The sequence below is a fragment of the Acinetobacter sp. SWAC5 genome, from assembly GCF_003419885.1.
GTDB classification, from domain to species: Bacteria; Pseudomonadota; Gammaproteobacteria; order Pseudomonadales; family Moraxellaceae; genus Acinetobacter; species Acinetobacter cumulans.
Genome location: NZ_QUWR01000019.1, coordinates 1 through 57,671, shown reverse-complemented (window position 1 = coordinate 57,671; position 57,671 = coordinate 1). Strand labels below are relative to the sequence as shown.

Here is a 57,671-nt window from a genome sequence, read left to right as displayed (position 1 = left end):
CGCTTTAGTTTCACCAAATACGCGAACTGTACCGTTATCTTCGATATCGATTGCAGCTTTAGTTTCTTCAGTGATTGCACGGATTGTTGCACCACCTTTACCAATCACATCACGGATTTTGTCCGGGTTGATGTTGATCACTTGGAATGTAGGCGCGTGCATAGAAATTTCTGGACGAGCGCGTGAAATCACTTGGTTCATTTCGTTCAGGATGTGCATACGGCCAGCATAAGCTTGGTTCAATGCAGTTTCCATGATCTCTTCAGTAATACCTTCGATCTTGATGTCCATTTGAAGCGCAGTAATACCGTTTGCAGAACCTGCTACTTTAAAGTCCATGTCACCAAGGTGGTCTTCGTCACCCAAGATGTCAGAAAGAACTGCGAAACGCTCGCCTTCTTTTACTAGACCCATTGCGATACCCGCAACTGGTGCTTTAAGTGGAACACCTGCATCCATAAGTGATAGAGAAGCACCACATACAGAAGCCATTGAAGATGAACCGTTTGATTCTGTAATGTCAGATACGATACGGATCACGTACGGGAAGCGGTCAGCTGCAGGAAGAACAGCTTGAACACCACGACGTGCTAGACGACCGTGACCGATTTCACGACGTTTAGGACCTGATTCACGACCCGTTTCACCTACAGAGTATGCAGGGAAGTTGTAGTGCAACATGAAGTTATCAGTTTTCGTACCTGCAAGGGTATCAACCATTAACGCATCACGTGTATTACCCAAAGTTGTTGTTACCAACGCCTGAGTTTCACCACGTGTGAACAATGCAGAACCGTGAGCACGGTCTAATACACCAACTTGTACGTCGATTGCACGAACAGTTTTTGTATCACGACCATCAATACGTGGCTTACCAGACAAGATGTTGTCACGTACTGTACGATATTTAAGATCTTCGAATAATTCGTTCACTTCGTCAGCAATGCCAGTTTCGTCATTTTCAGGAACGAATTGAGCCAATGCTTCTTCAGACAATGCATCAAGCGCTGCATAACGTTCATGCTTAACAGCAATAGTATAAGCATCAGAAATTTTCGCTTCGAATGCGTCTTTCAGTTTGCCAAGAAGTTCTTCGTTTTTAACTGGAGCAACCCAAGTTGATTCAACTGCACCAGCAGCTGCAGCAAATTCTTTGATCGCTTGGATCGCAATTTGCATTTCGTCATGACCGAACAATACAGCGCCAAGCATTTGGTCTTCTGAAAGTTCTTTCGCTTCAGATTCAACCATAAGCACTGCAGATTCTGTACCTGCAACAACAAGGTCAAGATCAGATTCTTTTAACTGTTCGTGGTTCGGGTTAAGAATGTATTCGCCGTTGATTAAACCAACACGCGCACCACCGATAGGACCACGGAACGGCGTACCTGCGATAGAAAGCGCAGCAGATGTACCTAACATTGCAGCAATGTCAGCATCCATCGTTTTGTCAGAAGAAATAACAGTCGCTGTTACTTGGATTTCGTTGAAGTAACCTTCTGGGAACAACGGACGAATTGGACGGTCGATTAGACGTGAAATTAGAGTTTCAGCTTCAGACGCGCGGCCTTCACGCTTGCCATAACCACCAGGGATACGACCAGCTGCATATTGTTTTTCTTGGTAGTTAACAGTCAATGGGAAGAAGTCTTGACCTGCTTTTGCTTTTGGTTGAGCAACTACAGCAACAAGGACTTGTACGCCCCCCATTGTGATTACAACAGTGTTTGCTTGACGTGCAACACGGCCTGTTTCAAGCACAACATTGTGCTGACCAAATTGGAATTCTTTACGAATAATATTAAACATCGACATGTTTTATTTTTTCCTAGTTCTTGTGAACAATTATTCTAGTGGAGACCCCTAAGGTTTGGCATTCACTCAGCTAAACACTAGCCCGCAACATAAATGACAAAGCTTAGAAGCCGACCTCACTAGAGACATTAAATACACATTTAAGACACAAAGAAGGAGCGAATCATCGCCCCTTCCCCATTATCCAACCAAGGTTGGATAGACTTTAGATTTCAGTATTACGGCATTCGACATGCAATAGTCCGAAAATCAAAGTTTAATCGAATTAACGACGTAAACCTAAAGCAGCAATCAAAGCGCTGTAACGAGTAGCGTCTTTACCTTTAAGGTAGTCAAGAAGCTTACGACGTTGGTTAACCATACGGATAAGACCGCGACGGCTATGATGGTCGTGTTTGTGTTCTTTGAAGTGACCTTGCAAATCATTGATTTGAGCAGTTAAAAGAGCTACTTGAACTTCTGGTGAACCAGTGTCGTTTTCAGCGCGAGCGAATTTTGCAACGATCTCTGCGCGATCTGCGTTTGTTAAAGCCATTCGATTTCTCCGAGATGCTTAATAAGTTACTTTTGATACAAATCAAACTGATTCTTCAAAACCAATTTGACTGCCGTGCATCACTACAGCAAGTCCAATATATTAAGGGAAAATGCCCCCGATTGCAAAAAAGTTCATCTGCTTTGCACTATTATTCATGCAAACTTTGTTTGCCTATATTTTAAACAAAATAAATCTGGCTTATTTGAACGCTTTTTTGCACAGCAGATAACTAAACTTACAAAAATATTTTAGCTCCTGTACTGAGTGTCATTTTTGTAAACAGTTCGCCCCAAAAAGATAAAAAAAAGCCCGGGCAGAACCCAGGCTTTTTTGCGCTGTAGTTTCTTCTATTTTCATTATTATTTTATTATTTATTGTTTTATGGCGCGTTCTCGCGTCTTGTTTCTCAAACATTCCATGTTTTAAGTTGTACTTCCTTATGCGGTAGATTTTGACAGATTCAAGCTGTGAAAAAAGTCGCATTTTCCTAATTTATCTGTAAGCTATTTCGTACATTTAACACACAAACAACAAACTATTCACTAAATATTTCACGCATAAAAAAGCCCTGCAGTCTCTCCCAAAACTGCAAGGCTTAGCGGCTGTAAGTTTCCTCTTTACTTACTTCATTGTAAGTTCGCTGTCTTCACGACTTTTTTATTCTATTTGTACGATTTTACCCAACATTCCATGTTGAGCACTTTATTGTGTGAAGCCATCTTCTCAGAAACTTATACAAAGCTCTATGCGTCAATTTCTCGAATTGTTGTAAGAAATTTCGTACAAAACAAAGCACATCAGTACCTTAAATTTAACTCAGCGTAGTAGCAACCTTGGCACTTAACCCACTACGGCGCAACGTTCGAACGCTCATTGCATTCGCCAATGACGAACGTGCAGCCAATATACTGACGACTTTTTTCGCACGTGTGATGGCCGTATAGATGAGTTCTTTACTTAATAATTGCTGTGCATTGGCATCTAACACCACCGCAGTATGGGTAAATTCAGAACCTTGTGATTTATGAATGGTGAGCGCATAAGCCGTCTGTATGCTTTTAGGTAAGCGAGCAGCAGCGACCCATTTCTGTAAACTCGGAAAGTACACTGCAAATTGTATTTGACCTTGTTGTTGCTGTTGAAAGCAGATGCCAATATCACCATTCGACAGCCCGAGCTGATAGTCGTTATAGGTCATCATGACTGGGCGACCAACATACCACTCGCCTTGCTTCGCTTGCTGTGTAGCTTCAAGCACGCGTTGCTCGATCTGCTCATTCAGCACATTCAAACCCAGATTGCCATGCCGAATAGCCGACAACACGCGATAATCGTCAAAACGTGCAATCACCTGTTCAATTTCGGCGACATCTTTTATTTTTGGGGTCTGTTGTAAAAGGGAAACTAAAGCTTGGCAATAACCAGAAAAACCAAACATCAGCTGATCATAATAGCGTGACCACATTGCCAGCGTAATATCACTCTCCTGCTCGGGCAGATACTGCAATTGAATCTGATTGTGCATGCTGTCCGTTAATGCGATTTCCCCCAACTCACCCGCAGGTACAAGCGCTTGCTCGAATTGTTGTAACACGCCATCAATTACACGATTCTGCTGTATAAATTGCGCCATTCGACCAATCAATTGCTCACCATCAAAACGGCGACTAGTCACCAAATGCACGTGATTTTCAGCCAATGCAGGCACTTGCTGTAGATCTGCTAAAACGGATCCCACATCCACAGAGGCCAATTGGTCGGCATCGCCCAATAAAATCAGGCGGGTTTGTGGTGCAACTGCGGCCAACAGCATTTTGGCTAAATTGAGATCTAACATCGAAGCTTCATCAACCACAATTACATCAAAGGGTAATGGACGCTTTGCATGAAAACGCGGGCGCTGTGTTTCACCTAGCCCTAACAGGCGATGCAACGTAATAGGCGTTAAACGCTTTAAATCATCACTGATTAAATCGGCCAGTTTCGGATCTGAAAATGAATTTTGTAAAGCTTCTTTCATCCGCTGCGCCGCTTTACCAGTGGGTGCTGCCATAGCAATACGAATATTGGGCAGGCTTTGATTTAAGACCGCAATAATACGCGCCAAAGTATAAGTTTTACCTGTACCAGGCCCGCCTGTGATAATACTCAGTGCTTGTGAAGCCACCATACGCATCGCTTGCTTTTGTTGCGGGTCTTCTAATAAAGCCTCTTGCTGTGGGCTTAAAGTCAAAGCAGGTAACTGTTGTTGTTTCAATGTTGCAACATACTGGGCCAATTGAAATTCTAATGACCAATAGCGATATAGATAAATCTGCTGCTGATCATATACAAATGGTGCAATCTGTTGATTAGCTGCATCTTCACTTGTGGCATATAAGCCAGCCAGCAATTGCAACTCACTTTCTGTACATGGCAGACAGCTATCACCTTGGGTCAAGGCCTGAAAAATTTGCTGTATAAAAACAGTGGCTTTTTCTCGCATTAATGCAGAGCTATGTTGTAAAGACACATATTTTGCCCAAGCCTGCATTGGCAAGTCTTTTTGATCATTTTCCACACAGTTATCCTCAAATTTATCCACAGGATAATTTATTGTTTATTTGCTACTTTTTGTGACGAATTAGGCAATATAGCGCAGTTTATCAACATTAAAATTGCCCAATATTTCATCCAATTTTTGTATAAAATCCGCTGTGGGTTGCCAATGACACACGCCATAATTAGCATCACCATTCATGCCACGTAAGTACAAATAACTCGCCCCACCCAAATGCTGCGCGATATCATAATCCTGCAATTGCACCTTCAAATAACGATGTAAGGCCAATAAATAAATGGCTGCTTGTAACCAATAACTCGAACTACTCATGTTTCGGCGGATTTCACTCAGCGTATATTCCTGCTGTGCCTTACCCAAAAAGTTACTCTTGTAGTCGGCAATGTGATAACGCTGTCCATCGAAATACACCAAGTCAATGGCACCAATTAAATAACGTGCAGAATTGGCTTCATTTAGTGCTTCAATCGCAATTCCAGCTTGCGTGAAGAGTTGTTGAATTTTTTTAATTTGCACGGGTCGATCTGACAGTGAAAGTTGAAATGGGAACTCTGGGAGATGACTGTCTGTAGACAACTGACTCAAACTAAAATCCGCATGCAATGGCGTATTTACGACCTCTTGCGTCCACTGTGTCATTAGCGCATATAAGATTTCATTTTGCATGCCTTCAACCAACACCCCAAAACCAATGTTTTGGTAAAAGCTTGTTGACTTTGGTTGATCTAAGGCAGGGCTACTCCCCAACTGTTGCGCTTGCTGAATAAATCCATCCCGCGTTGCACTCGGATCTGCTTGCTGAATATGTTCCACCAAGGGTTGTAGCAGCTTTAAAAACTGTGAAGCATCATAGCTATGCTGACTTTGAAACAGCCTCGTACATGCTGTAGGGACATCGGTATGGGCCAGCATCTGTTGCAAAATGTCATGGTTAAATGCCAAATACACACTGCGCACTAATTTATGCTGTTCCTGCGTATGGATAAATTCACCAAAAGCCTGACGTACCGCATGATCCAAAGGCGCGGTCAGCGTTATATACGCAGATTTCCATGCCTGTGCAAACACTTTCCACACATCAAAACTGTCTTGCAATTTTTCACGTAGCTCATCCAGTAGCTGTGGGCCATCATTTTTAAAACGTCTTAAGATTTCCAATGGCCATGCAGCGGAATCTTGAAAATCAATTTGCTCATACACACTGTGTAAGAATGTTCCCGCCACCGTTCCTTTTGGAAAGTTTTGCTTAATCCATGAAACTCCCAAAGCGCTGTACTGGATTTCACTTTCTTGGTCTTGTTCATCTTCAGCACTGTCTTGCATCTCAACTTGATTCGCCAGCTGATCTTGGGTGCTTTGGCGGTAGGATAAATGCTGTGATAAACCAGTAAAACTGGTATTGCTCCGCGGGTAAAACCGCGCCTCAGGCAACGGCAAAGCCTCTAAGACTTGCGAAGTCTGCTCATGTGCAACCGAAATGAGGTCTGGACATTGTTCAAGCAATTCCTGCTGCATGCAGCCTGCATGTTCAAAATGATTAGGCGCAACACCACGCCAAAACGGCAAGCTGTAGACAGACTTATGATCTTGGGTTCTAAACATGGCATAAATGCGATAACTGGCACGGGTTAATGCCACATACCAAAGACGATGTTGCTCTGCGATACTTCGTGCATCACTTTGTTCTTTTTCTGCTTTTTCAGCATGCCCACTAATGTTAATCACACGGTGCTTTTCATTGCCTTGCCCATCAGCAAGGGGTTGCTCTTCGTATGAAAAAATTAAACTATTATCTGCCTTCTTTCCACCATCAGCATTGAGTAAAAAAACGACTTTAAACTCTAAACCCTTCGACTGATGGATGGTCATCAGTTGCACCCCTTCAGCATTACTTAAAGGCCGCTCTAGCTCCCAGTCGCGTTGCTGTGGCGACTGCAATTGCTTGAGATACCAGTGATGTAAATGCTGTGCACCTTGCAAGTGTTCGCTTTGCGCACTGAGTAATTCTGTCAAATGACGTAAATTCACCACATCGCGCTCATTATTCAAACTCTGTAGCGCGACAATACGCTCCCAAATTTTGAAATAGTTGAGACAATAATGCCAAGCTGGCAAAAAGCCCTGATGTAACCAAAGCTCTCTAATGTGATCAAATTGGGCAATATAGTGGCTTAAATCCAACATTTGCATGTCATCACGCCACAAATCGACCAACTGTAACCCCATCAGACGTCCCAATAGCGCACGTTTCACTTTGGCTTCTTGATACGGCGTTAAAATTGCATTTAACAGTGCAGCCACATCTTGGGCAATCTCACTACTAAATACACTCCGTTTGGCTGAACGATTGACTTTAATCCCCAAAGCCAAAAGTGATTTTTGTACCGCATTTAATGCAGAATGGCCTGCCGAAAGAATGGCGATATCTTCTACTGCCAATGCCTCACGAATTGTTTCTCCATCCTTGAGTGACTGAAAATACAACTCACCTTGCTTGGCTTGATTGAGTAAATGCTGAATTTGCCACGCCACTTGCGAGGCTTCATCGGCTGGTCGCGCTAATTGCACCCAACGTAAGGGCGCAGGATTGATTTGCCCTGCATCATATAAATCTGGATGCGATGCACCTGCACTAATCGGCACATAATGCACATCTTCACCAAAATCCATTTGCCGTTGAAATAAGGCATCCACCACATCGACCAATGGGGCAATCGAACGGAAGTTTTTGGTTAATTGATAAAACTGGCCTTGCTTACGATACACATCATTGCGTGCCTTTAAAAAGGTCAGCATATCGCCACCACGGAAGCCATAAATGGCCTGTTTACGGTCACCCACCATAATCATACAGCCCTGCTGTAAACGCGCAGGATGACGCCAAATCTGTGCCAGCATGCTGTCTTGATCTAGGTTGGTGTCTTGAAATTCATCGACCAAAATAAGCGGATAGCGCGCATGCACAAAGGCCGCAAACTTTTCCCCTTGCTCGCCTTGAAGCGCTTCCGATAAGGTTCGAATTTGCTGTGCAAACGTGGTTTCACCTTTGCTTTGTAGCATTTGCGGTAAGCGTTGCTTCGCTTGTAGCGCAATAAAATACTTCAGATAAGCTTCGAGCCCTTGCAAATTGGATTGGCATTCTTGCAAAGCAGCAAAGACCTGCCCCAATGCCACAATGACTGGATGCGGCTGAATAATAGTGAGTTCATCTTCGGTGAGTTTTTTCTTGCCAGTGGCATTTCGTGGATCAAGCTTGTCTACAAACTGCTTAAGCTGTGTCAATACGTCCGTGTTTGAGGCAAATAATACACTCACGCCATGCGTTGCAACATCGTCTAAAAGAAGCTTTAAGTCCTCCAGTACAAGCTCAACAATCGACCATTTGGACCATGGTTGCAGTAGCCATTTGGCATAGTCACCATTTGGCGTAAACTGCTCTAAACTCCGAATTTTGTCTAAGTCTAATGTGCTTAATGCACTAACTGCGTGTTGCAATGCGGTCAAATCAAACTCAGGTTGCTCTACTGGCAATAACTTCGCCGAACTAAAATTTAAGCTTTTTGCAATCAGCTCGGCATAATGATCGACTGATTTCAAATTTTGACGTTGTATCAGTAAATTAATGGCATCTTGTGATTGTTGCTGAATCCATTCACGCAAGGTGTCATGCACCAATTGTTGAATATACACGCTATCATCATTGGTGATTTCAGCACGTTCAATTTTGCCACTTTCAAAGGCGAATTCACGAAGTAGGTTTTGGCTAAAGCTGTCCAAGGTCCCCACAAATAGTTCATCCAGCTGATCCAACACCAATTGCAAGCGATCACAGGCATAGCCTATCTGATGTGCATGACGTTCTAAAATCACTTTCACCAGTTCATCTTTTTCAGCTTCAGCTTTGACCTGTATTACCGCCACTTGTGTGCTTCTTAAACTTTCAAGCAGACTCAACACTTGATATAAACGCTGGCGAATACGGCTTTTTAATTCTGCCGCCGCTTTTCGGGTAAATGTGGTTGCAATAATTTGTCGCGGTAAATATTTTTCCAACAAAATACGTACCATCAGGCTCGATAAGGTAAAAGTTTTACCCGTACCCGCCGAGGCTTCTATCCAATGTAAGCCCTGAAAATGCATGTTGCGGATTGGATTTTCAATTTCCTGAATATTCATCATTTACTCCGCAGTTTGATGCTGAAAAATCGGCTGATACAGTGCATAGGCAAATAATTCACAGCAATGCTCCAGCAACTGTTTACTGTCCTGATCACGTAATATAAAGGCCCAATCCAGATGTGCCTGATTGGCTTCATCGAAACGAATATCAAAAGCACTATAATCGCCTGCAGCCGTCCATTTTTGTTTTAACTGTTCGATTTGCTCAAGCACTAAAATGCCTGCCTCTTTTTCAATCCAGCGCACACCGCGCTCATTGCCTTTACCATTATTTTCTAAGGTAAATGCACCACTTTTTTCACTTGCCAGCAATAAATTGGCCGGTAAAACCAAAGGCCGTTGTTGTCCATAGCGCCAAGCCTTGAGCCACGCTTGAATGTGCACGCGCGCTTGCGCAGGTGATACCCCCTGACAATACACCGTAAGGTCACCACATACTTCTATACGTTGATAGCTTTGTGTCTCTTGCTCGGGCAAGCTATGCAACCAAAGCAAATATTCCAACCAAATTTGTGCACGGCGACGCCCTCGGGCACTCGATGCCGTCAAGCTCACCCACGTTTGTACAGGCTTGGCAGGTACAGTAATTTGCATTTGTAGATTGGTTTCTAAGCTCAACATGCGCTGAGTCACTGGCGTTAAAGTTGCATCATCGCTCTGGGTCACGGCTTTCACTCGCTCCAGCAAAGCTTCATGCTGTTGTAAGCTACTATTCCAAGTCGCCTCTTTTAATTTACCCACAGGCAATTGATCTAACAGTAAGTCTTCGCTCGCAATTTGCGTCGACTGCAATAAGCTATTGCGTACGGCATATTTTTCTAAACCATCTAAAAGTAAAGGCTCATCCGTAGCCAAACTGTCCTCAGGTTTAGGGTTTACAATGCCTAAGGTTTTTAAATAGAGCTCGGCAGGAAAAGTGACTTGCTTGATCCACTGGCTACTATCTAACTGTAAATCAGCGACTTCAGTCGGCTTAAGGGCTTTGCTGGCCCATGCAGTACGCGCACCCTGAGCCTGTTGTAGTTGCTGTGCCACATGAAACCAGTGGTCTTGATAGCGAATCTTTCGCTCTTGGCGAGTGTGAACAAAATTCTGCAGTTCAAACGGTTGTAGACTGTGAATGCGATACAAAATTTTTAAATTATCTGGCACTTCAATGCCACTATCCAAAGTAGTCAGCAGAGGTAAAGTGCTCTCTGCACGCCCTCCCTGAACGATCACGGCCAAATGACGAATAAATTCTTGCACCACACTCGATGGCTCGCGTATTTCACCATCATTGACATCAAAGCCATTATAAAACAGCCATAAATTATCTTTGGCCAACAACAATGCATCTAAAAATGCGCCTTGTTCATCATCTAAACGTGAACGGTCACCCAAGTGCGATTTCAGCACATCCATTAAGTCAAAAGGCAAACGCACCTGACGGCTTGGGAACTTCCCGCTGTCTAAGTTCAGCATCACAATCAGCTTATACGGCAAGGGACGAATTTGCCCCATTTGGCTAAAAGTAATTTGACCAGTCGGCACAGCCTGATCCATTTGGCTATCAATAGTATTTTGAATTTCTTGTAATAAGTAAGGCAAAGGCAATTGCATGTCTTTGAGTAGCAGTTGCTCCTGCGGGCCCAGCTCACCATCTTCGGTATAGTACGACAGCGTAATTAAGGTAATGTACTTACGCAGTGTATCGCGCACCGCTTTTAAGGCTGTGACGCCATGTTTTTGGTACTGATCTAAATCACGTAGCAATAAATGTAACCACTCTTCAACATTACGTTGAATGCCCATCTCATGCTCTACCAGCCAATGGCGACGTTCGGCAAAATCTTGATACATCGTGATCAAGATATTGATCAACTCAAAATCTTCTGGACGCACATAGGCATAACTTAAAGTATCTTGTAGCATGACATGCTCAGGCACCGCTACGCCAAGTACCAAACGGTCTAAGGCAAATTTAAAACTGTAACGATAGTCCTGATCATTGGCAGCCAAACTCCGCTTTAAATGTTCTTCGTCTAGGCCTCGCTTAAATTTGGCATCACTGAGCAATTCAATCATACGTGCTGCTTGATCGGTACTCAGCGCATAACGGGTTTGCACCGCACCTAAATTCAGCCAATCTGCAAAATCTTCTAGGCTAAAGCGACCTTGGCCTAACTGAATTGGTCCAAGTACAGCACGCCATGCATTTTGTGTATCCAACTGTGGTACACCTGCAATTTTAACAGGCAAATACACACTGTCTTTACGCGTCTGCTGTGCAGTATTTTCAAAGCTCTGCTCTCGTGGTGGCGGTGCAAATACACTGCGAATAAGCGGTTCAAGCTCTTTGAGCTGTGGACTTAACACCAAAATATCATTGGGCTGACGAGGCTGTTCTGGCGTGCTCTGTGATAGCCAATGCACCAATTGATCTTTGAGCACTTCCAACTGACGCAAAGATGAATGGCAAACATGCAGTTGAATCGAATCATCTTGTTCCAACAATTCAAATGATTCAGGTTCTGGCTCAGCCAAATTTAAAATATCAGACTGTAATTTCCCCAGTAAATGCGCTTCATAATCCATTGGGAAAAGGTCATGCCACTCTTCATCTTGCTCACCTGAAGCCAAATTGACCAGCAATGAAAAATGATCCCGAGCTTGCTTGCCAAAACGAGTCAACAGTGGATGTCTGGAATCTTTTTGTTGTCCATATTCCAGCGTGTATTTTTCAAAAAATGCGTCAATTTGTGCAGTGGTTGCTTCAGGATTTTTTTCTTGAAAGCGTTGTTTGAGTTTTACGTCATATTGCTTTTTCCAGTTGGCATCTACGGTGTCTGCCCAGTACTCTTGCGATGGATTGAAGTGCAAAATCAACACATCCATATACTGCCCCAAACGACGTAAAAAACTCAGCTGGCTCGGAGGCAAATCCAGTACTGTAAATAGCACCACCTGTTTAGGCAACGCTTGTAAGGCTTTGACACGCTGTGCAGGATCATCCATCACTTGCCAAAAGTTTTGATCAATACTTTGCATTAACTCAAAGTCAGCATGAAATTCGCTATGCCACAACCAGCGTTGCCATTGCTCAAGTTGTTCGGCTTGTGCCAAAGCAAAGCTTGAAATTTGTTGCTGTTGTACTTGCTCTTCTTTGCTGTCCAAACCAGGAAACAAAGGCCTTGGCATAAAAAATTGCTTATCCAAATCCAGTGGCTGATTGTTGCCCCAATCTTTCAGCCAATTATGTGCACAGTCACAAGACTCGCCCTGCGCATGTTGTTTTAAACAATGTCCACGGTATTCCATATAGTTACTAAATAAGCGTGAGACTTGCTCCGAAACCCAATACAACATGCCTTGCTTTTTGAGCTGTTGCTCCGTGCTATCACTCAGTCTGGACGCGCTGTCATACATACGTTGCACAATGCTATGTAAAGGGTGATCTACAGACAAAGGATTGTTTGCCTGCTGAATAAAGGGTTTTAAAATTTGATAGGTACGCCATTTAATAATTAAGCGTGGAATATTGGCTTTCCGTACTTTTTCTTTATCATCCAATACTGCCTGATAAGCAAACCATTGAAAGGCACGGATCCGCTGATGAAACATGGTATTGGCGCTAATACCTTGTTGTTCTGATAATTTTGTCGTGAGCCACGTTTGCACTGCCATAGAAGGCACAATAAAATGTTGGGTCTTGAGTGCGGCCAAGGGCGAAGTTTCAGCTTGATGGCCTGCTTGAATCATGGCTTCTAATAAGATTTCAACACGCTGACTTTGTATGACGCGAATAGCCATGTTCTCTCCACTCAATAAAATACGGACGCTGCAAAACGATAAAGATTATTTACTATACTTTTATGGCTGTCTATGCGAATTTGAAAACAATATTCAGTATAAAAATCAATTTGAAACGCGTATCTTAAAGTACATTAGCGATCAATACCTTTGATGAGCGCAGAAGGATCTTCACCATGAAAATAGACAATGTTCCAGACTCCATTGATCCAAGCTTAGATTTGGAGGCCATCCGCCAAGAATGCCTAGAGCTGGTAAAAAAACGTGCTTACCTCTCTGCTGGGGTTGCCGTCATTCCCGTGCCTTTTTTAGATGTCGTGATTGATGTCGGTATTTTGTCGCTCCTCATTCCAGAGGTAAATGCACGCTTTGCGCTCGCGCCAGAGCAAATTAGCGTGTTTGACCCAAAAACCAAACAAGTCCATTGGAACGAACTACGCAAACGTGGTGTAGAGTTCTCTGGTTTAGTCGTTGCCCGCACAGCAATGAAAAAATCACTCAATAATGTTGCGGCCAAATACATTACCAAACAAGTAACTAAATTCATTCCGCTCGGTGGCCAAGCCATTGCAGCCACTTTGGGTTATATAGTGATGAAAAAAGTGGCAGATGCCCATGTAGAAGATTGCTACAACTTAGCCAAAAGCATTCAACAAAAACAAATTGCACAGCAAGGTAGTACAACCATCTAATTCGTCCGCTCTTCAAATACATGCTATCGCATAAATGAGCAGGTCGAAATTGATTGAGCACTTGCGCTACACACATAGCGCAGTGCTGACAAAAAAATAAGGGCTAAGCTCTCGGTTAGCCCTTATTATTAGATGTTATTTCATTCCAATTTAAGTACTGTTTTTAGTCTATTTCATCGCGGTACAGCACAAGACTTACTCAACCTTCAATTGCTTTAAGATCGCACGTAGCACGTCTAAGCGTGCAGTATTTTTATCATCCGTTGCAATCACATGCCATGGCGCATACTCCGTATTCGTGCGCTCAAACATGTCAGCAGCCGCATTTAAATAATCATCCCAATGTTCCCGATTACGCCAATCTTCTGGTGTAATTTTAAAGCGTTTATGGGGTGTTTCTTCACGCGCTTTAAAGCGTGCCGCTTGCTCATCTTTACTGATCGCCAGCCAACACTTCACCACAACGGTATTGCTGTTCACCAGATCTCGCTCAAAACGATTAATTTCATCATAAGCACGTTGCCACTCGATCGGGCTCGCAAAGCCTTCAATCCGCTCTACCAATACACGCCCATACCAAGTACGGTCAAAAATGGTGATCTTTTCACTCGGCTGGATTTTGTTCCAAAAGCGCCATTGATAAGGTCGGCGCAATTCATATTTTTCAGGTGCGCCAATGGTATAAATTTCGTATTCACGGGGATCTAATTTTTTTACAATTCGTTTAATTGCACCACCCTTGCCTGCAGCATCCATACCTTCAAAGGCAATCACCACATTTCGGCTATCAAAACGCAGTGCTTTCGACACCTTTTTGCTGAGCTGTTTCAGTTCTTGTTTATATACATCTTTCTCCATAACATCTGTTGCAGGCTTTAATAAAGCTTCTGGAATCGTCGCTTGTTTCCAGCGACCTTTGCCCTGCTTTAAGTGTTCTGGGCAATGTTGTATTGCTCGCAAAATATATTGTGCAAATTGCTGATCACGTTCTTTTTCATCTTCACAATCAATCAAAAACCAATCTTGGGTAAACCTCTGACGTAGCTTTTGCAGATTGTCATATTGTTTTTTATTTCGCCAATCTAGTCCGTGTAATTTATGCCAATGCACTTCACTCGGGTCCATCGTATCTAAACGCTTTTGCAAAGATTTCCAAGACAGATCAAACCAGACTTTAATCACATCGACATTATTATTTTTTAAGTCTTGTTCAAAATTGCGCATGTTTTCGACATATTCATCAAACATGGTGTCATCCATCGGCTGTGATACATGCATGGCCGTGGTCAGCAAATCACTATACCAATTGCCAAACATCACCATCATTTGTCCTTCAGCTGGAATTGAGCGTGCATAAGACTGCCAAAAGGTTTCTTTATGATTAAACGTTCTCGGTGGATCAGCTTTCACCTGTAAAAATCTTGGATCTAACCATTCTCTGAGCTGTTTAACCGCCTCACCTTTCCCCGCCAACTCAATGCCACTCACGAGAATCAACTGACTTTTAGCATTGGTTTTAGCACGGCTGTCTTTCAGGGCATATTGAGCTTCAATCAGTGCCAACGATAATTGTTCTTCATCCATCAACTGAAATTGGTTTTGTTTTGTCGTCATTTTCTATTCGATACTTTATGATGATTTTTTCCAGTATAGCCCTAGTTTTTAATTTTATAGAAGCGCTCAAAAGTGCTTTTAGCCAGCAGTTTTGAAGCATTTTGCAACCAACTGGCTGCGCGCTCTACATTTTTCCTGCAATTTGTCATAGCAGCACATCTCAAGTGCAGCTACTATGTGGTGAACTTGAAAATAATTGAGACACACAATGTCCAAGCTGGCTGTTTTAGACGATCTTTTAGAACTTTATATTCAACTGAACTATCATAAAAATCCTGAGATCCAACAACGCTTGGCCGATGTACAGCTTTGGCAAAAAACACGTATGCAGCGCACCCATGCACAACAATTTGCTGAAAAACAAAATGTACTCATGGCCGAATATTTTTTAAATCGTTTATATGGTGGCCCAGACTTTGATGCCCTTGCAGAGCAAATTGCACGCTTGACCAAATATGCACACAAAGCAGAAAAACTCATTCCAGATAACGCAATTAAAACTGGTACATCAGGCGTCGCTTTAGCTATTTTAGCCGTACAGCTGGACGAACAAGTCGCCATGCAACTACTACAAGACTATCATCCAAACGAAACCTTGACCGATGAAATGATGCGTCAAGCTTATCTCAAGCTCAATCAAAGTGATGACCGCCTAAAACAATTAGCCTTACTCGATGAGCTTGGCAAAAGCCTAGACAAATATATGCGTTCCTTCGTCGTCTACACGGCATTTAAAATGTGTAAAGGTGCGGCCACTAAATATCGTTTTGAAGTCATGTATGACTTTATGCAAGATGGTTTTTCGGCAATGAAGCCCTTAAAATCTGCAGAAAAATTTGTGAAAGAATTTACCGCAACTGAACGCCAAATCGTTGCGAAAGTGCATGCTGGTGACCCCAACCCCTTTCAATAATTTTGGAGCGATGTCAAAGTAAGCATCGCATGAAATCAAGATAATTCTGTATATTATTCATAACAATTGCTTGATGATTGCTGTACAACGCACGAGAATCTGTCATCATGCATGCAATGATGAATTAACCCTATTTTGAAGTTAGGAGTGACTTAATGTCTAATGAAAATCAAAAGCCTGCTCAACCTGAAACTGCAGCACAAAATACAGACAAAGTCAGCCCATTCTTAACCGAATCTCTGCCTCAAGGTGCGCCACAAGGCCAACAACAGTCTCTAGAACAACGCCTTACCGATACACCAGTAACAGGCACCATTCCAAAATACAATCTACCTCGTGGTGCCAATACAGGTAATGTTGGCGCAACAACGCACTTCGGTTATCAAACCGTCAACAGTGAAGATAAGGCACAAAAAGTGGCTGAAGTTTTCCATTCTGTTGCTGCCAAGTACGACATTATGAATGACCTGATGTCTTTTGGTATTCACCGTCTTTGGAAACGTTTTGCAATTAACATGTCTGGCGTACGCCGTGGTCAACACGTGCTTGATATTGCGGGTGGTACAGGTGACTTAGCCAAAGTTTTCAGTCGTGAAGTCGGCCCTACAGGTCATGTCGTTCTTTCAGACATCAACGAATCAATGTTAAACGTTGGCCGTGATCGTTTAATTGATGCAGGTTGCACGAACGTTGATTTTGTCTTGGCCAATGCGGAAACTTTAGAGCCTTTTGCAGACAACAGTTTTGATTTACTCACCATTTCATTTGGTCTACGCAACGTGACTGATAAAGATGCCGCTTTAGCCGCAATGTACCGTGTGTTAAAGCCAGGTGGCCGTTTATTGGTACTCGAATTTTCTAAACCTGTGTTTGAACCTTTCTCTAAGCTCTACGATCTTTACTCATTCACGGCACTTCCGATTATGGGTAAAATCATTGCGAATGACTCAGAAAGCTATAAATATTTAGCAGAATCAATTCGTATGCATCCAGACCAACGTACTCTAAAAGGCATGATGGAAAATGCAGGCTTCCAAAACTGTGATTACCATAACCTCACAGGCGGTATTGTTGCAGTACATCGTGGCTTTAAACTTTAATTCGGTTTTTTAAGGTTCCATTATGTGGTCAATTCTCGCACTCGGCGTAGTGGAAAGATTGATTCATCATGTTATTGATCTGGATGCCATTACGCGCATCCAGTTCAACGCCTTGCAAGGAAAAATGCTCCGCGTCGTGATGGACTCACCTAAACTTTCTGTCGATGTTTTTTTTGATGACGGAAAAGTTCGTCTCGAAGCCACCGCAACAGGACACAGCAACGCGCCATCCATCTTTGAGCAGCGCCCTTTTGATCCACAGAATACTGTGATCGAAGCAACAGCAACCTTGCATGTTGAAAATGCAGTTGCTGCGCTTAAACTGTTGCTTGCTGAAGATGTAGGCACGATTCCTGTACAAGGTGATTATCGTCTTTTACAAGAAATTCAGCGCATCATTCGCCAAGCAGAGCCAGATTTAGCAGCCCACCTTTCGCCATTGATTGGTCCTGCCTTAGCACATGAAATTGCTAAAATTCAATTGGCACCAAAACACTTAAAACAATCCTTACAAAGCCAACTGTTTTTTGCTGAAGACTTCCTCAAAGAAGACCTACATGCACTTGCACCACGTTGGCAAATGGACGATTTAAACCAAGATACACGCATTTTAAATCAAAATTTGGATCGTGCCGAAGCTAAGATTCAGCAACTCCAAAATCAAATTGATGCATTACACACCCCCACTCAACCCTAGGTAAAACTTATATGATTCCGCATTTGAGACGTTTAATCGACCTTTGGCGCATTGCCGCGCACTATAGACTCGACACGTTATTCCCTGCGGAAGAGTTGCCTGAAAAAGCACGCCATGTGTTAGGGTTGATTCGTATGCATCCTGCGGCGTGGTCGAGTCGCGAACGCAAAAATCCGCTGAAGCTCAAAATGGCTTTAGAGGAAATGGGTCCTTTGGCCATTAAGCTTGGCCAGCTGCTCTCTACCCGTCGTGATCTCATTCCACCCGAAGTATTGCAACAACTGGTTTTACTGCAAGACCGTGTCAAACCCTTTGACAACAATGTTGCGAAAATGCGTATTCAGCAATCACTTAAAGCTGATGTAAATACCTTATTTGCACGTTTTGATGAACAACCTTTGGCTGCAGCATCCATTGCCCAAGTGCATACAGCTGCACTACATGATGGTCGTGAAGTCGTGGTCAAAGTCACACGCCCAGATATTCGCAATCAAATTTTACAAGACTTTGAAATTTTAGAATGGCTCGGTCATTTTTTAGAAAAACGCTTAGAAGCTGCCCGTGCACTGCACTTGTCTGAAATTATTCAAGACTATAGACAAATTATTTTAAAAGAATTAGACCTCACTTTAGAGGCTGACAACACCCGTCGTATGCGCCATTACTTTACAGGCTCAAGCATGATGTATGTGCCTGAAGTCTATATGGACAGCAAAGACGTCATGGTGGAAGAGCGTATCACAGGTGTACCAATTTCAGATATTGCAACCTTTGAACGTCTGGGCATGGACCGTAAAGATTTGGCAGAAAAAGGTCTGACCATTTTCTTTACCCAAGTCTTTCGGGATAATTTTTTCCATGCAGACATGCATCCAGGCAATGTCTTTGTGGAAACGATTAATCCTGCAAATCCACGTTTTATTGCGCTGGACTGCGCCATTATGGGTGAGTTATCTAAACATGACCAAATGACCGTAGCACGCATGCTACTGGCCGTCATGAATAGTGACTTTATGCAACTGATTCAAGTGGTACATCAAGCAGGCTGGATTCCACCAGGCACAGACCAAGATGCTTTAGCACGAGAAATGCGTCGGACGGTTGGCCCAATGGTCTCTAAACCAATGCATGAACTGGATTTTGCGGGCATCTTGATTGAAGTGATGGATGTGGCTCGTCGCTTCCATTTGGAAATTCCACCTCAATTAATGCTGTTGCTTAAAACCTTAGTCCATGTGGAAGGTTTAGGCACAGATTTATATCCAGAACTGGATATTTGGAGCCTTGCAAAACCAATTCTAACGGATTGGATTAAAACCCAAATGAATCCACAAAAAAACTTGAAAGAGTTAGGACAAAAAATTCCCGACTTACTTCTAGGGGCACAAGATTTACCTACCTTACTCATTGATAGCTTAAATGGTCTCAAAAACCAATCCGCTTGGAATGCCAAACAATTACATGAGATTCAAACCATACGTTTACAGCTCGAACAGCAACAAAAGCGTAGTTGGATCTTCGGTAGCTTCATTGCCATCTTCTTAGCGATTGCCGTTATTTCTCCGTGGTATATCTCTGTTCTTCTTATTGCACTGGCAAGCTTATTATCTCTTTGGCGAATTTTTAAATAATTTAAAACCAGTATGTTCAGCAAATCATGTGCTGAACATACTGGTTTTTTGTGACATACATCGCAGAATTCAATTAAAGCCTTATAAATATATGTATTTGTAATTTAAATATTTTTTATATCTATTTTCACGGTATTTTTATCTTAATTTTAAAATACGAAATCCAATCAAAATAATACCTGTTAATATTTAAAACAAAATATTTAGATATTTATCCATAAAAAAACATATTAATCATAACTCAATATTATTTTATCTTTCTCATGATTATTACTTTTTGTATATTTTTTGTTTTTTTATTTGATATAAGTTACATCACGTAACCCTTCACTTCGAGATTCAAAATAATGAAGCATAAAACATTAAAACTGTCTGTCTTATCAATTGCTTTAACTTCACTATTAACTGCATGTGGCGGTGGGGGTGGAAGTGATGGAGGCAGCACAACACCTCCTTTCGCATCTAAAACAGTTTCTGGTCAAGCTGTCGATTTCTATTTAAAAAATGCAACAGTCACTTTAACTGACTGTCTGGATAGCAATGGCCTCCCTCTTGTTGAAAAAACAGGAGATAAAGGTGAATTTACATTTAAAACCACTGAAAAATGCCAAAGTTCAGCCATGACTGTGACTGGCGGTACTGATATTGCCACTGGATTAAGCTTCACTGGTACACTAAAAATTCAAAAAACTGATCTGCAAAACTTCAATAGCGCAGCAGTTGTTGTAAGCCCATTAACCACCTTACAAGTGTATGCTGGCTCAGCAGGCATTGAATCATTGTTAACTAATTTAGGCCTTTCTGCTGAAACACTTGCTAAGCTTAAAGCATCTAATTTTAACCTTGCAGGCTTTGATCCTGTTAAAGATGCAAGTGCTAAAGATATGGCAACGATTTTCGTTATTCAGCAACTTGCTAACCAAATTGAAGATAGCTTACAAAGCATTAGTAAATCAGATGGTTCTGTGGCTCTAGATGCAAGCAAAGCAACTGAACTTGCATTTGGTGCATTGGTAAAACAATTATCAGCTGGAAAACTATTTACTGACGGAACAACCAAATTAGATACCACAGCACTGCAGAACCTATTAGCTACTGTTAAAGCAGATGCAACAACAGCCATCAATGACAATACTATTGTGATTGATAACAGCGTTTTAGATCAAATAAGCCATAGTGTAAGCACTGTTGCAGATGCATTAAATACGGTTGTTACTACAGGTGGCAATTTAACCGCTGAAGCCTTACAACAAAAACTACAAAATAATGAAGGTGGCATTCAAGATCAACTGCAAGCAGAGTTACTTACTCCAGTTTATAGTGACTTCAAACTTGCAAACTACGATTTAACTCAGATTAAAGGTTCAGCAACAGCACCATTAGCAATTGGCCTAAGTCAATTAACAAGCAACTTAAATGTTTCATTTAAAATGAAAAATGCAACAACATCATTAAAAGACACGATTAAGCTTGCTTTTGCATTACATGGAATTCGTGGTACTGCTCAAAAAGATTTAAATGTCACCGTAAATAGTATTCAAGCAACTTTTGATAATACGGGCAACCTAGAAAAAGCCATCATTCCAGCTGGTGCGAAAATCACAATTTCGTCGACCATTAATAGCTTGAAAAATGCAACTTTCACGATTGATCAAGATATTAAAGTAAGCTCAAGCAATGGTGCTATTTCACTACAAGCTCTAATTGACAGCAATGCTACATTGAAAGGCTACTACAATCAGTATTATTCAGAATTGGCTACAGGTGATGCAATTAACGTAACAGCATACGTCCTACCAATCTCTTATGTAATAGATGCTGATTTAAATCTGCCAACAAGCCAAGCCAACTTTAATGGCGAAAACTTTAGCGCACCATCGATAACTGCATATTTCAAACTAAATTAATTCAAAAACTAAAAAGCCAGTTTTCGAACTGGCTTTTTTCATTGCTTACGTTTTAGAGTGACCCAGAATTATGCATTTTAAACTTCTTATTTCCTGCACTTGCTTGGTGATTAGCACACAACTAATCGCAGCACCCAATGACCCTTTCTTAACTGCAAAAGACTTTAATGCAAAACATAATGCAGCATTGCAAATGACCTTTGCTATTGATGCTGTTAATGACACCATCGATTTTCTAGACATGCGACAAAGCGAAGGTATTACGGACAAATCTGCGGGTGATTACCAAGGTTTTCATCTTGGGGCAAGCTACCAGATTAACCCACAATGGTCAGTTGAAGGTACCTATTGGCATCGAGAAATTGACTACAGCCAAGACACCAATAAAATTGACAGTGGTTTAATTGCAGCGCGCTATACCCCAGCATTAAATTTAAATAAGAATGATGCACTCACCTTCCGTGCAAGTCTTTGGGGAAATACTGCAAACACCTTAACCAAATCCACCCCAACAAAAGTTAATCAACGTACATTCCAAAATGTAAAAGTTGAAGACCCACAAGATCTTCAACTGCAACTTGATGGTATTTTCTCACGTAAGCTCGACCCAATGAATCAGCTGAATGCTTTTGTTAGTGTGGGCTACAGTAAAGTGGAAGTGAGTCAGCTCCAAATTCAAGCCATGCAACAAGGTTGCTTGATGAATGTAAACATCAATAGTAGTAATCAATATGCAGGCAACTTAGCCCAGCCGTGTAAAAGTGGTTCAATTACTCTGAATGATCTAGCGATAAGTGGTAATGCCAATGAGTTCGGCCTTGAGATTGATAAAGACTTAAATTACGACAGCTATTTCACTAATTTAGGCGCATCGTGGAACTGGCGCTATCAACAATTTGAAAGCCAAGTTGCGTATCACTATCAACGCTTATGGCGTAAGAATATCGACGATCGCGTCAATCAGTTTGGTAATAGCGCAATCAAAGACAACCACACGCTTGGCATGAAATTTAGCTACGATTTTTCACCAACAATCACCGGCTTTGTTCAAGGTGAAATCTACCAAAACAACTTTGTCGGTTATATCCCTTTCGTTTACAACGGGGTAACCGCTTCTCGCTTAGAAAAACGCTATGGCCTTGCCTCTATAGGCCTACAAGCTCGCATGTTCTAAACACTTAAACAGTTTACTTACCATAAAAAATCGCAACTTAATCCCTTGCGATTTTTTATTTTAAGTTAAAGACACCCTTGATCAACACAAGCAATTTACTGGCTGTTTTGTTATGCTCGAACTGCCATTTTTCATATTCATAGCCTATTTATGATCCAAATATTAAAAAAGTCTGCGCCCGCACTTTCGCTTCGGGCTGGGCGTATTGCACGTCAGTTAATTGAAAAAGACGGATTAAATGCGGCCCAAATCGATATGATTCCTGGGGCTGCAGGGGGACCGAAAGGCATTGGCTTAATGGGTCTCGACCAAGCCATTTTTGGTGATTTTCTACCACGTGCCAAACAGCGTCGCTTTTTAATTGGTTCATCAGTAGGGGCATGGCGCTTTGCTGGAATTTTGGCTCAGGGTGAAATTGCTGGGCCTGAACAATTGGCCGAACTTTATATTCATTTGCCTTTTCATAAAAAAATGCGCATTGCAGAAATTGAAAAAATTTCTAGAGATATGCTTCATGGCATCATTGGTCAGCAAACTGAAAAACTGGTTCAGCATCCCGACTATCATCTCACCATTATTGCAGCCAAAGCCTCTCATTTATTTCAAAGTGATCAGCGTCTTGCACTGTATGGTAGCTTGGCCGGTATTGTGGGTGCAAATGCTATTTCACGCGATCATTTAAGCAAATTTATGCAACGTGTGATTTGTCAGCCTTCTCAGTTTCCTCAATTTAAAATGCCAGATGACGCCTTTAAAACCCATTATCTCAACTTCAATGCACATAATGTGGCGGATTGGCTCATGGCTTCTGGTTCTATTCCCGGAGTCACACCTGCAGTTAAAAATATTCAAGATGCGCCATTAGGTGTCTATCGAGATGGTGGCCTGATTGACTATCATCTTGACTTGGCATTTGAAAGCCAAGGTATTGTGCTCTACCCTCATTTCAGTGACAGTATTATTCCTGGCTGGTTTGATAAAATGTTTAAATCACGCCAAGCCAATCCCGTCAATCAGGCACGCACGCTGTTGATTTCGCCTTCACAAAGCTATCTAGATTCATTGCCCTTGGGTCGCCTGCCCGATCGTAAAGACTTTGTTTTAAAAGGTTTAGACCCCGAGCAGCGGATTAAAATGTGGAAACAATCTGTAGCTGAAAGTCAGCGTTTAGGCGATGAGTTTTTAGCCCTAATTGAGAGCCAAAATTTTGCCGATGTCTTACAAGACCTGTAGTTTTGGGCATTCTACAAATTATTTGTATAATCCCCCTGATCTATTGATATGTTGAAAATTATGCAGAAGTTTTTATGGGTCCTGCAATATCTGTGTTTAGCCTTTGGCATTTATCTTGTGTACGGCGTTGCGTTGTCGCTATATACACAAGACTTTGATTTAATGGAACTCGTTTCAGATATTGGGACCATTTTAATTTGTATTGATTTGGCCGTGTTCTTATATACCAGCAAATCCAAGAAAGGGATCAGCATGGAAGAATATGCGAAGCAGCTGGAACAACCACCGACTAAGCTGGTGAGCATCACCCGAAAACTCGGACATTTAGGCATCATGCTGATTGTATGTGGTTGGATTGTGCCCATCATCAATGGCTAATTTTTACGATAAAAAAACCTCCCAACTGGGAGGTTTTTTTATTGCGGTGAAAAGATTACTTAGAACCTTTCACACCTGCTTGTAATAACAATGCGCCTAAACCACCAATTTTTTGCTCTTGTGGTTTTTGAGTGTGTGGTTTCTTCGCTTGTGGGCGATCGCCTTGTGGACGTGCATTCTGCGGACGTTTGCCTTGAGGCTTGCGTTCACCACGTGGCTGATCATTATCACGGCGTGGTTGGCGCGGTGCTTTCGCAGGCGCTTCTGAACCTTCTGGACGCATCGATAAATTCACACGGTTACGTTCAACATCTACGTTAAGTACACGTACTTGTACAATTTGACCTGGTTTCACCACTTTATGTGGATCTGACACGAAACTATTGGCTAATTCAGAAATATGTACCAAACCATCCTGATGTACGCCCACATCAACAAATGCACCAAAGTTCGTTACATTGGTCACCACACCTTCAAGCTGTAAGCCTTCAGTTAGTTGAGCAACTTCAGTAATGTCATCACGGAATTGCGCTGTACGGAACTCAGGACGCGGGTCACGGCCTGGTTTTTCCAATTCAGCCAACACATCTTTAATCGTTGGTAAACCGAATGTGTCATCTGCAAATTCTTCAGCATTCACTTGGCGAATAATTTCAGTATTGCCAATGATATCTTTTACTGTCGTTGCTTTCGCACCTACAATTTTAGCAACCAATGCATAAGATTCTGGATGAACTGCCGACGCATCTAATGGTTCTGTACCATCTTGAATACGTAAGAAACCTGCTGCTTGTTCAAAAGTACGCTCGCCTAAACGTGGTACTTTCTTCAAGTTTTGACGGTTATCAAAACGGCCGTTTTCTTTACGGAAATCTACAATTTGCTGTGCAATCGATTTATTCAAACCAGCGATATAACCCAAAATTGCAGCAGAGGCCGTGTTTACATCCACACCAACAGAGTTCACACAGTCTTCAACCACAGCTTCAAGTGTTTTTGCCAAACCAGTTTGGTTTACATCATGTTGATATTGACCTACACCAATAGATTTTGGATCAATTTTCACTAGCTCAGCAAGCGGGTCTTGTAAACGACGTGCGATTGAAACCGCACCACGAATAGATACGTCTAATTCTGGTAATTCAGCAGATGCCAATTCAGATGCTGAATACACCGATGCGCCTGCTTCTGAAACTGATACACGTGTCAATTTCAGATCGCTGTTGGCTGCCATCATCTCTGCCACAACTGCTTCTGTTTCACGGCTTGCAGTACCGTTACCAATCGCAATCAGATCAACATTAAACTCACGGCATAAACGTGCAAGTTCAGCAATTGAGCCCGCTTTATCGTCTTTAGGTGCAAATGGGTAAATTGTGCTATGTGCAAGTACATCGCCAGATGCATTCACTACTGCCAATTTAACGCCCGTACGGATGCCAGGGTCCACGCCCAGTGTTGTACGCGCACCTGCAGGAGCAGACAACAACAAGTGACGTAGATTTTCAGCAAATACGTTCATTGCTTCAGCTTCAGCAGCTAAACGCTTTTCAGTCAACAATGAATGTTCGATGGCAGGACGCACCTTGCCTAACCAAAACAATTTTGCTGTTTGCTTTAAATAATCCTGACGGCTTTGTGGCTGGATCGTCTCTAAATCATATTCAGTTTCGATGCGTGCTAATGGTGCTGTATCTTCACCATCTACCTTTAAGCCCAAGACATTTTCTTGACGGCCACGAAGCATTGCCAGTAAGCGGTGTGATGGAACTTTGTTCAGACTCTCTGAAAAATCAAAATAGTCGCGGAACTTTTTGCCCACTTCTTTTTTCTCATCACTCGCCACAAGGCTTTTCAATACTGCAGTTTTTGCAAATGTATCTTTTAGCGTAGTGGTTAAAGCAATATTTTGTGCCCACTCATCAATTAAAATATGCTGAATTGCATCTAATTGACTTTCAGTATCTGGGTAGTCTGCATGACTAAATCCATTAAGCGCCTCTACTGGATCAATTGCATCTGTAAAAATTTTCTCTGCAATTGGACCTAAACCAGCTTCTTTGGCTTTAAAAGATTTACTCGTACGTTTAGGGCGGTACGGCGCATAAATTTCTTCTAATGCATTTTTGGTTTCGGCTGCAATAACGCGTGCCAATAAGTCTTCTGATAATTTGTCTTGTTCTTTCAGTGATTCAATGACTTTTTCACGGCGCTCATATAAATCACGCAAGTACGCGAGACGCGTATCGAGCTGGCGTAACTGCGTATCGTCTAAGCCCTGCGTTACTTCTTTACGGTAACGTGCAATAAATGGAACACTGGCACCTTCGTCGATAAGCTTGATGGCAGCTTCAACTTGATTTGGACGTACGGCAAGTTCTTTTGCCAACTGCTGAACTAAGTCAGTCATCGTGTATGATTCCACAAGGATAAGTACTAAAAGCCATGATTATAAAGACCAAGTGCATAAAATCCACAATTGTTTTTAATAATTTACACAGCGATTTTGCAACCGATTCACTGCAAATTCATAAAATGTGCTTAAAGTCCTCTATAAACATTGTTTTAACAAAGATCGGCTCAACATACTTTTCGCCAATCCCTGTATATATTTAGTATCTATGTCTTGATTTTAACTGCAATATTTGTTGCTTTAGAACATAGTAAATAGATATGAATGAATCGTATACTCAAGGCATACCTACTTTTGTTTACGATGACAATAAAGAATAAAGGAGCACATCATGAGTTTAGTTGTACCTGCTGAAAAAACAGATGCCGTACAAACCGAAACTGACCGCGTTGAACGCATCCTCGTTGTCGATGATGATGTGCGTTTACGTACGCTTTTACAGCGCTTTTTGGAAGATAAAGGCTTTGTTGTAAAAACTGCACACGACGCAACTCAAATGGATCGACTCCTTCAGCGCGAACTGTTCTCCCTCATTGTGCTGGACTTCATGCTACCTGTAGAAGATGGTTTAAGTATTTGCCGTCGTTTACGTCAATCTAGCATCGATACGCCCATTATTATGCTGACTGCACGTGGTAGTGACTCAGATCGTATTGCTGGATTAGAAGCTGGTGCAGATGACTATTTGCCAAAACCATTTAATCCAAATGAGCTTTTAGCCCGTATTCGTGCTGTATTACGTCGCCAAGTACGCGAAGTACCTGGTGCACCAAGCCAGCAAATGGAAGTAGTTTCATTTGGCCCATGGTCACTCGATCTTTCAACACGCACCCTCACCCGTGAAGGACAAGTTGTAACGCTCACCACTGGCGAATTTGCTGTATTAAAAGCTTTGGTACAGCATCCACGTGAACCGCTGACCCGTGACAAATTAATGAATTTAGCACGTGGTCGTGAATGGGGCGCAATGGAACGCTCGATTGATGTTCAGGTATCGCGCCTGCGCCGTTTAGTGGAAGAAAACCCAGCCCGTGCACGCTATATCCAAACGGTTTGGGGCGTAGGTTATGTTTTCGTTCCAGATGGCGCGGAATAAAAAATTGGCATAAGAGTCAAATCACTGGCTCTCATGTCCGGAAATGCCATTCGCTGCTGTTTGAGCCGCTTGAAATTGAATTTATAAAACTAAAGTGCGCGAGTTCAGCGAATGGCAAAAATTTTGGTTACTTTTTTTAAAAGTAACATAACGAACTCCTTCCAAAGAACGTTCCAGCAGTAAGATTCCATCACAAAGAACAAAAACTGCATTTCAAAAAATTTGCTTAAAGGATTTCTGCGTGAAACTCGAACCCATCGACCCACAGGAGTTTACCGACTACGTTACCTACTCCGAAAAAAAACGGACACCTTGGGAACGCTTCCTAGATAAAATCAAACCCCGGTCTGCAGCTATGCGCACCACGGTTTTAGTCTTATTTATCGTATTTTTCAGTTTATTTATGTCGCTGTGGTTCTTTTGGCGCACCTTATATTTACCAGAAATTCAACAACATGCACGCTATTTGGCTGTTGAGTTAGAAATTATCAACAATCCACAATTACGTATTTTTCACAACAATGCCGAAGTCGATGTGGATAATTGGCTAAAAAATCGAGTCGGGATCGAATACATTACCGATAAAAAAGAATTTCCAAACGTTAAAGATAAAGTCATCGCTGAATTCTTTACCAATCAAATTGAACAAAAATTGGCAAAGGAAATGCGCATTGACAATGCCACGGTTTATTTTCAATTTAAACCAGACCCACGTATATGGATTCAAACCCCAGAAATGAATGGCAATTGGGTGCGTGAGCCACTCAAAACCTACGCCAACTATAGCCCTGAACTTATTTTAGGCTGGCTACTCGGTATTCCACTTATTGCTGCAGTTATTATTTTAACCTTGGTGCGTCAGCTCAACCGTCCGCTTGCACGCTTACAACACGCAGCCAATAGTTATAGTAAAACAGGGAGTGCGCCCTATTTAGAAACCAATCATGGACCACAAGAAATCCGTGAAGTGAACCAAGCATTCAACCACATGATCTATACCTTAGACCAAACAGAACGTGACCGTCGCATTATGTTGGCAGGGATTTCACACGACCTGCGTACACCGCTCACGCGCATTCGGCTCAGTGCAGAAATGATGCCAGATGATGATTTTTTAAAAGAAGGCTTGATTTATGATGTCGAAGATATGGATGCCATTTTAAATCAGTTCATTTCTTATATGCGTGATGGTTCTGATGAAGAACCTCAAGACACCGATATTAATATGTTGCTACAAGAGCTCGTCATCCAGTTTAAGCCACTCGATATTCGTTTCGATGCACAAGACCTTCCCGTTATTCAAGCCCGTAGCCTTTCACTCAAACGCCTCATTGGTAATTTAATCAACAACTCCAAGCGTTATGGTGCTGAACCAATCGAACTTGCAACCAGATATGAAGGTGACCATATCCTGATCAGTGTGGCTGATCATGGCGAAGGGATTCCTGAAGATCAAATTGAAGACCTCATGCAACCCTTTGTACGCGGTAATGATGCCCGCACAATACAAGGTAGTGGATTAGGTTTGGCCATTGTAAAACGAATTGTCGATATTCACTCTGGACAACTTTCAATTCATAATCGGCCCGAAGGCGGACTAGAAGCGATCATTTCCTTACCGCTCAAAAAGCTAGAAAATGATGAAGTTTTAAACATCAGTCCATTGGAAAAAATTAAACAAAGTTTTACTGAACGCTTTTAACAAGCGTTCAAAAATACAACAAACAGTTTTGTATACTACTTAAACAACTGTTTTTTTAGTTTTAAAAATCATAAAGATAAAAACCATAAATAATTCTTATACCCGCATTTTTTCAAAAAATTAGACCTTAGCCTAACAGGTATGCAAAATGGCTTTTTTGATCGGTACAATCCGTATCAGTTTTGAGATTTTAATGAGAGTAAAAGATGTCTTTAGATCGCATCCGTTTAGCGTCACTTCACGATAAAGTCATCAGCGCGGCAAAAGCTGCTGAATTTATTAAAGATGGCATGACTGTAGGTATGAGTGGCTTTACCCGTGCTGGTGAAGCAAAAGCAGTGCCTTTGGCCTTGGTTGAACAAGCGCATGCGAACCCGTTAAAAATTACTTTAATCACGGGTGCATCTCTAGGCAATGACTTAGATAAAAAATTAACAGAAGCAGGCGTACTTGCTCGTCGTTTACCGTTCCAAGTAGACAACACTTTACGTAAAGCAATCAACAAAGGCGAAGTGATGTTCATCGATCAGCATTTGTCTGAAACTGTTGAGCAAATGCGTAACCTTCAATTGAAAAAGCCTGATGTTGCTATTATTGAAGCTGTTGCAATCACTGAAGACGGTGGCATCATTCCAACAACGTCTGTAGGTAACTCTGCAAGCTTTGCGATTTTTGCTGAAAAAGTAATTGTCGAAATCAACACCAACTTAAGCCCAGCTTTTGAAGGTTTACACGACATCTACATCCCTACTTACCGCCCAACACGTCAAGCAATTCCATTGACTCATGTTGAAGAGCGTATTGGTACACACGCAATTAATATCGATCCTTCAAAAATCGTAGGTATCGTATTTAACAACGAATTACATGATTCTCCATCAACAGTGACTGCACCAGATGATGAGACTCAAGGTATTGCCAATCACCTGATTGCATTCTTTGAAAAAGAAGTTGCTGCTGAACGCCTACCGAAAAACTTAGGCCCGCTTCAAGCTGGTATTGGTTCAATTGCCAATGCAGTATTGACTGGTCTTAAAGATTCAAACTTCGAAGACCTCATCATGTACTCTGAAGTTCTTCAAGACTGTACATTTGAACTTATCGATGCTGGCAAAATGAAATTTGCTTCAGGTTCGTCAATTACACTTTCTGCAAAATACGGCGAAAAAGTATTTAACAATCTTGAAGCGTACAAAGACAAATTAGTACTTCGTCCACAAGAAATTTCAAACCATCCTGAACTTGTACGTCGTTTAGGCATCATCGGCATTAACACTGCGCTTGAGTTCGACATTTACGGCAACGTAAACTCAACTCACGTATGTGGTAGCAAAATGATGAACGGTATTGGTGGTTCAGGTGACTTTGCGCGTAATGCTCACATTGCTATTTTCGTAACAAAATCTATTGCGAAAGGTGGCGACATTTCATCAGTAGTACCAATGGCATCTCACGTAGACCATACGGGTCATGACGTAGATGTATTGGTAACCGAGCAAGGCCTAGCAGACTTACGTGGTTTAGCACCTCGTGAACGTGCTCGTGCAATTATTGATAACTGTGTACACCCTATGTACCGCGATGCATTGAATGATTACTTTGCACGTGCATGTGCAAAAGGCGGTCAAACACCTCATCTTCTTCGTGAAGCGCTTTCTTGGCACTCTAACTTTGAAGAGCAAGGCCGTATGTTGGTAGATGCAACAGAAGCTAAATCAGCTTAAGCATCTCTAGCATGTAAAAAAGCACCCTCTTCAGGGTGCTTTTTTTATGGCATGTGCACTCAGAAAAACTGAAGCATCAATAGAATTTAATTTCACTAGCAAGCTGATTACCTAAGCTCTTCATTCCATCAAAATTCATATCACACTCGATGGTTCCAATAGAAACCACATTACGCTGTATTGATAACCAAAGTTCCCCTTTTTCATTAACCTGAAACAACTTACCAAAGGTCGTGGCCTCTGCAGCCGCTTGAGCAGACGCTGGGGCAAAAAATTGCTGAATCTGATGGCGAATAACATCTAAGTTCAGACCATAAGGATCTTCAGTCGACATATTGCTCACCCCCTGCCCAATCACCATACTTAAAGCATCATTATCCAACGACATCATTGTAGGTGATGAATATGCCGCCATGGATTCAAAAGACAAACCGACAACCAAACCAATAAAAATAGATCGTTTAATCATAGCGATTCCCTCATATCGTCAAATTAGCGCCCAAAGCTTGATAATTAAGGGCGCTAAGTTGTATCTATTCAGTGCTTAAAAAATACGGCACAACATGAAAAAAAAATTAATTAGCAAAGCTAAAAAGAAAAATTACCCCTAGGGGATGAGGTTCTTTTCATTTTAATTAGGATTTAATTTTTAGCATAATAATTAACCATTTATCCAGAATGTTCAGACCAAGTGTTATATTTTTTCTTTTTGTTCTGATTTTTTAATTAAGTTTCTCTATAAATTAAGTGGACATTTCTTATTTTTAAAAACATCCAAAGATGTGCTGTATTTTTTTATTTTCTAGCTCTCAAATACGCTTTAAATTCTCAAGCTCGCCCCAATAATTTATAAAAACGATTGGTTGAGAAAAATTATGCGCGTTGATATTTGGTCAGATGTGGTTTGTCCATTTTGCTACATTGGAAAAAAACGTTTAGAGAGTGCGGCTGAAGAAGCAGGTGTCGAATTAGAAATTCATTGGCACAGTTTCCAACTTGACCCAGAAGCACCAACACGCCAAACAGTTTCCAATTCAGAACGCCTTGCACAAAAATATGGTCGCACAGTCGCTGAAGTTGAAGACATGCAACGCAATATTGCCAGCATGGCTAAAGAAGAAGGTATTGAATTCAATTGGGAAAATGCCAATTCAGGCAATACATTTAATGCCCATCGCCTGATTCATTTAGCGCAAAGCAAAGGTCTGGGTAATGAAGCGAAAGAAGCTTTATTTTATAGCTATATGACCCAAGGTCTTGCCATTGGTGAACGCGAAACCCTTGAAGATGTGGCTGCACGTATTGGCTTAAACCCTGTTGAGGTTGATGATTTGCTCGATTCAGATGAATTTGCTGATTTTGTGAAATTTGATGAAGAGGTTGCACGTGAGCAACTCAAAGTTACGGGTGTACCATTCTTTGTATTTGATGAAAGAATTGCTTTAGCTGGTGCGCAACCGAAAGAAGTCTTTTTACAAGTGTTAGATAAAGCTACTGCTCCACCTGAAACAAAAAATGCAAATCAATGCAATGATGATCAGTGCGAAACTCCTGAAAACTAAGTTCATTTTCATGTGAACTCAAATTTCAAAAAAAATTCTCTATCCGTAGGGAATTTTTTTTGCTTTTAGCTCCTCAAATTCTGCATTTGTCGCCAATGGTTAGATAAGAGACCGCGTGATGGCAGACCACCAGCTTAAACCTGTTTCAATGAGCATATTTAACACCAGCACCAAATAATCACCCACCTATTCTGCAACTGAAATAGCTCAATATAAACATTCAACGAAACTGTTGTTTCGCTACATCATGCATGAGCAAATTCAGTAAAACTCCCTCTCTATAAGATGAAGCTTTTAACTGTAAATGATGTATTTTGCATCAATAAATTAAGCCTTTAGTTCTTGTATTTATTCCTAAAACCAGAAGTAAAAACTATAGAGTAATAACTCTAACACTATGTTTTATATTATATATTTATATTGCCGTTTATCTTGTATTGCCGAAACGATCATTTTTTAATATACCACTTTTGCTATTATTTTTATGTTTTTAAGATTTACCTTTTCTCCTTACTCAAGATCGTTGAGTATTTGATTGTTAGGATATTGTGATGAACGCACTTCAATCTATTTTGGCTGTTTCTGTTTTAGCTCTTTCTTCTGCTGTATCTGCTCAAATCGTATACGTACCTGACTTCCCTGTTAAAAAATCAGTACAAGCTGAAACTGCAACAGAAGTTCAAGCACCTGCAGCTGATACAACAGAGACACAAAAAGCGGCTTAATCTATTTAACTAGATTTTTCCATTAAAAAACCAAGCATCCTTTATGGAGCTTGGTTTTTTTATTGCTTTTATTTTGTGTAAGCATCAATCCAAAATTTTTATTTGTATTTTTAATTGCATTTTTTCCATGCAAAACTACATTTCAATATGACCATATTTGTCATCATAGCATTCGCATCATGATGACAATTTTTTACCCTAAATGACTAAAATTTCACTTTTTTATTAAAAAATGATCAATATTTTTAAAAATTCATGCAAAGAAATGCGGATTGTTATTCCTGTTTCCATTTACCTCACTCTATAATCAAAACTTCTTTTTTATAAATGTCTTGTCCATCAGGCGGCGTTATGCAAGAACTACAAGCATTGATACAAGGTAAAATTTCTCCCTTTGCTATTAAAATTGATCATTTAATTGAAATGGCAGAAAAATACCCAGAACCCAATTCGTCAGAATATAAAATAGTGGAACTTGCCACCAATATTGTACTGAGCGCTTATTTAGAAAAAACACAAAAATATTTTTAAGGGCATCGTAGGTATGAATGTATTAGAAAAAGCACAGCTCCTTAAAGAACTCCATGATTTACTCAATCATTTAGAGAATCGTAGCCTTAATTTTTTTGAAATTGCCAAATCAAAGAATAGAATTAAGCAAATTTTCAAGCTATGCGATGAACCTATTTTTCATAAGCAACAAGCAGAATTTAAACGCCGCTCAGAGCCTAAGGCTTCTGCCATTGAGTTTGCTCAACAAAGTGCTTATGCACTGAGTTTTGTCGGCTATTTTGAACAAGAAGATGCCCTATTAGAGCAATTTGGCTCACAACATCAGCTAGGCTGGGGACTTTTACATCATAGCAATGCAAGCTGGAAAGTGATTGTTTACACCCCCCAGCTGACGCAGCCATGGCAAAGCCCGTGGGGAACGCTAGAACAGAGTTTTGCAGTAATGCAGACCCAGCATACCGAACATGGTCTATTGACCGATGAAGCATTATTACACGCGCAGCAAATACTACCATTGGATAGTGTTGTTTCTCATGAGATTGTTACAGAAAACACTTCACCTTATTGTTTTGATGAAGTCATTAGCACTGAAACAGATCCTTTGACTGATCCGGCCCTCATTCTAAATGATGAACCCGAAACAACAGAAGCAGAAGCAGAAGCAGAAGCAGAAGAGATTAGCTTAGATGCCGATGTACCTACACACACCGAATTCAGTGTGCATACACTATTAATCCCCGACCCTATCCTCGAGTTTAAGCCAACACCGATCGAAGAACTCACGCCGATGCCAGTGGTGGAGGTATTGCCAAGTCAGGAATTTACTGCACCTGAACAAATCGCTTTATTTAAACTCAAAGCAACAGTACAGGTCATCTCCCCCAAAACAGCCACTGAAGATGTTTTATTACACTTAAACATTGAAAGCATGCCTGAGCTTGATCAGCATGCCACGCTGATCATGCATGCCAATGCCATTGAGACATGGCAAAACATGCCAGCAACCTTGGCTGAACAAATCGATAGTGATAATAAATTTATTAAGTATATTTTGCTATTTGGTGCACATGATCATAGCGCTGCCATGCGCCTATTAAATCAATATTGTCGCCATGCTAATTTGCATATCGCAGCCATTAAAGAGCTGAGCCTCAATAGCTTAGGCATGGACTTTACAGATGCCGATTTGCTATTTCGTGCTTATCAGCAACGCGCTCATTTACTGTGGTCGATGGATCATTACTATCCTTATATTCCAGCGCATTTGGTGCATACCCAAAAATTCATTCTATTTGAAGAAGCAGCTGCAACACGTCAAACCCCTATTTTATTGCTCTTAGAACGGAATAAGACCCGAGTGATTCATGGCGAAAATCGAATGGCCTTTGATCATTCAGAATCTGCCTACCCTTACTTGTTGCTCAATCGCCAACAAGACATCACATGGCAACGCATTCACAATATTATTTTGGAGATGCCCCAACCGATTGATGTTTTGACCCTGTATCAAACCCTCAAACAAACTGAGCTGGAATAATTGCTGTCTTTTTGTATATTGCCTTGTTTTAAGTCAGCTTTTTCACCACACTAAAAAGATGATCATTAAGTACAAGGGATAAAGTCGAATGCGAACAATAAAAAAACCTTTTGCTTATAGCCTATTTATTTTTAGTGCGAGTTTAAGCTGTATGTCCAGCTTTGCAGCCGATACAGCAAATCCGCCCACTGAAATGACAGAGACTGATAGCACAGAACAGGGATTGTTATATCAAATACCACGCTTGATTGATGCAACACCAACAGTATTCCCTGAGCAATCTGAAGAGAGTACAGTACCCACCACTTCAGAAACTGAAAATTCGACATGGCCCGATCGACAACAAAAAAACATTCGCGAATGGGCCGATCGTACAGCACATAAAATTGATAATTGGTTTGGCGATACCAACCCTAACCACCCAGCGTCTGCAACACTACGGGTCATCTTAGACAGCACATGGAATAAACATGATGGTTATGAGCTAAGTCCTCGAATTCGAGGGAAAATTAAGCTCCCCACCCTAGAGCAAAAAGTGAGTGTGGTTTTTGGTGATGATAGTCTGGACAATGAATTGGCTAATAATGTGGCGATTACCAATGAAAACCCAGCCAGCCAAAATAATAAAAATATCGACAACAAAAAAACCCGTGAAGATAATGGCTCTATTGCCATACGTTGGTCAGAGTTTTCTAAACACGTCCCTTTTACAACCGACTTTGACCTCGGGATACGTTCTGGAAGTGATATTTATGCCCGCTTGAAGGCATCTAAAGATTGGCAATTAGACAATGATTTTAGCTTTCGTGCAGAGCAAATTTACCGTTATGGTATTGATAGCAAAAACTATCTGCGTACCAATTTAGAGTTTACCCAAAGTAAGCCTCATCATCCTATTTTATCCAATCAATTCAACCTCACGTATGCTGATGCACAAGATGACGACTTAAGCTGGGACAATTTTAGTTTTCGTCAACACCAGTTTTTTAAAGGCAATAGCTTTAGCTACGGGCTTTATACCGGGGGTTATTATAATGACAGTGACTTACGCCTAAATAGCTATGGCCCATTTGTATCATGGCGCCAACCTGTATTACGCGAATGGTTTTTTGTGCAAGGTGATTTAAATTATCTGAATGATCATCGTGCTGATCGTAGCCACTTTCTAGGGGCATTGGTTCGTTTAGAGGCGCTGTTTTAAATCTAGTTTTTTAAATGAATCATGCTAAATATTTAGCCTCCCAAAGGAGGCTAAATATTTTGAGTGTGATACTTAATTACTTCAATAACAGACTATTAATACGTTTAATGTATTCCGCTGGGTTTTCAGGTAAACCACCTTCAGCAATCACGGCCTGATCAAAAATCACATTGGCCAAGTCATCAAATTGATTTGATGTCTCTAACTTTTTCACCAACGGATGCTCAGGGTTAATTTCTAAAATTGGTTTACTCTCTGGCACTGCCTGACCTGCTTGCTTCAACATACGAATCAACTGCGGTGAGAGCTCACCATCACCTGTCACTAAACATGCCGGAGAATCAACCAACCGTGTTGTCACTCGTACTTCTTTGGTTTTGTCCTTTAATGAACCAGATAGTTTTTCAATCACTGGCTTAAATTGTTCAGCTGCCTGTTCTAAAGCTTTTTTCTCTTCGGCATCTTGTAAATCGCCTAGATCAACTGCACCCTTCGCAATATTTTGCATTGGTAGACCATCAAATTCTGTCACGAATTCCATCGCCCATTCATCAACACGCTCAGACATCAACAACACTTCAATGTCTTTTTTCTTGAACAATTCCAGTTGGGGTGAGTTCTTTGCCGCAGTTAAGCTATCTGCAGTGACATAGTAAATCGCCTTTTGACCAGCCTTCATACGCGCTTTATAGTCAGTTAATGCAGTGCTCACATCATCATTTGTAGATGTCGCAAAACGTAATAATTTTAAAATTCGCTCACGATTACCAAAGTCTTCACCTAAACCTTCTTTGAGTACTGAGCCAAACTCAGCATAGAAGGTTTTGAATTTCTCTTGATCTTGGACATCTTCAGATTTCGCTAGACCATCTAAGACGGTCAAAATACGTCGTGTATTGCCTTCACGGATGGTCTTCACATCACGGCTTTCTTGTAAAAGCTCACGGCTGACATTTAAAGGCAAATCTGCACTGTCCACCACACCTTGCACAAAACGCAAATAGTTTGGAATCAGGCTATCTGCTTCATCCAAAATAAATACACGCTTCACATACAGCTTAATGCCAGCTTTTGCTTCACGGGTAAAAATATTACTGGCCGCTTTGCTTGGGATATACAGTAACTGCGTATATTCTGTATTTCCTTCTACGCGATTATGTGCCCAAGCCAATGGTGCTTCGTAGTCGTGGCTTAGATTTTTATAAAATTCTGTATATTGTTCATCTGTAATTTCATTTTTATTGCGCGTCCATAATGCACTGGCTGAGTTAATCGCTTCCCACTCATCCGTTTTTACATATTGACCGCCAGCTGGCGCTTCACCTTCTGCTGATTCTTCTTCCTGCCAAACTTCTTTTTGCATTTCAATTGGTAGGCTAATATGATCAGAATATTTATTAATAATTTGCTTTACTTTATAAGACTCTAAATACTCCAACGCATCGTCACGCAAGTGCAAAATAATGTCTGTTCCACGTGAAGCCTTACTAATCTGTTCAACCTCAAAATCACCCGTACCACCGCTAATCCAGCGTACACCGTCGGTTGCCTCTTCACCTGCACGGCGTGATTCCACCGTAATTTTTTCTGCAACAATAAAGCCTGAGTAAAAACCCACACCAAATTGACCAATCAATTGAGCATCTGACTTTTGATCACCTGTGAGTTTAGACATAAAATCTTTGGTGCCAGATTTAGCAATCGTCCCTAAATTATCAATGGCTTCTTGCTGGCTAAGACCAATACCATTATCTGAAATAGTGATGGTTTTATTGTCTTTATCTAAGCTAACGCGAACATGCAAATCTGGATCATTTTCGTAATATTCAGGATGGTTAATACCTTCAAAACGTAATTTATCGCATGCATCAGAAGCATTTGAAATTAATTCGCGCAGGAAAATTTCTGGATTTGAGTATAACGAATGGGTTACGAGATGCAGTAGTTGGGCCACTTCTGCTTGGAAACTGTGTTTTTGGGTATTCTGCTCGCTCATTGCTTACTCCTCATATTCATGAACAATTTTTTTATTAACTGTGTATATGAATGGAGTAAGTTTGCTTTTTTTCAATCCTCTACTGCTGATTTTTTCAGCATTAAAATGGACCTTTTTTATAAATGCGCTCTAAATATAAATCTAATTTTTGCTGGCGCATTTTATACACGTCCGTTAAGCAACTGACATTATCTAAACATTGGTCACGTAAGGCCAACCATTTGAATTGCTCATCTTGAATCAAGCCACGTGTACCCATAGGCACTAAACGCTTCACAATGCTGTATGTCGTCGCCATTTTAACATCAGCATCATTTAATCCCCTATGCTTACAGATCGCATGTTCTGTTGTGGTATTTGCTCGGGCACAATTAAAACTGGCCGCTTGAGTATTGACTGCAACTAAAGCAAAACCGATACAACTTAAAAGCACCACAAGCTTCATGCTCATCCCCAAATAAATCTGTACATTTTTCTTATACTGTAACAACTTAGCTGAAATTAAACAGGACAAATCTGCTCAAATTACACATGATCAACATATAGGCAAATAAAAAGCCCCGTCTAATGACGAGGCTTTTACTGCAAATTCTGTTCTTAGAATTTGTAGCTATAACCCATAGTATAAATCATTGGGTTGATGTCTAAATCGAAGTTTGGAACACCTTCAATTTGCACTTCAGGCTTGATTTGAGCATAACGTGCATCTACAAATACACCCCAGTTTTTCGCATCAGCTGGTTGGTAGTTAAAACCAACTTGACCTGCAAAACCAAAGCTTTCTTTTACGTTAACTTTGCCTAGGCTAGACTTTTCATCCCAAGCAACGAATGCTGTACCACCAACACCAATGTACGGTGTGAAACGTGTACTGTTTTTAAAGTTATACTTTGCTGTAATTGTAGGTGGCAAATGTTTAACCTTCACACCAGCATCTACAGCACCTGTAACATTTACATCATGACTTATTGGCGTTGCTAAAAGTAATTCAGCTGAAATGTTGTCATTAAAGAAATATTCAATTGATGGTGTAAATGCATATTCATGATCTGCTTCAACATTTACTGCGCCGTTTAAAATACTTGTGTCAGAAGTAGGGGCTACCACAGAACCACCAACTTTCACTTGCCATTGACCAGCCATAGCTGATGCAGACATACCCAATAATGCAATAAGAGCAGCTTGTTTTAACATTTTAAAGCAACCTTCTAGAATGAATAATTAATATTAAACATTAGTATTAAAATTATGCAATAACATTATTTAATAATTTATTACACTATTATATAAGTTATTATTAATTAACTATATTTATTTTAATCATAGTATAAAAGTTGGTTTTATTTATCAACCATTATAATTAACTTATTATTTAAAATATACCAACCATTTTAATCAGAATTAATCAATTTAATAATTTTAAACCAACTAAATTCATCAGGTTTAAATAATAAAAAAGGCGATTATATAATCGCCTTTTTATTTATCTTTGAAAATTTTTTAGAGTACCATTGCGGCAATCCAACCAAAGATCATTAATGGAATATTGTAGTGAATGAAGGTCGGGACCACACTGTCTTTCATGTGGTCATGCTGACCATCCATATTAAGGCCTGATGTTGGGCCTAAAGTTGAGTCTGATGCCGGAGAACCTGCATCTCCTAAAGCTGCTGCTGTACCAATAATGGCAATCGTTGCCGCTGGGCTAAAACCAAATTGAATACAAAGTGGTACATAAATAATGGCCAAAATTGGGATTGTTGAGAATGAAGAACCAATACCTAAGGTAATTAATAGCCCTATCAATAGCATCCAAAATGCAGCTAAACCTTGGCTGTTTCCAATCCATTCAACCGAAGCTTGTACCAGTATTGGTACTTGATTCGTAGCCTCAATCACAGATGCAAAGCCCTGCGCAGAAATCATAATGAAACCCACCAGTGCCATCATGCGCATCCCACTGATAATGACATCATCGGCTTCTTTCCACTTAAAAATACCTGCACAGCTTAAGATCGCAACACCAACGAGACCCGCCAAAATCATCGACTCAGATATGACTTGAACAGAAAGCGTAGCAACTACTGCTACCGCAGCCATGATCAAAGTAAATTTAGCGACTTGTGGTTTACCATTTTCATCTGCTTTTACATCAGATGAGATGGTGTGCTGTGATTCCTTAACCTGAACGTCAGCATACTCTCGTGGTTTACGGTAGCTATAAAAAACAGCAATTAATAAGCCAACAAACATACCAAAAACGGGAATAGCCATAGCAGTTGGAATTTGATCATAGCTGATGTTGAAACCGTATGGCTTACCAAAGGTATTGATGTTTTGACCTAAAATATCATTAAGGAAAATAGCACCAAAACCAAAAGGTACCAGCATATAAGTCGCCACAAGACCAAAAGTCAGAACACAAGCAATCAAACGACGGTCAAGTTTTAAATGATTAAATACACTGAGTAATGGTGGAATTAATACTGGAATAAACGCAATGTGCACTGGAATCACGTTTTGTGAACATACGGCGGCTAAAGCGATAGTAGCGAAAATTACGTATTTCACGCGATTCTGGGCTTTCACATTACTGTTACCTTTGAGTTTGGTAATGAGTTGATAAGCCAGTAAATCAGGCAAACCTGAACGCGCAAGTGCCAAAGCAAATGCCCCCAACACGCCATAAGCAAGTGCGATTTGAGCACCGTTGCCTAAGCCACTATTAAACGCTTCGATGGTGCCATGAATACCAAGGCCAGCTAACAAGCCACCTATTACTGCACCAATGATCAGTGCAAATACAACAGGCACGCGTGCCAGCGACAGTCCAAACATGACTGTAATTGCGGCAAGAATAGCAAACATAAGAAAAAAGGGAGTCTGACAAAAAACCATATTTTATCAGAATTTGCTCGCTATTTAGCCCCCTATCGATGAAACTGACACTATTGAAAGATTTACTTAAAGCTGCTGTGATTGCGCAAATTGAGCGATGTAACCTGCAATTTTTTCGGGTTGGCTCAGCACAGCCCAATGATTGGCATTGACTTCAACCACCGATAAATCCTCAACCCATTTAGGTAATTCTTTAATGTAGTCTGGACTGACAAAATTATCATGTTTCAACACAATCGCTTGTACAGGACAGACCGCATGACGTTGTCTAGGCTGAGTTAAGCGGGGAATAAAATTAGCACGGTAAAGCGCAATACCGTGTTTACCATCATGCTGAATATTATGATTCAATGGAAGTTGCTTTTTCCGTTCCAACTCGTCGACGATTTTGCCCCAACGCTCAGGATTGAAAAAATGCCAAGCGCTCGGCGCTACAAATGGCAATTGAAACACTCCGATATACCAAGACTTGCTCAGCAATTTAAGTAAATTAACTTTATTCTCTTTAAACTGCTCTCGTAGCAACAGTGCAGCATGATCTAAGCATGGGCCTGAAATCGTGCTATACGACAGCAAACGGCCACGGAATTTCGCTTCAGTTGCAGATTCCCAAGACTGAATCGATCCCCAATCATGAGCAGCTAGATGGAACGCACGGTCTGGAAGTATCGCATTAACAACACTCTCTAAATCTCGTGACAGCTGTTCTAGGCGGTAATCTCGAATGCGTTTTGGAATACTGGATTGACCAGCACCTCGGACATCATAGGTTACAATATAAAAATCTTGTTGCAATTGCTGAATCACCAGCTCCCACACTTCTTGATTATCTGGGTAGCCATGTACCAGAACCAAAGCAGGTTTTTCTGGATTGCCCCATGTTTTTACATAAAGACGTTGCTGATCTGAGGTGTTTACCCACTGTGTACGTGCTTCCATGATACTTATCCTGTTACTGGCGTTTTATCTTGATGTTCTGGCAATGTAATCAATGCCTGTTTTTATAATCTGTTTTAGTATGATGACAACAGTATAAAAAGAAATTGACCGTTATGAGCCTATTCAAAAAAATTATGACAATACCCATTGTCTCGAAATTCTTACTCAATCACTATGCACCCTATAAAGGCGCTGGAATTGAAATTGATAAAATTGATCTGCCCAATTATCACATTCGGGTCAAAATGCCACTCACCCGTAAAAATCAAAATGTTGTCGGTGTACACTTTGGCGGTAGCTTATATTCGATGGTTGACCCCTTTTACATGCTGATTTTAATGCATCATCTGGGTTCTAAATACATTGTGTGGGACAAAGCCGCCACCATTCAGTTTCTTTCTCCTGGACGCGGTACGGTGTATGCCGATATTCGTTTAGACTTTCAAGAAATTGAGCATATTAAATCATTGGCTGAAAACTACGCACCTGTGCTACGTAACTATAGTCTCAATATTTTTGATGAAGCTGGGCTACGTATTGCTGAAGTTCAGAAGACGCTTTATATCCGTCGCAAACAACCTCACGCACGAAAATAAAAAAAAAAGCGCTTGAACCTTCAAGCGCTTTTGCAATCGCGATTAGCGATTTTGTTCAATTGCAGCACCTGCACCGCCACCAATCGCACCACCAATGGCCGCACCAGCATTGCCACCAAATACGCTCTTACCAACAGCTGAGCCAATCGCACCACCTACACCACTGTAAGTTGCATTACGATTTGAGCCACCTTGTGCTTTACTACCAACTGCTGCACCTGCACCACCGCCAATTGCTGAGCCAGTACCACCACCGATGTTGTTACCCACACCGCCACCAATTGCACCACCTAAGGCAGCTGCACCAATACGCTGTTCATTTGCACTCATGCTTTCGCAACCTGCTAACATTGCAGTTGAGAAGATTGCAATTGAAAGTACTGCTACTGTTTTTTTCATATTCATGTTGAAGTCCCCGCTACTTATTTCAATGATAGGATACGTTTATTGTATGGATAGATACGATTTATATTGTTACGTCTCAGCATGAATTTGCTGTCATTTGTAAAAAAGCCCATCTCTCAAAAGCATTTTGGGGTTAACTATGCTATAAGCCGTTCATTCCAAAGGTAAAGCATCATCCCCTTCACTTAGTACTGTAATATCTCGCGTGACTGTTCCATTTGTGGTTTGGACTGCATGTGAAATTTTGGCACTACTCTTAGGATCCTGACGCTGATCGAGCTGTAAAGTGCGCTTCACGGGTGCAGCATCTTTTTTAAACTCCATACCTTCTGCATCAATTTTTTTACTCTTAGAAATGATTTCACCATCTTGCTTAACCGTAGTGCTCAATTCGATTTTCGAAGTTGGAATAATCACACTGCCTTTTTGTACAACAGGTACTGATAATTGTTGCTCTGAAAAGGTCTCTTGACCATCTTGCAACTCAATTTCACGTGCAACGATGTCTTTACCATGATTGGTCATCTCTAACACCGTCGCACTCACTTGACGAACAGGTGCTTCACCTGCCACACGGCGAATCACTTCGGTCTTTAATACAGGCACAATCGCTTTATCTTGAATTTGAATACTATGTGGCATGGGTGCAGCCATTACAGATGCTGACATAGATAACAATGCAAAAGAAAACAATGAATTACTAATTTTCATATGTATCCCCCTAGTCTTTTAAAGTTATGAATAAGATATAAATTACGTCGTTATATTTTTAATATAGGTAATTTCAAACACAGAATAAAGCTTTATTTTTCACAATAAAAAAGCCACCCGAAGGTGGCTTTTTATTCATTTAAAGGACTAATTAAAGACCGTTAAATTCATCACTAAATGCTTGGCTTAACGCTTGATCTACATCAGAGAAGTCATTGTGAAGCTCAAGCTCTGCAGCTTCTGCTTCTTGACGACGACGTTCTAAATGGTAAGCAAGACCAGTACCCGCTGGGATCAGACGACCCACAACAACGTTTTCTTTCAGACCACGTAAATCATCTTCTTTACCTGTTACAGCAGCTTCAGTTAACACACGAGTTGTTTCCTGGAACGATGCAGCAGAGATGAACGAGTCAGTAGAAAGCGATGCTTTCGTGATACCCATTAATTGACGTTCAAACTTCGCAGGGAATTTGTTTTGTGCAAGAACAGCTTGGTTCTCGCCCATCACGCGGATGTAATCCACTTGTTCGCCTTTAATGAAGCTTGTATCACCGCCGTCAGTGATATCAACTTTACGAAGCATTTGACGTACGATAACTTCAATATGCTTGTCGTTGATTTTTACACCTTGGAGACGATATACGTCTTGAACTTCGTTTACGATGTAGTTGGTCAATGCCACTTCACCTTTCAGACGTAAAATGTCATGCGGGTTTTGTGGACCATCAGAAATCGTTTCACCACGGTTCACATGTTCGCCTTCGAACACGTTAATGGTACGCCATTTCGGAATAAGCTCTTCGTAGATCTCAGAACCATCATCCGGAGTAATTACTAAACGGTTTTTACCTTTAGTTTCTTTACCAAAGCTTACAACACCTGAAATCTCAGCAAGAATTGCATGCTCTTTTGGTTTACGCGCTTCGAACAAGTCAGCTACACGTGGCAAACCACCAGTAATATCACGAGTACGTGAAGATTCTTGCGGTACACGACCAATAACGTCACCCACACCAATTGTTTCGCCATCGCGAACAGTTAGGATTGTGTTTTGTGGCAAGAAGTAGAACTGTTCAGAACCATCTGCCTGATCCAATACAACTGCCGGACGCATATCTTTACCTGACGCAGGACGTGAAGTCACTGGCAAGATTTCGATAGTGGTCATACCTGTTGCATCATCAGTTTTCGAAGTAACAGTTACGCCATCAGCGATTTGGCTGAAACGTACTTTACCCGCGAATTCTGTAACAAGTGGATGTGTATGCGGATCCCAAGTTGCAACGATACCGCCTGCTTCAACAGACTCACCATCTTTAATGATGATTGATGCACCGTAAGGGATTTTATAACGTTCGCGTTCACGACCGATGTCATCCGCAATACCGATCTCACCTGAACGAGATGTCGATACCAAGTGACCTTTTGCGTGTTGTACTGTTTTCACATTGTGGAAACGTACTGTACCTTTGTTACGTACTTGGATGCTGTTGGCAGCAGAAGTTCGGCTTGCAGCACCACCCACGTGGAATGTACGCATTGTTAACTGTGTACCTGGCTCACCAATTGATTGAGCAGCCATTACACCCACAGATTCACCTGGGTTTACCAAGTGACCGCGTGCCAAGTCACGACCGTAACATTTCGCACACACACCGAAAGTCGATTCACAGTTTACAACTGAACGTACTTTAACTTCATCGACACCTTGCTCTTCTAAGTAGTTTGCAAGTTTTTCATCAATGAGCGTATTACGTGGAAGAATCACGTCATCAGAACCTGGTTTCTTCGCATCTTCAGCAAGTACACGACCCAATACTCGAGTACCTAAGTTCTCGATAACGTCGCCACCTTGAATGAATGGAGTCATTACTAGACCGCCAAACGTACCACAATCAGGCTCAGTAATGACTAAGTCTTGTGCAACGTCTACCAGACGACGAGTTAAGTAACCAGAGTTCGCAGTCTTCAATGCTGTATCGGCCAAACCTTTACGCGCACCGTGTGTTGAAATGAAGTACTGAAGTACGGTCAAACCTTCACGGAAGTTTGCTTTAATTGGTGTTTCAATGATCGAACCATCTGGTTTCGCCATCAAACCACGCATACCCGCTAACTGACGAATCTGAGCTGCCGAACCACGGGCACCTGAGTCAGACATCATATAGATCGAGTTGAATGATTTTTGCTTCTCGTCTTCACCCTGTTTGTTTTTAACAGTTGTGTAAGACAAGTTGTCCATCATCGCTTTCGCTACTTGGTCGTTTGTACGCGCCCAAATATCGACAACTTTGTTATAACGTTCGCCGGCAGTTACGAAACCTTGTTCAAACTGTTGTTCGATTTCACGAACTTCAGCTTCTGATTTCGCAATAATCGCTTCTTTGTTTGGTGGAATAAGCATGTCTTCCATACCCACCGAAACGCCAGAACGAGTTGCTTGACGGAAACCCAAGTACATCAATTGGTCAGCAAAGATAACAGTATCTTTCAAACCTAATTTACGGTAGCAAGAGTTAATAATCTTAGAGATGTTCTTTTTCGTCATCTCAACGTTGATTTGTTGGAAATCCATACCTTCAGGTACAACTTCCCAAAGCAAACAACGACCAGGTGTTGTGTCTACAACAATCGTTTGATGCTCACGGTTACCGTTTTCATCAATTACTGTTTGATGCACACGTGCTTTAACACGCGCATGTAGATCAACTTGACCCGTTGCAAGTGCACGGTTTACTTCGTCAGTATCCGCAAACACCATGCCTTCACCTTTGGCATTGATTGCATCACGCGTGATGTAATACAAGCCCAAGACAACGTCCTGAGAAGGTACGATGATTGGCTCACCGTTCGCTGGAGACAAGATGTTGTTTGTAGACATCATTAACGCACGAGCTTCTAATTGAGCTTCAAGTGTTAATGGAACGTGTACCGCCATTTGGTCACCGTCGAAGTCGGCGTTAAATGCCGCACAAACTAACGGGTGAAGACGGATCGCTTTACCTTCAATCAGAATAGGTTCAAATGCTTGAAGACCTAGACGGTGAAGTGTTGGCGCACGGTTCAACATCACTGGATGTTGACGAATTACAGATGCAAGAACGTCCCAAACTTCTGGAGTTTCGCGCTCAACCATTTTCTTCGCAGCTTTAATGGTTGTTGCTTGGCCAGATGCTTGTAGTTTAGCGAAAATGAATGGCTTGAATAATTCAAGTGCCATTTTTTTCGGAAGACCACATTGGTGTAAACGTAAAGATGGACCTACGGTAATTACAGAACGACCAGAGTAGTCAACACGCTTACCAAGTAAGTTTTGACGGAAACGACCTTGTTTACCTTTGATCATATCTGCCAAAGATTTAAGAGGACGTTTGTTCGAACCAGTAATCGCACGACCACGACGGCCGTTATCTAACAATGCATCCACAGACTCTTGTAACATACGTTTTTCGTTACGTACGATAATGTCTGGTGCTGCAAGGTCAAGAAGACGTTTTAAACGGTTGTTACGGTTGATCACACGACGGTAAAGATCGTTCAAATCAGAAGTCGCGAAACGACCACCTTCAAGTGGTACTAACGGACGAAGATCTGGTGGAAGAACTGGAAGTACAGTCAACACCATCCATTCTGGTTTGTTGTTCGAATCTTTGAACGCTTCCATCAACTTCAAACGCTTAGAAGCTTTCTTAAGCTTAGTTTCTGAAGTTGTATTTGGAATTTCTTCACGTAGGCGTGAGATTTCGTTTTCAAGATCGATGTCTTTCAACAAGTCTTGAACCGCTTCAGCACCCATTTTCGCTGTGAATTCGTCACCGTGTTCTTCTAACGCATTGAAGTATTCTTCATCGTTAAGAAGTTGGTATTTCTCAAATGGAGTCATACCCGGATCTGTTACAACGTAAGATTCGAAATACAATACGCGTTCGATATCACGTAGCGTCATGTCTAAAAGAAGACCGATACGGCTAGGAAGTGATTTCAAGAACCAAATATGCGCAACTGGAGATGCAAGCTCAATGTGACCCATACGTTCACGACGAACTTTCGCAGTTGTTACTTCAACGCCACATTTTTCACAAATGACGCCTTTGTATTTCATACGCTTGTATTTACCACACAAGCATTCGTAATCTTTTACTGGACCAAAGATTTTGGCACAGAATAAACCATCACGTTCAGGTTTGAACGTACGGTAGTTGATGGTTTCTGGCTTTTTAACTTCACCGTGAGACCATGACTTAATCATTTCTGGTGACGCAAGACCAATACGGATGCGATCAAACTCTACAGGAGCATGACCGTCTGAATCCGTCTTTTTGCGCATGATATCGAGCAAGTCTTTCAATTTTTTTCTCCGTGTGTCGGGGAGATTTTCACTCTACGACTGGGTCACAAATATTGTTTTTTAACTGAGAAATCCCCCTTGCCCCTCTTTATTAAAGAGGTGAGAAGCACTGCTTCGCAAGGGAGATTAAATGGAACTAATTAGTCACCATTTTTCAGTTCAATGTTGATACCTAAAGAACGGATCTCTTTGGTCAATACGTTGAACGATTCAGGCATACCTGGGTCCATATAATGGTTACCATCTACAATGTTTTTGTAGATACGGGTACGACCTTCAACGTCATCCGACTTCACAGTTAGCATTTCTTGAAGCGTGTATGCTGCACCGTAAGCTTCTAGTGCCCAGACCTCCATCTCACCGAAACGCTGACCACCGAATTGAGCTTTACCACCCAATGGCTGTTGCGTTACTAGAGAGTAAGAACCAGTAGAACGCGCATGCATCTTGTCATCTACCAAGTGGTTCAGTTTCAGCATGTACATGTAACCTACAGTTACAGGACGGTCGAAACGTTCACCAGTACGGCCATCATACAATACTGTTTGACCAGTACGTGAGATGTTCGCAAGTTCAAGCAATTCTTTGATTTGGCCTTCTTCAGCACCATCAAATACAGGAGTCGCTAAAGGAACACCTTTACGCAAGTTACCTGAAAGTACTAAGATTTCTTCATCAGTTAAGCTATCAAGATCTTCTTGTTCACCACCAACTTTGTTGTAAATCTTGTCTAAGAATGCACGAAGCTCAAGTACAGTACGTTGCTCTTGCATCATCTTGTCAATTTGATCGCCAAGACCTTTTGCAGCCATACCCAAGTGAGTTTCTAGAATCTGACCCACGTTCATACGTGAAGGTACACCTAGCGGGTTCAATACGATATCAACAGGTACACCGTTTGCATCGTGAGGCATGTCTTCTACAGGTAAGATGTTAGATACAACACCTTTGTTACCGTGACGACCCGCCATTTTATCACCTGGTTGGATGCGACGTTTTACAGCTAAGTAAACTTTAACAACTTTCAATACGCCAGTTGTAAGTTCATCACCTGTAGAAAGTTTGCGTTTTTTCTCAGCAAATTTCTCATCAATTTCAATGCCCTTCTCTTTTAAGAACACTTGAATTTGAGTTAAACGTTCTGCAATACCTTCGTCAACTGGTTGGATTTCCAACAAGTCTGGAAGTTCTAAACCAGTCAATAAATCTTCTGTTAATTTATCGCCACGTTTAGTTGTACCGCCACCATTAGATTCTTGACCTTTCAACAGGCGAACAATACGTTCACGTGCTGCTTCTTCGAAGATTTTGAATTCTTCTTTCAAGTCTTTACGGTATGCATCAAGCTGTGCTTTTTCAATTGCTTGAGCACGTTCGTCTTTTTCAAGACCGTCACGTGTAAACACTTGAACGTCAATTACTGTACCTTTAACACCTGAAGATACACGTAAAGATGAATCTTTCACGTCAGCTGCTTTTTCACCGAAGATTGCGCGAAGCAATTTTTCTTCTGGTGTTAACTGCGTTTCACCTTTAGGCGTTACTTTACCAACAAGGATGTCGCCAGCAGTAACTTCTGCACCGATATAAACGATACCTGATTCATCAAGTTTAGAAAGCGCAGCTTCACCCACGTTCGGGATATCGGCAGTGATTTCTTCAGCACCAAGTTTAGTATCACGTGCTACACATGATAATTCTTGGATATGAATCGAAGTTAAACGATCTTCTTGAAGTACACGCTCAGATAAAAGAATCGAGTCTTCGTAGTTGTAACCGTTCCAAGTCATGAACGCTACACGCATGTTTTGACCAAGTGCAAGCTCACCGCCATCTGTAGATGGACCATCAGCAAGTACGTCGCCACGTGCAACTTTGTCACCTAAACGTACAACAACGTTTTGGTTAATACATGTGTTTTGGTTCGAACGTGTGTATTTGATCAGGTTGTAGATATCTACACCTGCCTCACCCGCTACCATCTCTTCTTCGTTCACACGAATCACGATACGTGATGCGTCAACAAATTCGATACGACCGCCACGACCAGCAAGTACACACACACCAGAGTCATGTGCTACGTTTGCTTCCATACCGGTACCAACAAGTGGCTTATCAGCACGCAAAGTCGGAACAGCCTGACGTTGCATGTTTGAACCCATCAACGCACGGTTGGCGTCATCGTGTTCAAGGAATGGAATAAGTGACGCTGCCACAGATACAACCTGCTGTGCAGATACGTCCATGTGCGTTACTTTTTCTGGAGGCATACGTACGAAGTCACCTTGGTGACGAACAGATACGAATTCTTCTAGTAGGCTACCATCTGCATCAACTAGAGAATCGGCCTGTGCAATGACAGTACCTACTTCTTCAATTGCAGATAAGTATTCAACGTCATCTGTTACGCGACCATCAACAACTTTACGGTATGGAGTTTCCAAGAAACCGAAGTTGTTACATTTTGCATATACAGAAAGCGAGTTGATCAAACCAATGTTTGGACCTTCAGGCGTTTCAATTGGACATACACGACCGTAGTGAGTTTGATGTACGTCACGCACTTCGAAGCCTGCGCGTTCACGAGTCAAACCACCTGGGCCCAATGCTGATACACGACGTTTGTGTGTAATTTCAGACAACGGGTTGTTTTGGTCCATGAATTGAGACAATTGGCTTGAACCAAAGAATTCTTTGATTGCAGCAGCCACTGGCTTCGCATTGATTAAATCTTGCGGAGACAAGTTATCAGTTTCAGCTTGGCTTAAACGTTCTTTAACAGCACGTTCAACACGAACTAGACCAACACGGAATTGGTTTTCAGTCATTTCACCAACAGAACGAACACGACGGTTACCCAAGTGATCGATGTCGTCGACTTCGCCTTTACCGTTACGGATTTCAACTAATGTTTTTAATACATCAGTGATGTCGCTATTCGAAAGGATGCCTTCAACTGCACGTGATTTTTGGTCTGTACCTACTTCGTAAGGACGACCTAAACGACGGTTGAACTTCATACGACCAACAGGAGACAAGTCATAACGTTCAGAAGAGAAGAACAAGTTATTAAACAAGTTTTCTGCAGCTTCTTTTGTTGGTGGCTCGCCTGGACGCATCACTTTATAGATTTCTACAAGTGCTTCTTCACGGCCAGTTGTTGTATCTGCACGCAATGTATCAGCAATGAATGAACCGCGGTCGATGTCATTGGTAAACAATACGTTAAACTGTTTAACACCGCCTTCAGCCAATTTCACCATGATTTCATGGCTCAATACAGTATTGGCAGCAATTACTTCGCCGTCACGTAAAGCAACGTCTTCAGCAATAATACGCTCGTATAGGTATTCATCAGGCACTGATAATTTTTCTAAGCCAGATGCTTCCATTTGACGAACGTGGCGCGCGTTAATACGTTTACCTTGTTCTACAATTACTTTGCCATCAGCACCAGCAATATCAAACTGCGCCATTTCACCACGTAGGCGTTCAGGCACTAGATCGATTTGGTAGCTACCCATATCTAGGTATACAGGCACTTTCTCGTAGAACATATCGAGAATTTGTTCGTTGCCATAACCAAGCGCACGTAAAACCACAGTCGCAAGTAATTTACGACGACGGTCGATACGTACATAAACAAGGTCTTTCGCATCAAATTCGAAATCCAACCATGAACCACGGTAAGGAATGATACGTGCTGAGTAAAGTACTTTACCGCTTGAGTGTGTCTTACCTTTATCGTGGTCAAAGAACACGCCTGGCGAACGGTGTAATTGAGATACGATTACACGCTCAGTACCATTGATGACAAAAGTACCGTTGTCGGTCATGAGTGGCATTTCACCCATGTACACTTCTTGTTCACGTACGTCTTTGATTGATTTCGTTTCACGATCTTTGATGATCAAACGAATTTTTACACGCATTGGTGCCGCAAAAGTTGAGCCACGAAGAATACATTCGCGCACATCAAATTCTGGTTTACCAAGACTATACTCAACGAATTCTAAAGCAGCATTGCCAGAATAACTTTCAATAGGAAAAACTGAACGAAATGCGGCTTGGAGACCGATATCTTCGCGGTTTTTTGGAGTTTTACCGTCTTGCAAGAAAGTTCGGTACGAGTCGACTTGGATCGCGAGCAAGTACGGAACATCCATCACTTTGGGCAATTTACCAAAATTCTTACGGATCCGTTTCTTTTCGGTATATGAGTATGCCATCTGGAGTCCTCGGAAAGTAAACTGAACCCGCCTGCAGAACGGGTTCAGAAAGAATTACGCAGGCCGATATGGCCACCACTTTTACAAATGCTGCAATTTATAGTGGTATTAAAACGCTTAACAATATTTTTTAGAACTGAAAAATATTGGTAAGCGTTTGATCATTATGTTTATTTTCAATTTGTATGAATTTTATATCATGCAAACAAAAATCGAGCCGATTATTGTAACGCAAAAAGGCTGATGACCCAAGGGGCACCAGCCATTTTCTGGAGCCGGTTATAAAAAAACCGACTCCTCTTAAGATTACTTAAGTGTAACTGTAGCACCAGCTTCTTCAAGTTTCTTCTTAAGTTCTTCGCCTTCTTCTTTAGAAACGCCTTCTTTAAGAACTGCAGGTGCGCCTTCAACCATGTCTTTAGCTTCTTTCAAGCCAAGGCCAGTAGCTTCACGAACTGCTTTAATTACAGCAACTTTGTTCGCACCGAAAGAAGTCAACTCAACGTTGAATTCTGATTGTTCTTCAGCAGCAGCAGCAGCAGGACCAGCAGCAGCTACAGCTACAGCAGCAGCAGAAACGTTGAATTTCTCTTCGAAAGCAGAGATAAGTTCAACAAGTTCAAGAACAGTTTTTTCAGCAACTGCGTTTAGGATTTCTTCGTTTGTTAAAGCCATGAGAGTAACTCCAAATGGGTATTGAATGGTGTGTAAATTGATTTAAGCTTATGCAGCTTCTGACTCGTTTTTCTCTTTGAGCGCAGTAATAAGGCGACCCAATTTCGAAATAGGAGCTTGAAGAACGTTTGCAAGCATAGTAAGCGCTTTTTCTTGGTTCGGAAGATTCGCGATAACGCTAACTTCAGCACCAACGTAAACTTTGCCATCAAATGCAGCAGCTTTAAGTTCAAATGCTTTGTTAGTTTTAGCAAATTCTTCGAACAAACGAGCAGCAGCACCCATGTCGTCTTCAGAAGTTGAGAAAGCTAAGATTGTTGGGCCAACAAGGTTGTCGTTCAAGATATTGAATTGAGTATCTTGAAGAGCGCGTTTAGCCAAAGTGTTACGAACTACGCGAGTAGCAACACCTAGTTTACGAGCTTCAACACGTAGAGCAGTTAATTGCTCAACAGTTAAACCTTGGTAGTCAGCAACAACAGCAGCAAATGCAGTAGAAGCAACTTCAGTTACTTCAGCTACGATCTGTTTTTTGCCTTCGATAAGAAGAGCCATTGTAAAACCTCCTAACGGTGATTTATGCACCTATACAGATGCACTCCCAATTCGTAAATCCAATTTGGATTTACACGCGGAGGAGGAACAAATCACACCACCGCGTCTACTCAGGCTGGAGGATTAAGAAAGAAGCATAAAACTTCTCTCGCCCGAGGTCTTTGACGCTGACAAATTTACATTTATCAATTCAAAGTTCGCCTAAGTTTGCAAAATACGACAGTGCGTTTCTTGCGTAAGTTTTAAAGCAGTGCTTTAAAACTTACTCAGGGCTTTAAAATTCTGTAATAAGTCGAAACTTATTTAGAAACGTTTGCTACATCAACGATCAAACCAGGACCCATAGTTGAGCTCAAAGTGATCTTTTGGATGTAAACACCTTTAGAAGTAGCAGGTTTTGCTTTCTTAAGGTCAGCGATAAGCGCTTCAACGTTTGAACGAACAGCTTCAGCAGTGAAACCTACTTGACCGATCGCAGCGTGGATAATACCAGCTTTGTCTACGCGGTAACGTGCTTGACCAGCTTTTGCATTTTTAACTGCAGTCGCTACGTCAGGAGTTACAGTACCCACTTTAGGGTTTGGCATTAAACCACGTGGACCAAGGATTGTACCCAATTTACCAACAACGCGCATTGCATCTGGAGCAGCAATTACTACGTCGAAGTCAAGGTTACCCGCTTGGATGCTTTCAGCAAGGTCATCAAAACCAACTACGTCCGCGCCTTCAGCTTTAGCAGCTTCAGCAGCAGCGCCTTGAGCAAACACAGCTACACGTACAGTTTTACCAGTACCTGCAGGAAGTGTAGTCGCGCCACGAACAACTTGGTCAGATTTACGAGGATCAACACCTAGGTTTACAGCAACATCCAAAGATTCTTTGAATTTAGCTGCAGGAAGACCTGCCAATACAGCAACAGCTTCTTCTAGCGTGTAAACTTTATGCGCTTCAACAGCAGCAGCAATGGCTTTTTGACGTTTAGTTAACTTTGCCATGTCTTATAGCTCCACTTCCAAGCCCATAGAACGCGCAGAACCAGCAATGGTACGTACACGAGCGTCTAAATCAGCACCAGTAAGATCTGGTTCTTTAGTAGTCGCAATTTCTTCTAGTTGAGCGCGAGTTAGTTTACCTACTTTAGTTTTGTTAGGTACACCTGAACCCTTTTGGATACCAGCAGCTTTCTTAAGAAGAATCGCAGCAGGTGGAGTTTTCATGATGAATGTGAACGACTTGTCGTTGTACACAGTGATCACTACTGGAATTGGAAGACCAGCTTCAACTTTTTGTGTCGCAGCATTGAATTCTTTACAGAATGCCATGATGTTAACACCACGTTGACCTAGTGCAGGACCAATCGGTGGAGATGGATTTGCTTTACCAGCTGGAACTTGCAGCTTGATATAGCCGTCAATCTTCTTAGCCATTTCAATTACCTCTGGGTACTAGCGCCGATTAAGGCTCCCCATCATTTACAAGTAACGATACCGTTACAACAACAATGCCCGATCCATATTAAATAGACCGAGCCGTTTCAACCAAAACCGATTAAATTGTTTTTTCGACTTGTCGAAATTCCAACTCAACTTGTGTTGGTCGATTAAATACATTAATCGTTAGCGTTAAGCGTGATTTCTCGTATAGAACTTCTTCCACCACACCTTTAAAGTCTGTGAATGGACCATCAATAACGAGTAACTCTTCACCTGGTTCAAACATCGTCTTAGGACGAGGTGCTTCACCCTTGTTGTGCACGCGCGCAAGAATAGCGTCAGCTTCTCTTTGCGTAATTGGGGCAGGCTTTTCAGCAGTACCACCAATAAAACCTAATACTTTTGGACATTCTTTAACAATGTGCCAAGTTTCATCATTCATTTCCATTTCGACTAATACATAGCCAGGAAAGAATTTACGCTCAGATTTGCGTTTCTTACCGTCCTTCATTTCCACTACTTCTTCAGTAGGGACAAGAACTTCACCAAAGCTATCGGCAACAGCGCTACGCTGGATTCGATCATTAAGTGAACGCATCACTTGTTTTTCATAACCTGAATAGGCATGAATAATGTACCAACGTTTCATAGCTCTCTTACCCGATAATAAACTTCATTAACCAGCCTAAGATGTAGTCAAAGCACCATAATAAAATAGAAGCTATCACTACAACTGCAAGAACTTGCCAAGATGTGGTCACAGTCTCTTGCTTTGTCGGCCAAGTCACACGACGTAACTCAATTCGCGAATCTTTTAATAAGCGAACAAAGCCTTTGCCTTGATGGGTGGCGTATAATAAACCTAAAGCCACAACGATACAAGCCAAAATTACCCCAACACGCACCCAAACATCATTCGCTGGCGCCCAATATGCTGGTAAATATTGACTTACCATCATTGCTCCAACCAATAAAATCAAGGCGATAACCCATAGAATTACATCTATCGGAGAACCAGACTTCACAACTTCAACAGGATTATTTCTTTGAGGAATTGCCGCTTCGCTTATCGCGTCACGTGATTTATCATTCGACATTTTTGTACTCGTCGTAGGATTCGCGACTTATTATATGATCAGTTTCACCAGCATCAAGCTTCTTTTTTAAAAATTTGGCAGGCCAGGAGGGACTCGAACCCCCAACATTCGGTTTTGGAGACCGACGCTCTACCAATTGAACTACTGACCTTTAGCACAAATCGAGAGCCTAAACCCTCGATTTGTATATCACATCTATGCGTATTATGCAGTTACTTTAGAAACTACACCAGCACCAACTGTACGACCGCCTTCACGGATCGCAAAACGTAGACCTGGGTCCATTGCGATTGGATGGATAAGCTCTACTGACATTTCAACGTTGTCACCAGGCATTACCATTTCCACGCCTTCTTTAAGCGCGATCGCACCAGTTACGTCCGTAGTACGGAAGTAGAACTGTGGACGGTAACCGTTCAGGAATGGAGTATGACGACCACCTTCTTCTTTAGAAAGTACGTATACTTCTGCGTCGAATTTAGTATGCGGTTTGATTGCACCTGGTTTAGCAAGTACTTGACCACGTTGAACGTCTTCACGTTTAGTACCACGTAGAAGAACACCACAGTTCTCGCCCGCACGGCCTTCGTCAAGAAGTTTACGGAACATTTCTACGCCAGTTACAGTTGTTTTAACTGTATCTTTGATACCAACGATTTCAACTTCTTCGCCTACTTTAACGATACCAGTCTCAACACGGCCAGTTACTACTGTACCACGACCTGAGATAGAGAATACGTCTTCGATTGGCATAAGGAATGGAAGATCGATAGCACGTTCTGGTTCTGGGATGTACGTGTCAAGCGCTTCAACAAGAGCTACAACAGCGTCTTCGCCGTATTGGCTAGCGTCGCCATTAAGCGCAAGAAGAGCAGAACCACGGATAACTGGAGTGTCATCGCCTGGGAAGTCATAAGTAGAAAGAAGTTCACGAACTTCCATTTCTACTAATTCAAGAAGCTCTTCGTCGTCTACAAGGTCGCATTTGTTTAAGAATACAACGATGTATGGAACGCCTACTTGGCGAGAAAGAAGGATGTGTTCACGAGTTTGTGGCATTGGACCATCAGTCGCAGCACATACAAGGATT

The 57,671-nt window shown here is 41.6% G+C and carries 42 protein-coding genes and 1 tRNA gene (1 of these 43 running past the window's edge); 18 read left to right on the top strand and 25 right to left on the bottom strand.

Annotated features, from left to right (window positions below):
* The 5 genes from pnp to DYI81_RS13720 all read right to left on the bottom strand — a co-directional run.
* On the bottom strand, window positions 1–1,809 hold the 5' portion of the coding sequence (pnp, locus tag DYI81_RS13745) for a polyribonucleotide nucleotidyltransferase (RefSeq protein ID WP_171356366.1). 279 nt of this gene lie to the left of the window's left edge; 1,809 of the gene's 2,088 nt are visible here — the first part of the coding sequence; it begins with the start codon at window positions 1,807–1,809; its stop codon lies off the left edge, out of view.
* 271 nt (window positions 1,810–2,080) lie between these two features.
* Window positions 2,081–2,350: a 30S ribosomal protein S15 gene (gene rpsO / locus DYI81_RS13740; protein WP_005007057.1), complete on the bottom strand. Its 270-nt coding sequence runs from the start codon at window positions 2,348–2,350 to the stop codon at window positions 2,081–2,083.
* Between the two features lie 814 nt (window positions 2,351–3,164).
* Window positions 3,165–4,886 (bottom strand): exodeoxyribonuclease V subunit alpha, encoded by a 1,722-nt coding sequence (gene recD, locus DYI81_RS13730; RefSeq protein ID WP_117007870.1) that lies wholly within the window; start codon window positions 4,884–4,886, stop codon window positions 3,165–3,167.
* A gap of 90 nt (window positions 4,887–4,976) precedes the next feature.
* Window positions 4,977–9,089, bottom strand: a complete 4,113-nt coding sequence (locus DYI81_RS13725; RefSeq protein ID WP_117007868.1) for a UvrD-helicase domain-containing protein — start codon at window positions 9,087–9,089, stop codon at window positions 4,977–4,979.
* 3 nt (window positions 9,090–9,092) lie between these two features.
* Window positions 9,093–12,884, bottom strand: a complete 3,792-nt coding sequence (locus DYI81_RS13720; RefSeq protein WP_117007852.1) for an exodeoxyribonuclease V subunit gamma — start codon at window positions 12,882–12,884, stop codon at window positions 9,093–9,095.
* 176 nt (window positions 12,885–13,060) lie between these two features.
* On the opposite strand from DYI81_RS13720, the gene DYI81_RS13715 reads away from it, so the two are divergent.
* On the top strand, window positions 13,061–13,576 hold the full coding sequence (locus DYI81_RS13715) for a hypothetical protein (RefSeq protein ID WP_106985539.1): 516 nt from the start codon (window positions 13,061–13,063) through the stop codon (window positions 13,574–13,576).
* A gap of 195 nt (window positions 13,577–13,771) precedes the next feature.
* On the opposite strand, the gene DYI81_RS13710 is transcribed toward DYI81_RS13715, so the two are convergent.
* Window positions 13,772–15,190 carry a phosphate--AMP phosphotransferase gene (locus DYI81_RS13710; protein ID WP_117007850.1) on the bottom strand — a complete coding sequence of 473 codons (1,419 nt, stop codon included), beginning with the start codon at window positions 15,188–15,190 and terminating at the stop codon, window positions 13,772–13,774.
* A gap of 208 nt (window positions 15,191–15,398) precedes the next feature.
* On the opposite strand from DYI81_RS13710, the gene DYI81_RS13705 reads away from it, so the two are divergent.
* The 8 genes from DYI81_RS13705 to DYI81_RS13670 all read left to right on the top strand — a co-directional run bounded on the left by DYI81_RS13705 (window position 15,399) and on the right by DYI81_RS13670 (window position 24,223).
* Window positions 15,399–16,103, top strand: coding sequence for a hypothetical protein (locus tag DYI81_RS13705; protein WP_117007849.1), 705 nt, complete (start codon window positions 15,399–15,401; stop codon window positions 16,101–16,103).
* Window positions 16,104–16,258: 155 nt separating this feature from the next.
* Complete coding sequence (ubiE, locus tag DYI81_RS13700) at window positions 16,259–17,203, top strand: bifunctional demethylmenaquinone methyltransferase/2-methoxy-6-polyprenyl-1,4-benzoquinol methylase UbiE (RefSeq protein WP_106985542.1); 945 nt, start codon at window positions 16,259–16,261, stop codon at window positions 17,201–17,203.
* A gap of 22 nt (window positions 17,204–17,225) precedes the next feature.
* Window positions 17,226–17,900, top strand: a complete 675-nt coding sequence (locus DYI81_RS13695) for a hypothetical protein (RefSeq protein ID WP_117007847.1) — start codon at window positions 17,226–17,228, stop codon at window positions 17,898–17,900.
* 11 nt (window positions 17,901–17,911) lie between these two features.
* Window positions 17,912–19,531: an AarF/UbiB family protein gene (locus tag DYI81_RS13690; RefSeq protein WP_106985544.1), complete on the top strand. Its 1,620-nt coding sequence runs from the start codon at window positions 17,912–17,914 to the stop codon at window positions 19,529–19,531.
* A 347-nt stretch (window positions 19,532–19,878) separates the two neighbouring features.
* A complete protein-coding gene (locus DYI81_RS13685; RefSeq protein WP_240627419.1) occupies window positions 19,879–21,438 on the top strand; it encodes a hypothetical protein in 1,560 nt (519 codons plus the stop codon).
* A gap of 70 nt (window positions 21,439–21,508) precedes the next feature.
* Window positions 21,509–22,612 carry a hypothetical protein gene (locus tag DYI81_RS13680; RefSeq protein ID WP_106985546.1) on the top strand — a complete coding sequence of 368 codons (1,104 nt, stop codon included), beginning with the start codon at window positions 21,509–21,511 and terminating at the stop codon, window positions 22,610–22,612.
* A gap of 150 nt (window positions 22,613–22,762) precedes the next feature.
* Window positions 22,763–23,845 (top strand): patatin-like phospholipase family protein, encoded by a 1,083-nt coding sequence (locus DYI81_RS13675; RefSeq protein WP_117007844.1) that lies wholly within the window; start codon window positions 22,763–22,765, stop codon window positions 23,843–23,845.
* Window positions 23,846–23,905: 60 nt separating this feature from the next.
* Window positions 23,906–24,223 carry a hypothetical protein gene (locus DYI81_RS13670; RefSeq protein ID WP_117007866.1) on the top strand — a complete coding sequence of 106 codons (318 nt, stop codon included), beginning with the start codon at window positions 23,906–23,908 and terminating at the stop codon, window positions 24,221–24,223.
* A gap of 55 nt (window positions 24,224–24,278) precedes the next feature.
* On the opposite strand, the gene DYI81_RS13665 is transcribed toward DYI81_RS13670, so the two are convergent.
* Window positions 24,279–26,633 carry a Tex family protein gene (locus DYI81_RS13665; protein ID WP_117007842.1) on the bottom strand — a complete coding sequence of 785 codons (2,355 nt, stop codon included), beginning with the start codon at window positions 26,631–26,633 and terminating at the stop codon, window positions 24,279–24,281.
* 334 nt (window positions 26,634–26,967) lie between these two features.
* Between DYI81_RS13665 and ompR the strand changes: the two genes are divergently transcribed.
* The 3 genes from ompR (at window position 26,968) to DYI81_RS13650 (ending at window position 31,158) form a co-directional block, all read left to right on the top strand.
* Window positions 26,968–27,732 carry a two-component system response regulator OmpR gene (gene ompR, locus DYI81_RS13660; protein ID WP_106985549.1) on the top strand — a complete coding sequence of 255 codons (765 nt, stop codon included), beginning with the start codon at window positions 26,968–26,970 and terminating at the stop codon, window positions 27,730–27,732.
* A gap of 241 nt (window positions 27,733–27,973) precedes the next feature.
* The gene (locus DYI81_RS13655) at window positions 27,974–29,434 is read left to right on the top strand and encodes an ATP-binding protein (RefSeq protein WP_117007841.1); all 1,461 of its coding nucleotides are present in this window, start codon (window positions 27,974–27,976) and stop codon (window positions 29,432–29,434) included.
* Window positions 29,435–29,640: 206 nt separating this feature from the next.
* Entirely contained in the window at window positions 29,641–31,158 is a 1,518-nt protein-coding gene (locus DYI81_RS13650; protein WP_106985551.1) for an acetyl-CoA hydrolase/transferase family protein, read from the top strand.
* Window positions 31,159–31,234: 76 nt separating this feature from the next.
* Here DYI81_RS13650 and DYI81_RS13645 read toward each other — a convergent pair whose 3' ends face one another.
* Entirely contained in the window at window positions 31,235–31,627 is a 393-nt protein-coding gene (locus tag DYI81_RS13645) for a hypothetical protein (RefSeq protein WP_117007840.1), read from the bottom strand.
* Between the two features lie 406 nt (window positions 31,628–32,033).
* Here DYI81_RS13645 and DYI81_RS13640 point away from each other — a divergent pair, with 406 nt between their 5' ends.
* The 5 genes from DYI81_RS13640 (at window position 32,034) to DYI81_RS13625 (ending at window position 36,696) form a co-directional block, all read left to right on the top strand.
* A complete protein-coding gene (locus DYI81_RS13640; RefSeq protein ID WP_117007838.1) occupies window positions 32,034–32,720 on the top strand; it encodes a DsbA family oxidoreductase in 687 nt (228 codons plus the stop codon).
* A 551-nt stretch (window positions 32,721–33,271) separates the two neighbouring features.
* Window positions 33,272–33,445, top strand: coding sequence for a hypothetical protein (locus DYI81_RS17960; protein WP_165382505.1), 174 nt, complete (start codon window positions 33,272–33,274; stop codon window positions 33,443–33,445).
* A 351-nt stretch (window positions 33,446–33,796) separates the two neighbouring features.
* Window positions 33,797–33,976: a hypothetical protein gene (locus DYI81_RS13635; protein WP_117007837.1), complete on the top strand. Its 180-nt coding sequence runs from the start codon at window positions 33,797–33,799 to the stop codon at window positions 33,974–33,976.
* A gap of 13 nt (window positions 33,977–33,989) precedes the next feature.
* The gene (locus tag DYI81_RS13630; protein ID WP_117007835.1) at window positions 33,990–35,495 is read left to right on the top strand and encodes a hypothetical protein; all 1,506 of its coding nucleotides are present in this window, start codon (window positions 33,990–33,992) and stop codon (window positions 35,493–35,495) included.
* A gap of 88 nt (window positions 35,496–35,583) precedes the next feature.
* Entirely contained in the window at window positions 35,584–36,696 is a 1,113-nt protein-coding gene (locus tag DYI81_RS13625) for a hypothetical protein (protein WP_117007834.1), read from the top strand.
* Between the two features lie 76 nt (window positions 36,697–36,772).
* On the opposite strand, the gene htpG is transcribed toward DYI81_RS13625, so the two are convergent.
* The 5 genes from htpG to DYI81_RS13600 form a co-directional block, all read right to left on the bottom strand.
* Window positions 36,773–38,692, bottom strand: coding sequence for a molecular chaperone HtpG (gene htpG / locus DYI81_RS13620; protein ID WP_106985559.1), 1,920 nt, complete (start codon window positions 38,690–38,692; stop codon window positions 36,773–36,775).
* Window positions 38,693–38,792: 100 nt separating this feature from the next.
* Complete coding sequence (locus DYI81_RS13615; protein ID WP_117007833.1) at window positions 38,793–39,137, bottom strand: hypothetical protein; 345 nt, start codon at window positions 39,135–39,137, stop codon at window positions 38,793–38,795.
* A 152-nt stretch (window positions 39,138–39,289) separates the two neighbouring features.
* Window positions 39,290–39,886 (bottom strand): OmpW family outer membrane protein, encoded by a 597-nt coding sequence (locus tag DYI81_RS13610; protein WP_117007832.1) that lies wholly within the window; start codon window positions 39,884–39,886, stop codon window positions 39,290–39,292.
* A gap of 306 nt (window positions 39,887–40,192) precedes the next feature.
* On the bottom strand, window positions 40,193–41,560 hold the full coding sequence (locus DYI81_RS13605; protein WP_117007831.1) for a Na+/H+ antiporter NhaC family protein: 1,368 nt from the start codon (window positions 41,558–41,560) through the stop codon (window positions 40,193–40,195).
* Window positions 41,561–41,656: 96 nt separating this feature from the next.
* Window positions 41,657–42,529, bottom strand: a complete 873-nt coding sequence (locus DYI81_RS13600; protein WP_117007830.1) for an alpha/beta fold hydrolase — start codon at window positions 42,527–42,529, stop codon at window positions 41,657–41,659.
* 113 nt (window positions 42,530–42,642) lie between these two features.
* Between DYI81_RS13600 and DYI81_RS13595 the strand changes: the two genes are divergently transcribed.
* Entirely contained in the window at window positions 42,643–43,125 is a 483-nt protein-coding gene (locus DYI81_RS13595) for a DUF4442 domain-containing protein (protein WP_106985564.1), read from the top strand.
* Window positions 43,126–43,167: 42 nt separating this feature from the next.
* Here the strand turns inward: DYI81_RS13595 and DYI81_RS13590 are convergent, their stop codons facing one another.
* The 12 genes from DYI81_RS13590 to tuf form a co-directional block, all read right to left on the bottom strand.
* Window positions 43,168–43,524 carry a DNA transfer protein p32 gene (locus tag DYI81_RS13590; RefSeq protein ID WP_106985577.1) on the bottom strand — a complete coding sequence of 119 codons (357 nt, stop codon included), beginning with the start codon at window positions 43,522–43,524 and terminating at the stop codon, window positions 43,168–43,170.
* A gap of 159 nt (window positions 43,525–43,683) precedes the next feature.
* Window positions 43,684–44,199, bottom strand: coding sequence for a hypothetical protein (locus DYI81_RS13585; RefSeq protein ID WP_240627417.1), 516 nt, complete (start codon window positions 44,197–44,199; stop codon window positions 43,684–43,686).
* A gap of 193 nt (window positions 44,200–44,392) precedes the next feature.
* Window positions 44,393–48,592 (bottom strand): DNA-directed RNA polymerase subunit beta', encoded by a 4,200-nt coding sequence (gene rpoC / locus DYI81_RS13580; protein WP_106985566.1) that lies wholly within the window; start codon window positions 48,590–48,592, stop codon window positions 44,393–44,395.
* Window positions 48,593–48,732: 140 nt separating this feature from the next.
* The gene (rpoB, locus tag DYI81_RS13575; RefSeq protein ID WP_106985567.1) at window positions 48,733–52,821 is read right to left on the bottom strand and encodes a DNA-directed RNA polymerase subunit beta; all 4,089 of its coding nucleotides are present in this window, start codon (window positions 52,819–52,821) and stop codon (window positions 48,733–48,735) included.
* Window positions 52,822–53,127: 306 nt separating this feature from the next.
* On the bottom strand, window positions 53,128–53,496 hold the full coding sequence (gene rplL, locus DYI81_RS13570) for a 50S ribosomal protein L7/L12 (RefSeq protein ID WP_106985568.1): 369 nt from the start codon (window positions 53,494–53,496) through the stop codon (window positions 53,128–53,130).
* Window positions 53,497–53,544: 48 nt separating this feature from the next.
* The gene (gene rplJ / locus DYI81_RS13565; RefSeq protein ID WP_106985569.1) at window positions 53,545–54,051 is read right to left on the bottom strand and encodes a 50S ribosomal protein L10; all 507 of its coding nucleotides are present in this window, start codon (window positions 54,049–54,051) and stop codon (window positions 53,545–53,547) included.
* A 299-nt stretch (window positions 54,052–54,350) separates the two neighbouring features.
* Window positions 54,351–55,046 carry a 50S ribosomal protein L1 gene (gene rplA / locus DYI81_RS13560; RefSeq protein ID WP_106985570.1) on the bottom strand — a complete coding sequence of 232 codons (696 nt, stop codon included), beginning with the start codon at window positions 55,044–55,046 and terminating at the stop codon, window positions 54,351–54,353.
* A 3-nt stretch (window positions 55,047–55,049) separates the two neighbouring features.
* Window positions 55,050–55,478 carry a 50S ribosomal protein L11 gene (gene rplK, locus DYI81_RS13555; RefSeq protein ID WP_106985571.1) on the bottom strand — a complete coding sequence of 143 codons (429 nt, stop codon included), beginning with the start codon at window positions 55,476–55,478 and terminating at the stop codon, window positions 55,050–55,052.
* Window positions 55,479–55,599: 121 nt separating this feature from the next.
* Window positions 55,600–56,133 carry a transcription termination/antitermination protein NusG gene (gene nusG / locus DYI81_RS13550; RefSeq protein WP_106985572.1) on the bottom strand — a complete coding sequence of 178 codons (534 nt, stop codon included), beginning with the start codon at window positions 56,131–56,133 and terminating at the stop codon, window positions 55,600–55,602.
* A gap of 7 nt (window positions 56,134–56,140) precedes the next feature.
* Window positions 56,141–56,581: a preprotein translocase subunit SecE gene (secE, locus tag DYI81_RS13545; RefSeq protein WP_106985573.1), complete on the bottom strand. Its 441-nt coding sequence runs from the start codon at window positions 56,579–56,581 to the stop codon at window positions 56,141–56,143.
* A gap of 75 nt (window positions 56,582–56,656) precedes the next feature.
* Window positions 56,657–56,732: transfer RNA gene (locus DYI81_RS13540), tRNA-Trp, on the bottom strand.
* A gap of 53 nt (window positions 56,733–56,785) precedes the next feature.
* Window positions 56,786–57,671 (bottom strand): elongation factor Tu (gene tuf / locus DYI81_RS13535; protein ID WP_117007828.1); only part of this gene is annotated, 886 nt, incomplete at its 5' end.

Excerpts from the sequence above, each read along its gene's own strand:
- recD (WP_117007870.1), bottom strand. The coding sequence starts at position 4,886 with ATGCAGGCTTGGGCAAAATATGTGTCTTTACAACATAGCTCTGCATTA.
- rpsO (WP_005007057.1), bottom strand. The coding sequence starts at position 2,350 with ATGGCTTTAACAAACGCAGATCGCGCAGAGATCGTTGCAAAATTCGCT.
- DYI81_RS13585 (WP_240627417.1), bottom strand. The coding sequence starts at position 44,199 with ATGTCAGCATCTGTAATGGCTGCACCCATGCCACATAGTATTCAAATT.
- rplA (WP_106985570.1), bottom strand. The coding sequence starts at position 55,046 with ATGGCAAAGTTAACTAAACGTCAAAAAGCCATTGCTGCTGCTGTTGAA.
- rpoB (WP_106985567.1), bottom strand. The coding sequence starts at position 52,821 with ATGGCATACTCATATACCGAAAAGAAACGGATCCGTAAGAATTTTGGT.
- DYI81_RS13615 (WP_117007833.1), bottom strand. The coding sequence starts at position 39,137 with ATGAAGCTTGTGGTGCTTTTAAGTTGTATCGGTTTTGCTTTAGTTGCA.
- DYI81_RS13645 (WP_117007840.1), bottom strand. The coding sequence starts at position 31,627 with ATGATTAAACGATCTATTTTTATTGGTTTGGTTGTCGGTTTGTCTTTT.
- DYI81_RS13590 (WP_106985577.1), bottom strand. The coding sequence starts at position 43,524 with ATGAAAAAAACAGTAGCAGTACTTTCAATTGCAATCTTCTCAACTGCA.
- DYI81_RS13630 (WP_117007835.1), top strand. The coding sequence starts at position 33,990 with ATGAATGTATTAGAAAAAGCACAGCTCCTTAAAGAACTCCATGATTTA.
- DYI81_RS13610 (WP_117007832.1), bottom strand. The coding sequence starts at position 39,886 with ATGTTAAAACAAGCTGCTCTTATTGCATTATTGGGTATGTCTGCATCA.
- ubiE (WP_106985542.1), top strand. The coding sequence starts at position 16,259 with ATGTCTAATGAAAATCAAAAGCCTGCTCAACCTGAAACTGCAGCACAA.
- DYI81_RS13600 (WP_117007830.1), bottom strand. The coding sequence starts at position 42,529 with ATGGAAGCACGTACACAGTGGGTAAACACCTCAGATCAGCAACGTCTT.
- htpG (WP_106985559.1), bottom strand. The coding sequence starts at position 38,692 with ATGAGCGAGCAGAATACCCAAAAACACAGTTTCCAAGCAGAAGTGGCC.
- DYI81_RS13650 (WP_106985551.1), top strand. The coding sequence starts at position 29,641 with ATGTCTTTAGATCGCATCCGTTTAGCGTCACTTCACGATAAAGTCATC.
- DYI81_RS13670 (WP_117007866.1), top strand. The coding sequence starts at position 23,906 with ATGCAGAAGTTTTTATGGGTCCTGCAATATCTGTGTTTAGCCTTTGGC.
- DYI81_RS13675 (WP_117007844.1), top strand. The coding sequence starts at position 22,763 with ATGATCCAAATATTAAAAAAGTCTGCGCCCGCACTTTCGCTTCGGGCT.
- DYI81_RS13720 (WP_117007852.1), bottom strand. The coding sequence starts at position 12,884 with ATGGCTATTCGCGTCATACAAAGTCAGCGTGTTGAAATCTTATTAGAA.
- rplL (WP_106985568.1), bottom strand. The coding sequence starts at position 53,496 with ATGGCTTTAACAAACGAAGAAATCCTAAACGCAGTTGCTGAAAAAACT.
- DYI81_RS13635 (WP_117007837.1), top strand. The coding sequence starts at position 33,797 with ATGCAAGAACTACAAGCATTGATACAAGGTAAAATTTCTCCCTTTGCT.
- DYI81_RS13695 (WP_117007847.1), top strand. The coding sequence starts at position 17,226 with ATGTGGTCAATTCTCGCACTCGGCGTAGTGGAAAGATTGATTCATCAT.
- DYI81_RS13685 (WP_240627419.1), top strand. The coding sequence starts at position 19,879 with ATGAAGCATAAAACATTAAAACTGTCTGTCTTATCAATTGCTTTAACT.
- DYI81_RS13710 (WP_117007850.1), bottom strand. The coding sequence starts at position 15,190 with ATGACGACAAAACAAAACCAATTTCAGTTGATGGATGAAGAACAATTA.
- DYI81_RS13595 (WP_106985564.1), top strand. The coding sequence starts at position 42,643 with ATGAGCCTATTCAAAAAAATTATGACAATACCCATTGTCTCGAAATTC.
- DYI81_RS13605 (WP_117007831.1), bottom strand. The coding sequence starts at position 41,560 with ATGTTTGCTATTCTTGCCGCAATTACAGTCATGTTTGGACTGTCGCTG.
- DYI81_RS13680 (WP_106985546.1), top strand. The coding sequence starts at position 21,509 with ATGCATTTTAAACTTCTTATTTCCTGCACTTGCTTGGTGATTAGCACA.
- rplK (WP_106985571.1), bottom strand. The coding sequence starts at position 55,478 with ATGGCTAAGAAGATTGACGGCTATATCAAGCTGCAAGTTCCAGCTGGT.
- ompR (WP_106985549.1), top strand. The coding sequence starts at position 26,968 with ATGAGTTTAGTTGTACCTGCTGAAAAAACAGATGCCGTACAAACCGAA.
- DYI81_RS13725 (WP_117007868.1), bottom strand. The coding sequence starts at position 9,089 with ATGAATATTCAGGAAATTGAAAATCCAATCCGCAACATGCATTTTCAG.
- DYI81_RS13640 (WP_117007838.1), top strand. The coding sequence starts at position 32,034 with ATGCGCGTTGATATTTGGTCAGATGTGGTTTGTCCATTTTGCTACATT.
- secE (WP_106985573.1), bottom strand. The coding sequence starts at position 56,581 with ATGTCGAATGATAAATCACGTGACGCGATAAGCGAAGCGGCAATTCCT.
- DYI81_RS13705 (WP_117007849.1), top strand. The coding sequence starts at position 15,399 with ATGTCCAAGCTGGCTGTTTTAGACGATCTTTTAGAACTTTATATTCAA.
- DYI81_RS13715 (WP_106985539.1), top strand. The coding sequence starts at position 13,061 with ATGAAAATAGACAATGTTCCAGACTCCATTGATCCAAGCTTAGATTTG.
- DYI81_RS17960 (WP_165382505.1), top strand. The coding sequence starts at position 33,272 with ATGAACGCACTTCAATCTATTTTGGCTGTTTCTGTTTTAGCTCTTTCT.
- rplJ (WP_106985569.1), bottom strand. The coding sequence starts at position 54,051 with ATGGCTCTTCTTATCGAAGGCAAAAAACAGATCGTAGCTGAAGTAACT.
- DYI81_RS13665 (WP_117007842.1), bottom strand. The coding sequence starts at position 26,633 with ATGACTGACTTAGTTCAGCAGTTGGCAAAAGAACTTGCCGTACGTCCA.
- DYI81_RS13625 (WP_117007834.1), top strand. The coding sequence starts at position 35,584 with ATGCGAACAATAAAAAAACCTTTTGCTTATAGCCTATTTATTTTTAGT.
- nusG (WP_106985572.1), bottom strand. The coding sequence starts at position 56,133 with ATGAAACGTTGGTACATTATTCATGCCTATTCAGGTTATGAAAAACAA.
- DYI81_RS13690 (WP_106985544.1), top strand. The coding sequence starts at position 17,912 with ATGATTCCGCATTTGAGACGTTTAATCGACCTTTGGCGCATTGCCGCG.